Below are 57,442 nucleotides of genomic sequence, written 5' to 3' on the forward strand. Positions count from 1 at the left end.
TAGGTCGAGAACTTGTAACCGCGACGGTATTCGAACTTGTCCACGGCCTTCATCAGGCCGATGTTGCCTTCCTGGATCAGGTCCAGGAACTGCAGGCCGCGGTTGGTGTACTTCTTGGCGATGGAGATCACCAGACGCAGGTTGGCCTCGACCATTTCCTTCTTGGCCTTGCGCGCCTTGGCTTCGCCATAAGCCATCGCACGGCTGATTTCCTTGATCTCGCCCAGGGTCAGGTAGTTGGCCTTTTCCATCTCGATCGAGCCCTGCTGCTCGGAGATGATCTGGTCCTTGACGTCGCGCAGCGCCGACGACCACTTCTGCTTGCGCTTGAGTGCGTCTTCCACCCATTCCAGGTTGGTCTGGTTGCCTTCCCAGGAGCGGATGAAGTCCTTGCGCGGCATGCGTGCCACGGTGGTGGCCAGGTGCAGCACCTTGCGCTCGTGATCCTTGATGCCATTGACCACACCACGCAGCTGGGTGACCAGCGCGTCGGTCAGCGGCAGCGGCAGCTTGAGCGTGGTGAAGATGGCGGCCATGTCTTCGCGGGCCTTGACCACCAGCTTGTGCTCGGCGCCGTTCTTGGCATAGGCCTTCTTGAACTTGGCGTATTCGTTGGCCAGGTTCTCCATGCGCGTGGCCACTTCCACCGGATCCGGACCGGTCGGGCCGGCCTCTTCTTCGGCGGCCTCGTCATCGCCGTCTTCGTCGTCGTCTTCGTCGACCGCTTCATCGTCGGACACGGCGACCGGGCCGGCCGCGGCGAGCGCAGCAGCGGCTGCATCGGCTTCTTCGATCAGGTCGTTGAAGCCAACCACGATCTCGGCCAGACGCTTCTTGCCTTCCTTGTGCGCTTCGTAATCGGCCAGCAGCATTTCGGTCGACAGCGGGAACACGCCCAATGCGGCCTGGACCTGGCTGAGGCCTTCCTCGATGCGCTTGGCGATGGCGATTTCGCCTTCGCGGGTCAGCAGCTCGACCGTGCCCATCTCGCGCATGTACATGCGCACCGGGTCGGTGGTGCGGCCACCTTCGGTGTCCAGCGCGGTCAGCGCGGCGGCAGCTTCTTCGGCGGCGGTGTCGTCAACCTCGCGGTTGCCGGTGTTGCCATCGTTGAGCAACAGGGTTTCGGCATCGGGTGCAACTTCATGGACATCGATGCCCATGCCGTTGATCATGCTGATGATGTCTTCGATCTGCTCCGGGTCGACGAGGTCGTCGGGCAGATGGTCATTGACTTCGGCGTAGGTCAGATAGCCCTGTTCCAGGCCCTTGCTGATCAGTAGCTTGATGTCGGATTGCTGGGCAGGACGTTCGTTGGCCATGAGTGCTCGCGCCACCGGCTTTGAGATTGGAAAGAGAACCTAGCATTATACCAGCGTGAAGCCCGGTCTGCCGGATTCAAGACGGGACCGCTGGTGGACGTGGTGTATCTAGGGTCTGAGAAGGAAGGTCACCGGGCCATCGTTGACCAGGTCGACAACCATATGGGCACCGAAACGCCCGGTTTCCACCCCACCGCGATGTTTTTCGCGGCAGATCGCCACCAATCGATTGAACGCCGGTTCAGCCTCCAGTGGCGGCGCGGCGGTGCTGAAGCCTGGGCGGTTGCCGGAACTGGTGTCCGCAGCCAGGGTGAACTGGCTGACCAGCAGCAGGCCGCCGCCGGTATCGGTGAGTGAGCGGTTCATCTTGCCGGCGTCGTCGCCGAACACCCGGTAGCTCAGCAGCCGCTCGGCCAGGCGCCGGATCTGCGCGTCGCTGTCGCCGGGCTCCACGCCGATCAGCGCCAGCAGCCCGGGGCCGATCTGCCCGACGATCTGGTCATCGACCGTGACGGCGGCGCGGGTGACGCGCTGGATCAGTGCAAGCATGGGCATTCTCGGGCGGCAAACTGTGCCGCGCAGCATGCCCAGCGCTGCCGGCACTGTCACGCGCGGGCCTTCGTGGTCTGCGCTGTTTAGAATTGCGCCGATGACACCTGATGTTCGCGCTCGCCTGTTGTATGCCACCGCCGCCACCGTGGGCCGCTTACCGTGGCCGTTGCTCAAGCGCGTGGCCGACACGCTGGCCTGGAGCTGGCGCAAGCTCAATGCACGCGAATCACGCGTGGCGCGCCGCAATCTGGAACTGGCGTATCCGGAACTGAGCGCCGAGCAGCGCGCGCGCTTGCATGCGCAGATCCTGCAATCGACCGCGCGGCAGACGCTGGAAGTGCTGCGCACCTGGACCCGCCCGCCGGCGGAGAACCTGGCGCGCCTGCAGCGCAACGGCCAGGAACTCTACGACGCCGCGCTGGCCTCCGGGCGCGGGGTCATCGTGGCGGCGCCGCATTTCGGCAACTGGGAACTGCTCAACCAGTGGCTGTCCGAACGCGGGCCAATCGCGATTGTCTACCGGCCGCCGGAGTCCGAGGCGGTGGATGGCTTCCTGCAGTTGGCACGTGGCGGCGACAACGTGCGCCAGGTGCGCGCCGAAGGCCCGGCGGTGCGGCAGTTGTTCAAGGTGCTCAAGGACGGCGGCGCGGTCGGCATCCTGCCCGACCAGCAACCGAAGATGGGCGATGGCGTGTTCGCGCCGTTCTTCGGCATTCCGGCCTTGACCATGACCTTGGTCAACCGGCTGGCCGAGCGGACCGGGGCGATCGTGTTGTACGGCTGGTGCGAGCGTGCCGGCGACGATCTGCAGTTCGCGCTGCATGTGCAACCGGCCGACCCGGCAGTGGCCGATGCGGACCCGGTGCGTGCGGCCAGCGCGCTCAACGCCGGCATCGAACAGATCGCCCGGCGCGACCCGGCGCAATATCAGTGGACCTACAAGCGCTACACCTTGCGTCCGCCGGGCAGCGGCGAGGCCAACCCGTATGCGACCGAGCGGCATCCGCACTAGCGACCGAGCTCAGTCGTCGTGCGGATCGGCAGGTGTGTCCAGGATGCGTTGGTAGAACGCCAGGTCCAGCCAGCGCCCGAACTTGAAACCGGCTTCGCGCACGGTGCCGGCGTGGGTGAAACCGAACTGTTCGTGCAACGCGATGCTGGCCTGGTTGCTGGCATCGATGCCGCCCACCAGCACGTGCACGCCGCGCACTTGCGCCGCTGCGATCAGGGCCTGCAGCAGCAGACGTCCCAGGCCCTTGCCGCGATGGTCGCGATGCACGTAGATCGAATGCTCGACGCTGTACTTGAAGGCGGGCCAGGCGCGAAAGGTGCCGTAGCTGGCAAAGCCCATCAGGGTGCCGTCGTCGTGCTCCACGCCGATCACCGGAAAGCCGCCCGCCTGCTTGGTGGCGAACCAGCCGACCATGCTCTCCGGTGGCCGGGGACGGTAGTCGTACAGCGCAGTGGAATTGGCGATGGCTTCGTTGAAGATGTCCAGGATGGCGCTGGCGTGGCGCGCGTGGCTGCAATCGACAATGTGCATGAGGCCCGACGAACATGGAGGTGGCCCGATTAGAAAGCATTGCCGCACCCTGAACAACGCGGGCCGCAGGGCAACCAAGCGGCGCAGGCCCGCCCACTCAATCGGCAGCGGCTGGATGCAGCGTTCTACCCGGTTGTGGCGACTGCCTGTTGCCAGGCGCGCGACAATGGGCAGATGCGATCAGGCAGTGACCGCGGCGGCGTCCGCCTTGAAGCGGCCGTGGCAATCCCCATTTGGAGTCGTGCATGAGCAGCCCCCTCCCCTCCCCCAGCGCACAGGCCTTCGGCGATCCGGCGGCCATTCGCTGTGAGCGCGCCGCCTCCGAACTGCGCGCCGGGCGCCCGGTCCTGCTGACGGCGGCGGATGGGCAGGCGCGTGCGGTGCTGGCGCTGGATAGCAGCACGGCGCAGTCGTATGCGGCTTTCGCCCGCGCCGCGCGGGGCCGCCACTATCTCTTCGTGACGCCCACCCGCGCTCAGGTGCTGGGGCTGAGTGCGCCGCAGGGCGCGCGCGTGGGCTTGCTCGATCACAGCTACGACCAGCTCGCCGCGCTGGCCTACCTGCGCGACACCCCGGTGCCCGCGCAGTGGACGGCCGGCGATGCGCTGGATGCCGGCGGCGTGGAGATCGCGCGGCTTGGCCTGCTGCTGCCGGCGCTGCTGGCGGTGGAGCTGCGCGATGTGCACGACCATGCCGCGTTCGCCGGCTGCCAGTCGCTGGCGCTGGACGATCTGAGCCGCGGCTGTGCCACCTCCTCGGCTGCCGGCTACGAGTTGGTGACCCGCACTCCGGTGCCGCTGCGCGGCCTGGGCATGAGCGAGTTCGTGGTGTTTCGCGGCGGAGTGGCGCAACGTGATCAGGTGGCGATCGTGGTCGGCCAGCCTGACCTGGGCACTGCCGTGCCCGTGCGCGTGCATTCGTCGTGCCTCACCGGCGACCTGTTCGGCTCGCTCAAATGCGATTGCGGCGACCAGCTGCGGCACGGCCTGGCCAAGCTGAAGGACCTCGGTGGCGGCGTACTGCTGTATCTGGACCAGGAAGGTCGCGGCACCGGCATCGCCGCCAAGATGCGCGCCTACGGCTATCAGCATGCAGGCCTGGACACCATCGATGCCGACGCGCAATTGGGCTTTGGTCCGGACGAGCGCCGCTATGGCAGTGCGGTGGCGATGCTGCGCGGGCTGGGCATCAGCCGGATCCGGCTGCTGACCAATAACCCGGCCAAGGCCGAGCGCCTGCGCGCGGCCGGCATCGTGGTCGAAGACCGCATCGCGATCACCGGCGACATCACCGCCGAAAACGAGCAGTACCTGCGCACCAAGGCCGCACGCGCCGGCCACGCGCTGGATGTGGATGCGTTGATCCTGGCCGCGCAATAACGCGCCCGGCGCCGGGTGCGCCTGCACTGGGCAGCCGGCTATGCTTGCGCACCGCTTCTGCAGGCCAGCCACGTGCACGACGCTCCACCGCCGCACCCCGACGTCATGGTCCAGCCCGCTCCGGCACAAACCCCAGCCGTGACGCACAGCCAGTGGCAGTCGCTGCCGCGGCGCGGTGCGTATGTGGCGGCGATCAATGGCGCACTCGGCGGCGGATGTGCGGGCCTGATCGCAGCCGGCGTCACGATTGTCTGGCTGCACGCCTGGCGTTACTGGCCGATGGCGCTGGGCGTGACCGCGGTCATCGCTCTGCTCGGCGCCTGGCTGGCGGTCAAACGGCATCGGCTGACACATTGGAAACTCGATCAGCACGGCCTGGCGCTACAGCGCGGCCATCTATGGCAAAGCGATACGCGCGTTCCGATTTCGCGCGTGCAGCATGTGGACCTGCGCCGCGGGCCGATCGAACGCGCGACCGGCCTGACCACGTTGGTGGTGCACACCGCCGGCAGCCGGCTCAACGCGGTGGCGTTGTCGGGGCTGGATCAACACGACGCCGAGCGCCTGCGCGACCGCCTGGCCCGGCAGCTCGATCACGACGACGACGCGCTATGAGTGCCGTTGCACATCCCGGCAACGACGAGCAGCGCCTGCATCCGTTGTCGTGGGTGTTCGTGTTGCTGCAGCAGATCCGTCAGTTCCTGATTCCGCTGGCTGCACTGATCCTGTTCGGCAGCCGCGACGGCAATCGCGATGTTGCCGACCAGATCGCCACCGGGGTGGTGATTGCGGTGCTGGTGGCGATCTCGGTGCTGCGCTACTTCACCTACCGCTACCGGATCGGCAGCGATAGCGTAGCCATTCGCAGTGGCCTGCTGGAACGCAGCCGGCGCGATATTCCGTTTGCGCGCATCCATAACGTGGTGGTGCATCAATCGCTGCTGCACCGTCTGGCCGGCGTGGCCGAGGTGCGGCTGGAATCGGCCGGGGGGCACAAGCCGGAAGCGGAAATGCGCGTGCTGCGGCTGGATCAGGCGCTTGCGCTGGAAGATCTGATACGGCGCCGTGCAACCGAGGCAGGCGTGCCGGCGCCGCAAATCGAGGAAGACAGCGGCAGCCTGCTGCGCCTGCCGATGGCCGAGGTCATCCGGCTGGGCCTGATCTCCAATCGCGGCATGGTGGTGGTGGCGGCCGGCTTTGGCGTGATCTACCAGATGATTCCGCGCCGCACGGTGTCCAACTTCGTCGAGCATAACGGCGAGCTGGCCTATCGCTACGTCAGCCAGATCCATCCCGGCGTTGCGGTCACGGCAACGCTGGCGATCCTCGCCACGCTCGCCCTGTTGCTGGCGATGCGCGCGCTGTCGGTCGCCCTGGCGGTGACCCAGTACCACGGCTTCCATCTGAGCGAATCCGAGCGCCGCCTCACCGTGGAGCGCGGGCTGCTGACGCGGATCCGCAGCAGCGTGGCGTTGCGGCGGATCCAGTCGTGGACGTTGTACGAGGGCCTGCTGCATCGCCTGTTCGGCCGTCGCCAGTTGCGGGTGGACACCGCAGTGGCCGGCACTGGCGACACCCACGGCAGCGCGTTGAAGGAACTCGCGCCCATTGCCGACCCGCAACAGTGCGACGCCTTGCTGCAACGCCTGCTGCCTGGTATCGCCTGGCCGCCGACGCAATGGCAGACAATCGCCACGCATTGCTGGTGGCGATTGAGTCTGCCCGCCGCGCTGATGCTGCTGCCGCTGACGGCGGGCCTGGCGTGGCAGCTCGGCAGCCAGGCCTTGTGGTTGCTGGTGTGGCTGCCGTGGAGCGCGTTCAAGGCGCAGCGCCAGGTGCAGCGCATGGCCTATGCGGTGGATGCGCGTTACGTTGCGGTGCGCGGCGGCTGGTGGAAGCGCTGGTGGCGGCTGGCCGAGCTGGACAAGCTGCAGGCGCTGCAACTGCAGCGCTCGCCGCTGGATCGCCTATCCGGCACCGCCACGCTATGGCTGGATACAGCCGGCGCCAGTGCCACCGGCCCGGCATTGCGGCTGCGCTTTGTGCCGCTTGCCCAGGCGCAGGCGCTGCAGGCGCAACTCGGTGCCGCGCTGGCACGGCGCAAGCTGCGCTGGTGATCAGCGTTAGCGCTCAGTAGTTGCACTGATCAACATCCGCGATCAGCCTTGGTGCTGCTCGTCAGTCGCAATCCGGGTCAGTGATCTGATCAATGACAAGGACGTAAGTTCGGCAAAACGTCGCCGATCATCACCACCCGCTCGTTGCCGCTGATCGCGCTCAGCGCTGCGCCGGCCCCCAGTAGCCCAACTCGCGACGGATCTGCAACCCGCGCCACACTGCACCCAGCGGTTTGCGACGCAGCCCGCCGAGCTTGCCGGCAATGAAGTCTTCAGTGGCGGCAATCACCCGCTCGGAAGAATGCCCGTCGCGATACGGGTGAATCGCATCGGCATAACTGGCAAGCGCGCTACGCAAAGCCGCATCCGGCGCCAGCGCGCGCGCCAGCTGCTGCGGCAAGTGCTCTGCCTGCCGGAAGTCGAGCATGTGCGGCTGCGGCACACGGTTGCGAAAGGTCACCACCGGTTTGTGCTGCACCACGAACTCGGACACGATCGACGAGGTATCGGAAACCAGCACATCGGCCGCACGTTGCGCGGCCATGACCTCTTCGGGTTCGATGAAGCGTGCGTTGGCGCCTGCCAGTGCGCGATAGCGATCGAACAATTCCTGCGCGCACTTCGGGTGCAAGGTCAGCAACCAGTAATGCGCGCCGCGCGCGATGTCGGCGGCGATCTCGTCGTAGAGTGCGGGCGCCGCGCTCAGGCGCTCGGTAAAGGTGGAACCGAACAGGATCACCGGGCGGCCGGCGGCCGGTGCACGCAAGGCCGCGCTGCGGCCGCCATCGTCGCGAAAGACCGGGTCGAGCTTGGGCCAGCCGGTTTCCACCACGGCAAAATGGCCCTCGCGCTGCGCCAGCGCGCGGAACGGCGCGGTGGTGGCGGGGCCTTGCGTGCAGTACAGATCGAACAGGCCACGCACCCGGAAATGGCCGCGGTTGTCCTCGCGCTTTTGCACATTGAAACCGTGAAACAGCTGCACTTTCGCGCCCGACACAAACGGCGGCACCCAGTTGGCGGCACTGAATACCGCACGCGGGCGCAGCGCCAGCGCCTCGCGCAGGCCAACCTCGCGCACGCCCGGCAGCGCCAGCCCGCGCGCGCCACCTTCGAACCAGGCCGACACCGCATGCCCGCAGCCCTGTAACGCCTGCGCCAATGGCGCCAGAATAGGCAACGCGTAACGCTCCGTTGCGAACAGCAGGTAATCGGCCATCACATGTCCTCTTCGACCGCACCCGACGAACGGCCGCGCATCAGCGCCTGCATTATCGCGTTCAACGAGGCCGATCGCCTACGCGACTGTCTGGCCTCGCTGGCGTTCTGCGACGAGATCGTGGTGGTGGACTCCGGCTCCACCGATGCCACCACCGCCATCGCCAGCGCACACGGCGCACGCGTGCTGCAACGCACCTTCGATGGCTACCGCAGCCAGAAGGCATTCTGCGTTGCGCAGGCGAGCCACGACTGGGTGTTGTGCCTGGACGCCGACGAACGCGTCAGCGATGCCCTGCGCGCGGCGATCATCGCTGCGCGCGACGCCGGTTTCGCCACGGCGGCCGGCTACCGCTTCGCACGCCTGTCCGACTACTTCGGTCGCTTCCTGCGCCACGGCAATGCGTATCCGGACCGGGTGCTGCGCTTGTTCGATCGCCGTCGCGGCGGCTGGCGCGGCAAGCGCGAGATCCACGAGGCGGCCAGCGTGGATGGCCCCGTGGAGACCTTGGCGGGCGATCTGATCCATTACCCGTACCGCTCGCTGATGCAGCAGCTGGCCAAGACCCAGCGCTACGCGCAGATGATGGCCGAGCACGAACATGCACGCGGCAAACGCGCCACCTGGAGCAAGCTGGTGCTGGCGCCGGCCTGGCGCTTCTGGCGCGGCTACCTGTTGCGCGGCGGCTTTCGCGATGGCTGGCATGGGCTGATCTACGCCTATGTGCGCGCCAACTACGTCCGCCAGAAGACCATCATGTTGTGGCTGCTGCAAAACAATCAGCCGGTGCAGGACCCGCCACGGGCGCCGGATCGGCGCAGCGAATAAGAACCGGTAAAAACTCCGAGCTGCAGCCACGCTGCTGCGAACGCGCCAACGGTGCGTGGAAGTCGGTCTGTGAAAGCCAACGCATGCCGACTCCGGCAACGACCGCCCCCCTTCTGTTTGTGCACGGGCGTGTGCCCAGGCACCGAAAGCGCGCTGCCGGGGCATGCGCCACATGCAGCCGGTGGATCATCCGCCGCTATCGAGCGCGTGCCACGTCCGACTGCACCTGTTGCGCCTGCCGCGCCGACAGACCCACCAGCACGCCGACCATGGCCGTGTAGAAGCTCGCCGCCACCTGGTGCGCGAACATCGATTGGGTCAGGCCGCACAAGGCATAACTGATCACGAGCATCACCCCGGCCGCCGCCGGGCCGCGGAACTGCTGCTGCCCGCTGCGCCGATGCAGTCGCACGAACATCCACAGCGGCACGCCGTAGACGGCAAGCAGCAGCAACAGCCCGGGCACGCCCTGGGTGGCACTCCATTCGGCCAGATCGTTGTGCGCATGCCCCAACTGGCAACGGAACAACGACGGGTCGGCGGCACAGGCCGGCAGGTCGTGCATCGCATCGTCGAAACGCCCAACGCCCACACCGGTCAGCGGATGCGCCGTCACCGTGTCCCAAGCCACATGCAGGCGTTCGATACGGGCACCGGCCGACGAATCGGTGTCGCCCACTTCGTAACGCTGCAGGTCGCGCTGCAATTCGCCCAGGCGCATCTGATCGGTCAGCGCCGGCACGCTGAGCGCGACGCCCACCGCCAGCACCGCGCCGCCGATGAAGGTCAGCAGGCGCACGCGCGTGCTGTGCCAGGGCGCACCCCAGATCAGCACGCCCAGCGTGGCCAGCATCGCCAGCCACACCCCGCGGCTGCCGCTGAGCACGATCACCACCACGGTGGCGACCCCAGCGCCCACCAGCCAGCGCACGCTGCCGAGCGGGCGGCAGAACACTGCCACCACCAGCAACATCAGCACGATGTCGGCAAACACAATGGCGTTGGTAAAGCCTTCGGCGCGGTCGGCACCGTTCATCACCTGCAGCAGCGCGATCAGCATGGCCGCAAACACGCCGACCAAGGCACCGCGCCACAACCACAGCTGGCGCGGCTGCAACGCATAGGCCCACAGCGCCGCCCAAGGCAGCACCAGGAAGCGCGAGCGATTGCCCACATCGCGCAGCCCGTGCTCGAACAACGCGATCGACAGCAGCGACATCGCAATCACCGCCACCGTCAGCCAGCCCACCACGCGCAACGACCACTCGCGCGCGGCAATGGCCTCGCGCAAGCTGCGCCAGCCCATCAACGAACCAAGCAGCAGGCACAGGCCGAACGGCAGCAACCCGCTCGGCATGCTCACCACCAGCGCAGTCAATGCGAACGCGCCCAGCTCGGCAATGCGCACGCCTGCCCGCGAGGTGGTCGGGGCAGAGGGCGACAGTGACGCGGGTTGGGGACGCAAGGAATTCATCTACAAATCGGTGGGAAAAGGGAGGCAACGCAGTGCGCGGGCTTCGGCAGCGCCGGCCAAGCTAACGATGCGACGCATGAATCCCTGCTAGACAGCGACCGGCCGCTGCATTGACGCCGTGCCAATGGCACCTGGCACGCGTGTGTGCCGGTGGAGTCGGCCGGCTCATTCGGTATCCAGGTTGCCCTGCTCCTTTGCTTCCACCGCACGCTCGCTGGAGCTGGCCACGCAGGGGCCACGCACGGCATCGGCCGGCACCAACCACCAGCGCCGGCGATTGGCCACGCCCACCAACTGGCTGCGGCTGCGATCCACGCAGGCCAGCAATGCGGTCTCCTGTGCCATCAGCCAGCGCTGGCCGGGTTGCTCTGCCTGCCAGGCCACGCCGCGCTGCAATTGGGCTTCCCATGGCACCTTGAAGCCGAAGGTCTGCGCAGGCCGGTCGGCCATCAGCAGGTTCTGCTCCTTCCACGCCACCAGCCCGAGTTGCGCATCCGGGCCGATGCGGCGCCCGGCCTCGCGCATCACCGCACCGGCCGAACTGGAATCGTTGAAGATCGGGTAACACACCAGCCCGAACGCCACCCACCACGCGCCAAGCAGCGAAACCACCGCGAACGCGGAGCGGCGCACGCGCATCAGCAGCAGGCTGGCGATGCCCCAGCTACCCACCGCCAGCAGCAGCCAGCCCAGCGGGTCGGTGGCTTCGCTGCCGACCCCGCGGCTGTCCATGATCTTCTGCTCGAAGCCCGGGTGGCCGATCAGCATCGCCACGCCGCCCGCGCTGAACGCCACTGCCAACAGCAGCCCGAACCCGAACAGCAGCCGCTGCACGCCAGCCCGGCGCAGCAGGCCCGGCACCAGCGGCGCCAGCGCCAGGCAGAACATCGGCAGCGCCGGCAGGATGTACACATCGCGCTTGCCGCTGGGAATGGTGAAGAACACCAGCACCAGCAGCCACCAGGCCAGCAGCAGCAGATAGCGCGGATCGCGTCGCTTCAGCCGGCGCCGCCACGCCGGAATCGCCCACGGCAGCAGCAGGATGGTCGGCAGCCACATCGTGGCCATGCTTTGCAGGTGGTACCAGACCGGCTGCGCATGATCCCAGGAGTTGGCGTAGCGCTTGGCGGTCTGGCGCAGCAGGATGTCGTTGAGATACACGCGGTACTCGGGCTGGCCGGCGGTCAGCGCGGTCACCATCATCGGCACGAACCACAGCGCGATCGCCCCGAAGAAGAACAGCGGCCCCAGCCAGAAGCGCCGGTCGCGCACGTGCACGCGCACGCCCGGCCAGCCACGCGCCGCTGCAATCCCGGCCGGGATCAGCAGCAGCAGCGCGATGATGCCAACGCCCTTGGTGATCACGCCCAACCCGGCGGCGAACCAGCCCAGCGTCCACCAGCGCCAGGCCGGACCCATCAGCAGATGCCGCAACAAGCCGTAATTGGCCAGGGTGATCCAGAACACCACCAGCGGGTCGATCTGCGCCTTCTTGGCCTGAAAGGTGAAGTGCAGCGTAAACAGCAGCATCCAGGCCGCATACACGCCCACGCGCCGGGTCCACAGCCGCCGGCCCAGATCGTAGACGCAGGCCAATGTGCCCAACGCGGCCAGCAACGACGGCAGCAGGAACGCCACCCGCCAATTGCCCAGCAGCGTGTAGAACAGCGCCTGCAGCCACATCAGCATCGGTGGCTTGTCCGAATACAGCTCGTTGCCGCGATGCGGGAACAACCAGTCGCCGCTCAACACCATCTGCTTGGCCACCAGCGCAAAGCGCGGCTCGTCCGCCGGCCACGGGTCACGCAAACCCAGGCCGGCTCCAATCACCAGCACGGCGGTCATGGCCAGCAACCAGACATCGGTGGAAGCGCGATTCTTGAACATGTCGGGCGGCAGTCGGACGCAGAGGGTGGAGCGCTGGACTTCGCGCGATCAGGAGGCTTTTAGCAAAAGCGCGTAGAAAAATCCGTCGCAGTGCGTCTCGCCTGGAAACCGCTGACGTCCGGCGCCGGCGGCATGCCCGAACTGCGCACCCAAGGGCTGCGCCTGTGCATCGGGAGTGCGCTGCAGGAATGCCTCGACCTGCGCCTGGTTCTCGCGCGCCAACAGCGAGCAGGTGGTGTACAGCAATTGTCCGCCCGGGCGCAGCGTGCGCCAGGTCGCATCCAGTAGCCGCGCCTGCAGCGCGCACAGCGCATCGATATCGTCGGCGCGCCGGTGCAGCAGCACATCCGGTTGACGACGCACCACGCCGGTGGCCGAACATGGCGCGTCCAGCAGCACCGCATCGAACGGCCGGCCGTCCCACCACGCGTCCGGATCGGCGGCGTCGGCCGCCTGCAATGCAACCTGCGCATCGGGGACTGTGCGCTGCAAGGTCTGCTGCACGCGCTCCAGGCGGCGCGCATCCACATCCAGCGCAGTGAGCTGCAAGCCGGGGTGGCGCTCCAGCAGATGCGCCGCCTTGCCGCCCGGCGCCGCGCAGGCATCGAGCACGCGTGCCGACGGCGCCAGGGTCAACGCATCGGCCACCTGCTGGGCAGAGCCGTCCTGCACCGAAACATCGCCTTCGGCAAAGCCCGGCAACTGGCTCACCGGCACGGCGTTGTGCAGGCGCACCGCATCCGGCAGTACCGCGTCGGTGTGCGCCACGATATCCAGTTCGGCCAGTCGCGCGACATACCTCGCAGGGTCGGTGCGCGAACGCTGCACGCGCAGCCACATCGGCGCCATCTGCGCACTGGCGGTAAAAATGGCTTCGGCACGATCGCCCCAGTCCGCGCGCAGCTGCTTGCGCAGCCACGACGGCCAACCGGCATCGTCGGCCACCGCCGGAAATCCTTCGCGCTGGGCGCGCCGCAAGATCGCGTTGACCATGCCGGCCTGACGGGGCCGGCCCAATGCGCGGCACGCATCCACCGTGGCCGATAACGCGGCGTGCGCGGGCAGCTGCAGCACGTCGAGTTGGGCGAAACCGACCATCAGCAGCGCCTTGAGTTCGGCATCGCGGGGCGGCAACGCACGTTCCAGCCATTGCCGCAACGCGATGTCATAGGCCGGGCGCCGGCGAATGACCGCAAAGCAGATCGCCTCCACCAGCGCACGATCGCGCGGATCGCCGATGCCGGGCAAGGTGGCGGCAAGTTCGGCCTTCAACGACCGGCCCTGATCGAACACCGCCGTCAGCACGCGTGCGGCGGCCAGGCGCGAGGCAACGCCGGCGGTTGCGGTATCGGCCGACATCAGCGCAGCGCCGGCAGGTCGCGTCGCGCGTTGAGGTAATCGGCGGCGGTGATCGCCTTGCCGCCCTCGCGCTGGAGCACGCGCACCCGCAGCGCACCCTCACCGCAGGCGATATCGATGCCCTGCTTGCTGGCCGCCAGCAGGGTGCCCGGGGGGTGTTGATGGGCCAGTTCAAGCGCCACCGCGCCATGCAGGCGCACGCGCTCGCCCGCCAGGATCGCCTCGGCCACCGGCCACGGGTTGAACGCCCGCACGCGCCGCGCCAGTTCCTGCGCCGGCTGCGCCCAATCCAGCCGCGCCTGCGCCTTGTCCAGCTTGTGCGCATAGGTCACCCCGTCGTCCGGCTGTGGTTGCGCCACCGGACGGATGCCGGCGCGCAACAGGCCCAGACCATCGGACAGCACTTGCGCGCCCAGCGCAGCCAGCCGGTCGTGCAGCTGCCCACCGGTTTCCTGCTCGCCAATTTCGATGCGCTGCGACAGCAGCACCGGGCCGGTGTCCAACCCGGCTTCCATCTGCATCAGGCACACCCCGGTCTCGGTGTCGCCGGCCTCGATCGCACGCTGGATCGGCGCGGCGCCACGCCAGCGCGGCAGCAACGAGGCATGCACATTCCAGCAGCCGTGCGTCGGCGCGGCCAGCACTGCCTTTGGCAGGATCAACCCGTAAGCCACCACCACCATCAGGTCCGCATCCAGCTTGCGCAACGTCGCCAATGCTTCGGGCGAACGCAGCGTCTGCGGCTGGAACACCGGAATGCCGCGCGCGATCGCCTCCAGCTTGACCGGCGAGGGCGTCAACCCGCGGCCACGCCCGGCGGGGCGATCCGGCTGCGTGTACACCGCCACCACCTCATGCCGCTGCGCGGCGGCACGTAGCGACGGAACGGCAAAATCCGGCGTACCGGCGAAGATGATTCTCATAAGGCTGGGAGTCGGGATTCGGGAGTAGGGATTCGCAACGGCAGGTGTGCTGGCCGGGGCGCGAATGGCGTGGAGCTGAGAGGTAGGAGCAGATTTGTGGGGATTTGGAAACCTGGCGCCAGAACCGGCGTTGCCCGTCACCATCGAGCGCGAGGCGGGAATCGCAGCCGGCAATTCGATGCCTGCTACGGCAGTGCCTTATCCAATCCCGAATCCCGATCTTTGAGACCATCCGTCTACAGACGGGCCGGTATCGCGATGCGCGGGCAAAGCCCACGAGCCAGATCGCAGCAGACTTCGCATTCGAGGATTCGACACCAGCAGATTCAAAACACTGCAAAAACCCGCTTTTGCCAATCCAGAATCCGCAATTCCCAATCCCGGCCCTCAAGCCACATGCTTGCGCTGTTTGGCCAGCTTCTTGCGCACCATTTCGCGCTTGAGCGGCGAGAGATAATCCACGAACAGCTTGCCGTCCAGGTGGTCCATCTCGTGCTGGATGCACACGGCCAGCAGCCCGTCGGCCTGCAGTTCCTGCGCCTGGCCCTGGCGGTCGAGATAACGCACGGTAATCGCGTCGGCGCGGCTGACATCGGCATAGATGCCGGGCACCGACAGGCAGCCTTCCTGATACAGCTGCTCGCCCTGTTTGCTCACGATCTCGGGGTTGACGAACACCTGCGGCAGGTTTTTCTCGTCGCTGATGTCGATCACCATGAATCGCTTGTGCACGTCCACCTGACTGGCGGCCAGGCCAATGCCGGGCGCCTCGTACATGGTCTGGAACATGTCGTCCAGCAGCGTCTGGAACGCCTGGCTGGTGACCTCGGCAGCATCGACCGGCACCGCCTTGGTGCGCAGCCGCGGGTCGGGAAACTCAAGAATTGGGAGCAAAGCCATGGGGTTACCCGTCTGGAAACACCGGCGCGGCGCCGGCAAGACGCTGTCATTCTAGCGCAATGCTTGCGTGACGCCCCGGTTTCTAGACTATAGTGCGCAGACCTGTTGGGGAATCAGGCAAGAAGGCACCTATGTTGAACCGACTTCGTACGGTCGTCGCTGCGGCGATGCTGACCGTCGCGACCTACGCTGCCGCGCAAGCGGTGGGCGAGCATCCAGACACCTATGTGGTCCGCAAGGGCGATACCTTGTGGGACATCGCTGGGCGTTTCCTGCAAAAACCATGGCTGTGGCCGGAAATCTGGCAAGCCAATCCGCAGATTCAGAATCCGCACCTGATCTATCCGGGTGACGTGATCAGCCTGGCCTATCTGGACCGGGTCGGCAAAGGCACGATCCAGCCCGGCCCGCGCCAGGAAGCGCCGATCAACGCCATTCCGCTGGCCGACGTCGAGCCGTTCCTGAAGAACCTGCGCGTGGTCGACGACTTCGACCAGTTGCCGTATGTGGTGGGTCTGGAAGGCGGTCGCACGCGTGCCACCACCGGCCAGGTCGCCTACGTGGTCGGCCTGGAAAACGCGCAGCCGGGCCAGCGCTTCGCGGTGGTTCGCCCGACCGTGAAGTTCAGCCTGCCCAAGCACAACGAAGATCTGGACATGGCCGGCAACATCACCGCCGGCTCGGGCAACATCTGGAAGAACTTCATCGCGCCGAGCACGCGCCGCGAGTTCCTCGGCTACGAGATGGCGCAGGTCAATGTCGGCACCATCACCCGCAGCGCGGCAGGCGGCAACTCCAAGGCGGCGACCCTGCTGTTGCAGGACAGCGGCCGCGAAGTGCGCGCCGGCGATCGCATCGTTGCGGTCGAAGCGCAGCCGTACGATCTGCAGTTCATCCCGCATCCGCCGTCGGAACAGGCGCTGCAGACCGAACTGCGCGTGCTGGCCATCTCCGATGCCTTCACCGTCGGCGGCACGCGCGATGTGATCGCCATCTCCGGCGGCGCCCGCGAAGGCATCAACAACGGCACGGTGTTCTCGATCTGGCGCAAGGGCCGCACGGTCAGCGACCGCGTCAAGCACTCGCGCTTCTCGCGGACCGACGACGATTTCAGCGGCCCGTCCGGCTCCACCGTCGGCCTGCCCGACGAGTACGCCTCGCATGCGATGGTGTTCCGCACCTTCGACAAGGTCAGCTATGCGCTGGTGATGGAAAGCGTCAAGCCGACCGGCCTGGGCTATTTCGTCAAGCATCCTGACGCGCAATAAGCGAAAGATCCGATGCACCAACGCGACGGCGCCCGAGGGCGCCGTCGTCGTTTGCGGCCTAGCCTGGGTGTATGGCCCAAACCGCTCCCGACCTGCGCGCACTGCTCATCCTGCTGCTGGCAGGCGGCCGCAGCCCGCCGCGCCGAAAATTGCTGACCTCGTACGGGTCAGCGTCCGAAATGCTGGCAGCCGGGCCTGGGGCGTGGCGCGCCGCTGGTTGCGATGAGGTGCAGGCTGCGCTGCTGCAGGGCCCCGATCCACAGGCGCTGGAGGCCGGGCTGCGCTGGTGCGAACAGCCCGGCCACCACCTGATCGGCTGGTGCGATCCGGATTACCCGGCCCTGTTGCGGCATATCGCCAATCCGCCGATGGCCTTGTTCGTGGACGGCGACCCCAATGTCCTCTGGCACCCGGGCGTGGCGGTGGTCGGCAGCCGCTCGGCCACTGCCGGCGGCCGCGACCATACCCGCGCATTCGCCTCCAGCCTGGCCTGCGCCGGGCTGAGCATCGTCAGCGGCATGGCCGCCGGCGTGGATGCGATCGCACACGAGGCCGCATTGGCCCAGCACGACGGCATCACCGTGGCGGTGGTCGGCACAGGTGTCGATGTCGCCTATCCCGAGCGGCACCAAGGCTTGCGCGATCGCATCGCCGAACGCGGCGCGGTGGTCAGCGAATATCTGCCTGGCACTGCTCCGGTCGCGGCGCACTTTCCGGCCCGCAACCGGATCATTGCCGGGCTGGCACTGGGGACGCTGGTGGTCGAAGCGGCGATGCGTTCGGGCGCACTGATTACCGCCCGGCTGGCGGCCGAAGCAGGGCGCGAGGTGTTCGCCCTCCCCGGCTCGCTGCACAATCCGCTCGCGCGCGGCTGCCATCACCTGATCCGGCAGGGCGCCACGCTGGCGCAGGAGCCTGCACAGGTCATCGAAGGACTGGGCCAGCTGTCTGGCGAATTGGCCAGCGCCTTGCGCGAGCGCCTGGCCGCCCCCACTGAATTGCCCAGCAAGGCAACCACCAGTGCTGGCGCCGGTCCCGCCCGCTCCGATCCCGACTACCAGCGCTTGTGGCAAGCGCTGGGCCACGACCCAACCCCTATGGATTCATTGGTGCAGCGCACCGGATTGACGGCCGCCGCGCTGTCCTCCATGCTGCTCATCATGGAACTGGAGGGAGACGTGGTCACCGAGCACGGTCGCTATACCCGCAATCCTTAGTTTCTTCACCTCCACAGCGTCGCGCGACGCAGGCCGAGGGCAATGAAAGAGAGCATTCTCGATGTACTGCTGTACCTGTTTGAACATTACTTCAGCGAAGACGCGGACCTGGTCCGTGACCGTGACTCGCTTCAAAATGGCCTGATCCAGGCCGGTTTCAGTCCCGCAGAAATCAGCAAGGCCTTCGATTGGCTGGACGCGCTTTCCGAGCAGCGGCCCAGCGTCGCGCGGCCGCATGTCGATGGACCGGTGCGTATCTATCACGGGCCGGAGCTGGACAAGCTCGATGTCGACTGCCGCGGGTTTCTGCTGTTCCTCGAGCAACACCGCATTCTCGACGCCGACCAGCGCGAGTTGGTGCTGGACCGCGCCATGGCGCTGGATCAGGACGAACTGGATCTGGACGACCTCAAGTGGGTGGTGCTGATGGTGTTGTTCAACCAGCCCGGGGCGGAAGCGGCCTACGCCTGGATGGAAACCCAGATGTTCCTGGACGAGCCTGAACCCGTACACTGAGCGTTGAAGCCGCCACGGATGTGCGTGCAGGGGAACGGGGATGCGCAGTTGGTATTACGCCGATGGCCACCGCCATCGGCATGGTCCGGTGGCCGACGACGTCTTGCTGGGCCTGTATCGCGATCGCGTGATCGCCCTGGATACGCTGGTCTGGCGCGAAGGCCTGGACAACTGGTTGCCGCTGTCAGCGTGCGCCGACACCCTGGGCCCGCCAGTCTCCACGGATGTGCGTGCGGGCGCGGTTCCGCCGCCGTTGCCGCCTGCCGCGGCGCACATTCCGCCTGCCCAGTCGTCTGTCGCGCCACCAGTGCAGCCACGTCGCAATGGCCCCGGCTGGCCGCTGGTTGCAGTGCTGGGTGCGCTGGCCGGTGTTTTCGTGATGGTGGGCGTCATCGGCATCCTCGCTGCGATCGCGTTCCCGGCCTACAACGATTACCTGAGCCGCGCCAAGGTCGCCGAGGCGGTCGGCGAACTGGCCGCATTGAAGCCGCAGATCACCGGATTCCTGGCCAGTGAGGGCCGCTGCCCGGTCAATGACGACGCGGGGTTCAAGCCACCCGAGCAGTACGCGAGCGAGCGGCTGAGCAGCGTGCGCATCGGCCGTTTCGAGGGCAGCGAATGCGGCATCGAAGCCGTGCTCCATGCGCCCAAGTCGGCCAGAATCGACGGCAAGGCCGTGTGGCTGGAGCTGGATGCGGATGCCGGCAGCTGGCACTGCAGTTCCGAAATCGACGACACCCAACTTCCACCGGATTGCCGCGGCTGACTGCCTGCTGCATGCCGATCGCTACACGTTAAGGGGACAACATGACGCAGTGGTACTACGCCGACGCACAGCGGCAGCGCCAGGGGCCGGTGGACACGGACACGCTTCGCGCGCGCCTGTCGCAGGGCATCATCGACCGTTCCAGCCTGGTCTGGCGCGAAGGTCTGGCGCAGTGGGTGGCACTGCACGAGATCGAGGGCGAGCTGGGCTTGGACAGCGCGGCGGCGGCCGCGGCCCCGGAAGCCGGCGGGCAGATGCCGGCGGATGCGGCAAGCCATGCACCATTGTCGGCTGCGCACCCGGGCCACGACGCGCCGGCGACAGGTTCGCCTACCGCGACCCTGCCGATCGATGACCACGCCAGGGGGACATCGCACTGGCAACCGGCAGCTGCCGATGGCGGCATTGCCGGTGCGGGTGCGGATGCAGGCACCAGCGCCAGCGATGCCGGCGCGGCTGCCGGTGCCGATCACCGCCCGGCAATCGCCTCATTACACCGGCCACACGATCAATCCCCTTCATCAGACACCTCGGCATGGTCCAACACGCCGCTGGCGTCAGATCCAAGCCCGACCACGCCCTCGGGCACCACGTCGCCACCGGGTTACACCGCGGCAGCGGCGACCACGCCACTTCCAGGGGCCTGGGATGCCCCGGCCCTCGCCGCGCCCGCCGCAGACACGGCGCTGCAGGATGCGCCAGTGGTCTACGCCGGGCTCTGGCGGCGCGTGGCCGCCAGCATTCTCGATAGCCTGATCACCACCTTTGCGGTGTACCTGATCGTGATTCCGCTGGTGTTCGTGGTGGCGCTGGTCACCACGCGCGGCGATTCGGGTTCGGCGCTGGACGACGGCAGTGCGCTCGGCATCGCCATCGTGGTGATGTCCTACGGCATCGGCCTGGCCATCCCGACGCTGTATTTCGCCTGGATGCAGTCCAGCCGGCATCAGGCCAGCCTGGGCAAGCTCGCCTGCGGCATCAAGCTGGTGCGCGCCGACAGCAACGGCGGGCGGGTCGGATTCTGGCGCAATGTGCTGCGCTATCTGGCCTACATGCTGATCAGCGTGCTCACCCTGGGCATCGGCGTGATCGTGGCGGCCTTCATGGCCGGCATGACCGCGCGCAAGCAGGCTCCGCACGACAAGGTCTGCGACACCCTGGTGGTGGACCGTTGGGCATTCACTGAGCATCCGGAGCGCCAATCCAGGGGTCTGGATACCGTGTCCATCGTGGTTCTGGCCATTTACGCGGTGATCCTGGTGCTCTCGGTGGTGGCCGTCGCCTTCATGCTGGCGGCGATCGGAATGAGCCAGCGCTAGCAATTCGCGGCGCCGGCCGCTTGACACGGCGGCGTCCGCCGTGATCTTTCTAATAAGAGAACTGAACGCCCGGGAGTCCTTCCCGGGCGTTAACGCGTGGGAAACGGTCGATCTGCTTCCCTCGACCGGCCAATTAGGCCACGCTACCCGCCCCCCGGGCTCCGCCCCAAGAAGTTGCCACCATGCCCAAGCACCTGCTCATCGTCGAATCGCCCGCCAAGGCCAAGACGATCAATAAATACCTCGGCAAGGACTTCACCGTCCTGGCCTCGTATGGGCACGTGCGCGACCTGGTCCCCAAGGAAGGCGCGGTTGATCCGGACAACGGCTTTGCGATGCGTTACGACCTGATCGAGAAGAACGAGAAGCACGTCGAAGCCATTGCGCGTGCCGCCAAGAGTGCCGACGACATCTTTCTGGCGACCGACCCGGACCGCGAGGGCGAGGCGATCAGCTGGCACATCGCCGAGATCCTGAAAGAGCGCGGCCTGCTCAAGGACAAGCCGATGCAGCGGGTGGTGTTCACCGAGATCACCCCGCGCGCGATCAAGGAGGCGATGGCAAAGCCACGCATGATCGCCGGCGACCTGGTGGATGCGCAGCAGGCGCGCCGCGCGCTCGATTACCTGGTCGGCTTCAACCTCTCGCCGGTGCTGTGGCGCAAGGTGCAGCGCGGACTGTCCGCTGGCCGCGTGCAATCGCCGGCGCTGCGCATGATCGTCGAGCGCGAAGAAGAGATCGAAGCCTTTATCCCGCGCGAATACTGGTCCATCGACGCGCACTGTCGGCATCCCTCGCAGGCGTTCAATGCGCGGCTGATCAAGCTGGACGGGCAGAAGTTCGAGCAGTTCACCGTGACCGACGGCGACACCGCCGAGGCGGCGCGCCTGCGCATCCAGCAGGCCGCGCAAGGCGTGCTGCATGTCACCGACGTGGCCAGCAAGGAGCGTAAGCGCCGCCCCGCCCCGCCGTTCACCACCTCCACGCTGCAGCAGGAAGCCTCGCGCAAGCTCGGCTTCACCACCCGCAAGACCATGCAGGTGGCGCAGAAGTTGTACGAAGGCGTGGCACTCGGCGACGAAGGCTCGGTCGGTCTGATCAGCTACATGCGTACCGACTCGGTGAACCTGTCGCAGGACGCGCTGGCGGAAATCCGCGATGTGATCGCGCGCGATTTCGGCACCGCTTCGCTGCCCGACCAGCCCAACGCCTACACCACCAAGTCCAAGAACGCGCAGGAAGCCCACGAAGCGGTGCGCCCGACCTCCGCGCTGCGCACGCCTGCGCAAGTGGCGCGCTTCCTGTCCGAGGACGAGCGCCGCCTGTACGAGCTGATCTGGCGCCGCGCAGTGGCCTGCCAGATGATTCCGGCCACGCTCAATACGGTCAGCGTGGACCTGTCGGCCGGCAGCGAGCACGTGTTCCGCGCCAGCGGCACCACCGTGGTGGTCCCGGGCTTTCTGGCCGTGTACGAAGAAGGCAAGGACACCAAGAGCAGCGAGGACGAAGATGAGGGCCGCAAGCTGCCGCTGATGAAGGCCGGCGACAACGTCCCGCTGGACCGCATCGTCACCGATCAGCACTTCACCCAGCCGCCGCCGCGCTTCACCGAAGCGGCGCTGGTCAAGGCGCTGGAGGAATACGGCATCGGCCGTCCCTCCACCTATGCCTCGATCATCCAGACCCTGCAGTTCCGCAAATACGTCGAGATGGAAGGCCGCAGCTTCCGCCCCACCGACGTCGGCCGGGCGGTGTCCAAGTTCCTGTCCGGGCATTTCACCCGCTACGTCGATTACGACTTCACCGCCAATCTGGAAGACGATCTGGATGCGGTGTCGCGCGGCGAAGCCGAGTGGATCCCGTTGATGGAGAAGTTCTGGGGCCCGTTCAAGGAATTGGTCGAAGATAAGAAAGACTCGCTGGACAAGACCGATGCCGGCAGCGTGCGCGTGCTCGGCACCGACCCGAAAAGCGGCAAGGAAGTCAGCGCGCGCATCGGCCGCTTCGGCCCGATGGTGCAGATCGGCACGGTTGAAGACGAGGACAAGCCCACCTTCGCGTCGCTGCGTCCTGGCCAGAGCATCTATTCGATCTCGCTGGAAGACGCGCTGGAACTGTTCAAGATGCCGCGCCTGCTCGGCCAGGACCAGGACCAGGACGTCAGCGTGGGCATCGGCCGTTTCGGCCCGTTCGCGCGCCGCGGCAGCACCTATGCCTCGCTGAAGAAGGAAGACGACCCCTACACCATCGACCTGGCGCGCGCGGTCTTCCTGATCGAAGAGAAGGAAGAGATCGCACGCAACCGGGTGATCAAGGAATTCGACGGCAGCGACATCCAGGTACTCAACGGACGCTTCGGCCCGTACATCAGCGACGGCAAGCTCAATGGCAAGATCCCCAAGGATCGTGAGCCGGCGTCGTTGACGTTCGAAGAAGTGCAGCAGCTGCTGGCCGACACCGGCAAGCCCGTGCGCAAGGGCTTTGGCGCCAAGAAGGCCACCCTGAAGAAGAATACGGTCAAGGATTCGGCGCCGAAGAAGCCTGCCGTCAAGAAGACCGCGACCAAGACCGCGGCCAGCAAGACCGCTGTCAAGAAGGCGCCGGCCAAGAAGACCGCTGCCAAAACGGCCGCCAAGCGCGTGGTCAAGAAAACCGTGAGCAAGGCCGCAGGCTGAGAGGCGCAGCATGACCGACACACTCGACCTGGATCGCGCCGTCGCCACACTGACGCAGGGCGGCGTGATCGCCTACCCGACCGAAGCGGTGTGGGGACTGGGATGCGACCCGCGCCAGGAGGCGGCCGTACTGCGGCTGCTGGAGATCAAGCGGCGCCCGGTGGAGAAAGGCGTGATCGTGGTGGCGTCGAGTGTGGACCTGCTGCGCGACTGGGTCGACATCGACGCACTGGAGCCGGCACGCCGGCAGGACGTGCTGGCCAGCTGGCCCGGCCCGCACACCTGGATCCTGCCGGTCACCGCTCGGGCGCCGCGATGGGTCACCGGCGAGCATGATGGGCTGGCGGTACGCATCAGCGCGCATCCCGTGGTGGCAGCGCTGTGCGCGGCCTGGGGGGCGCCGCTGGTGTCGACCAGCGCCAACCTGGCCGGCGAGCCGCCGGCGCGCAGCCGTGCCGCCCTGGATCCGGCATTGCTGGCGACAATCGACGGCGTGGTGGATGGCGAGACCGGCGCCCTGGCGCAGCCGACCCAGATCCGCGACGCACGCAGCGGGCAGATCCTGCGCGACTGAGTGCGGCCGAGAAACGGCCGCGCAGCCATGAGGCGCGCGCGGCGGGTCCATTGGTCGTCTATCCCCACGCCGAATGTTCCGGGCCGTCGCCCTTGGCGGCCCTACCTGGCCACTGCCTGGCATTCCGGAAGCAGGCCGCAGCCATCCGGCGCGTTGTCGCCTCGCCCCTGCACAGCGTTCGTTCAGCCGCACCCCCTTTGCGGCGGCCGCACAGACGCGCACACTGCAGCCATGCGTACCGTCCTGACTCTTCTGCTGCTCGCCGCGGCGCTGCCGGCGTCGGCCGCCACCACCGCGAGCAAACCCGACCCGAATGTGCGGGTCTATCGCTGCGTGAGCAGCACCGGCACTGTCGCCCTGCAGGATGCACCCTGCAGCAGCGGTCGCCAGCAGGTGCTGGATCTGCAACGGCCGCAAGACCCGCCGCCGCGTCCAGCGCGCGTGGAGCCGCCGGCACCGGTCGCCGCAGCGCCCACGCATGAGGTCCGCATCGTTACCGTGCAACCGCCACAGCCGATGTACGAGTGCACCACCGAAGACGGCAACCGCTACACAAGCGACAGCCCGGAAGGCAATCCGCGCTGGGTGCCGACCTGGGGGCCCGCCTATGTGGGCAACACCATTGCTCCCCCGGTCCGCGGCGGTGGCGGCATCCAGCGTCCACCGATCTCGGTGAGCCCGCGTCCGGCGATCTCGGTGCAGGGCGGCTCCGGACGAGGAAGCGTCCGCGGCAGCGCAAGCTTCGGCGTAGATAGCTACCAAGGCGGCTATCAGGGCGGTTACAACGGCGGCGGATACGGCGGCACGGTCATCGTGCCGTACGGCAACGTGCAGATCCGCGACGAATGCCACGCCCTGCCCGCACAGGAAGTCTGCGCGCGGCTGGCCGACCGCCGTTGGGAGCTGATCCGCCGCTACAACAGCGCGCTGCAGAGCGAGCGCGAGGATCTCAGCCGCGAACAGCGCGGCATCGAGGCACGCCAGCAACGCGACTGCGGCGGCGCATGAGGCGCTGGCCGTTATTGGGCGCAATGACGCTCAGCATGATGGCGCTCGGTTCGCTGGCCGGCGCGCAGGAAGTGGCCATCTATCGCTGTACCGATCCGACTGGCGCACTGACGGTGCAGAACATGCCGTGCCCGAAGGGCATGCAACAACAGAAGAAGCTGATGACCGCACCGGCGGCGGTGCCATTCGCGCCCGGCGGCGCTACCAACCCAGCGCCCGCACCTGCGATGCCAGCGGCGCAACCACGGGCTGCTGCGCAGGCGGCTGCATCGGCACCCGCTGCACCGGCCACGCCCGCCGCACTGCCAGCACCGACGGTTACCTCGACATCGACCCTTCCACCGCCGCCGCTGTTCGAGTGCACCGCACACGACAACGGACGTTACTTTACCGAAGACCGCGAACCGGCCACGCGCTGCCTGCCGATGCAGACCACCAATCTGGCCGGCGGCCCGGCCACCGGGGGCGGCAGCGCCTGCGAGGTGGTCACCGACCGCTGCGCGCCGGTGCCGGACCAGAGCCTGTGCGAGGCCTGGCGCAAACGCGCCGAGCAGGCCGAATCCACCTGGCGCTTCTCCGATGAAGCGCAGTCGGCCGAACGCAAACAACGCTATGAGCAGATGCGCCGGGTTCTCGACGAGAGCCGTTGCGCCAATCCGGCCGCCACGCCCTGAGCACGCCTGTCGCGCGATGAGCCAACGGGTCTGGACGGTTGGCGGGCAATCGCCATTTGGCTGAAAGACGACGCGCAGCATGGGCGGGTGCATGAACATGGTGCATGAACATGCCGGCTCTGCGTCCATGCGCATCCACTCGGAACCAGGCGGTATGTGTCGCCTGCGCTAGAACCCGTAGCGCAAGAAGCCGCCGTCCACCGCGATGCATTCGCCGGTGATGTAACTGGCAGCCGGCAGACACAAAAAACCCACCGCCGCGGCAACTTCTTCCGGTTCGCCAATGCGACGCATCGGCGTGCGTTCGATGACCTGTTCGTAGTAGTCCGGATCCGACAACGGACCGGAGGTGCGGCGGGTGCGGATGTACCACGGCGCCACCGCGTTGACGCGGATGCCGTCTTCGGCCCACTCCACCGCCAGGTTGCGCGTCATTTGCTGCAACGCCGCCTTGGTCATGCCGTACGGCGCGCCGCTGCGCACATGGGTGATGCCCGAGACGCTGCCGACGTTGACGATGGCCGAGGCTGCGTGTTGCGCCAACAACGGGTGCGCATAACGCGACAGTTCGAATGCGGAAAACACGTTGGTTTCGAAGATGCCGCGCCACTCGTCTTCGGTGTAATCGATCGCGGCGCGGGTCACGTTGCCGCCGGCGTTGTTGATCAGCAGATGCAGGCCGTCGGCGTGGTCTTCCACCCAATCCAGGATCGCGCGGCGCTCTTCATCGTCGGAGACATCGGCGGCCAGCCCGTGCAGTTCGCGCTCGGGAAACTCGTCGGCAAGCTCATCGCGCGCCTGCGCCAGGGCATCGGCATCGCGCGCCACCATCAGCAGGTCGGCACCGAAGCCGAGCAGCTCGCGCGCGATGGCAAGACCAATCCCGGCACTGGCGCCGGTGATGAGGGCGGTCTGTCCATCCAGCCGCCAACGGTGCGTTGTCACGTGGTAATCCTCTTCAAAGCGCAGGAAACGGCCGCTGCAACGCAGTTGACGCGCATGCGTGGCCCGGGCGTTAGAGCGTGTTGTGCACGTTGAGATGAGATGCGTTGGCCGCCAGCGGTGCGGAGCGGGTGCTGCGCGGCGCCGGCTTGGCTGGCGCCAAGGCAAGCCGCGCGGCGCCTGCTCCATGCCGCTGGCGGCCAACCCGCCGGGAAGCGTCCTGTGGCGCACCGATACCGCTTTGCGCGCCTTGTCGCGACGCGCCAGGACGCTTCGCACTCACCTCAACGTACATAACACGCTCTAGGATAACGCCACCCCAAGCGAGGTCACGACGATGAAGATGCATTGGATGCTTGCGGTTGGTCTGGCGTTGTCGCTGGGCGCCTGTCAGCGGCCGCAGCCCGCGCCCACCGATCAGAAGCCCGATCCGCAAGCCACCGCCTTGCGCGGCCACATCCAGCAACCGTTGAACAAGGCGCACGCGGTGCAGGCCGCAACCGACCAGGCGGCCGACGATCAGCGCAAGGCGATCGATGCCGCCACGCAGTAGCAAAACCTCGGCAACCGGTGAACTGGCGCCCTGAAGCGCCTGCAGTTGGTGCCAATCAGCGCACGGATGTGCCAATAGCCACCGGTGAACGCCTGCCAAGGCTGTAACTGCACTCAGCACGACATGCGCGATGCGAGTGGCTGATGGTTGCGCGCTCGACGATTGCTGCGTGGGTCTTGCCGTCTGCTTCGTTCGTTCGGCCGTTCAAACCACCGCATCATCCGCGCGCGCACAACAACGCCGGCACATGGCCGGCGTTGTCGATGCATCAAGTGCGCACTGAGCGCAACGCGTCAGAACCCGCAGAAGCAGTAGGCCAGCGACTTGACCGGCGTGCCGCCTGCCTTGCTGTCGTGCACGGCGCTTTCGACAAAGCGCAGCTGCGTATCCACTTCCGGCAACGAGCGGGCCAGCAGCGCGCGCGCCATGCCCGAGTCGCCCAGCATCCAGGCGCCCATGCGGCTGCCGGCAAACCCGCTCATGAACTGCGAGAACGGCGTGGCCGGCTTTTCCACATAGCGCACGCGGAACTTGCCGCGGCTCAGCTTGGCGCGGTCGGCCGCATCGGCCACCGCTTCGGACATGCCGCCGAACGCGTCCACCAATCCACGCTCCTTGGCCTGCGCGCCGCTCCACACACGGCCACGCGCCACCTTGTCGATCGCCTCCACCGACTGGTGACGCGCCTGCGCCACCTTGCCGGTGAAGTCTGCGTAGCCCTTGTTGATCACTGCCTGGATGACCTGGCCGGCAGCCGGATCCAGCGGACGGGTGATGTCGAACGCACCGGCGAACCGCGTGGTGGCCACGCCGTCGGTGTGCACGCCGATCTTGTCCAGCGCGCGGGTCAGGTTCGGCACCATGCCGAAGATGCCGATGGAGCCGCTGATGGTCGACGGGTCGGCGTAGATGCGATCGGCATTCATGCTGATCCAGTAACCGCCGGACGCGGCCAGATCGCCCATCGACACCACCACCGGCTTGCCGGCCTGCTTGAGCGCAACCACTTCGCGGCGGATCTGCTCGGAGGCGAAGACTTCGCCACCGGGCGAATCCACGCGCAGCACCACCGCCTTCACTTCCTCGTCATCGCGCGCCTGGCGCAGCAGCGCCGCCGTGGACTCGCCACCGATGCGTCCGGCCGGCTGTTCGCCACCGCTGATCTCGCCCGCCGCCACCACCACCGCCACCTGCGGGCGACTGTCCATCGGCGAACGCTGCGCCTGCAGCTGGCTCAGATAATCGTTGAACCCGATATTGCGGAAACCGCTGTCGGCATCGCTGTCGGCCACACCGCGCTTGACCAGCAGCGCATCGACTTCTTCGCGCGTCTTGAGCCCGTCCACCAGCTTCTGTTGCAGCGCGAACTTGGCGAGGTCGCCACCGGCGGCGGCCACGCCTTCGGGCAGCGTGTCGATGCCGGCAGCCAGCTGCGCCGGGCTCAGCTTGCGCGCGGTGCCCACGTCGGCCAGATAGCGCTGCCACACATCGTTCATCCAGAACAAATCCGCTTCCTTGGCATCGGCCGAGGCCGCGTCCAGGATGTACGGCTCGGCTGCAGACTTGTACTCGCCGACGCGGAACAGATGCACGTCCACGCCGAGCTTGTCCTGCAGGCCTTCGCGGAAGTACTGGCGATAGCGGCCAAGGCCTTCCAGCAACACGCTGCCCATCGGGTCCAGATACACCTCGTTGGCCTGTGCGGCGAGCAGGTACTGGCCCTGGCTCATGCTCTCGCTGAAGGCCACGATCTGCTTGCCGGAGGCGCGCAACTTCTGCAATGCGACGGCCACTTCGCGTTGGGAAGCAAATCCGGACGGTTGCAGCTTGTCCAGGTTCAACAGCACGCGCTCGATCTTGCGGTCCTTGCCCGCCGCCTCGATCACGCGCACCAGGTCGCGCAGTTGCACTTCTTCGGCGCTCTTGTCGCCGACCGCCTTGGCCAGCGACCGGCTGACCGGGTCGGCACTGAATTGTTCGACCAGCGTGCCTTCCGGGTTGATCACCAGGGTGGTGCGCTCGGCCAGCGGCTTGGTGCCATCGCCACGCGCCAGCGCCACCACGAACACCAGCAGCAGCAGGAACAGGAAACCGAAGAACACCAGGTTGAAAATCAGGCGCCGGGTGAAATTCATCACATCCCACAGGCCGACGAAGAAGCTGGCGATGGGATTGCGACGCACGGGGTGGTTCATGGAAAGCTCCGTCGAAAGACGCTGCATACAGATCGATGGTGCCCAGCATACCGGCTGCGCAGCGCGCGCGGCATGCGCTGGAAGTCAGGGTGTCACGGTGGCGGTCAGCCGCCGGCTGGTCTGGCGGAAGCGCAGCCCCATCAGGATCGAGGCCACCGTCAGGCCCAGGATCAGGCCCACCCACATGCCCTTCGGTCCCCAGCCCAGCCCCAGGCCGAGCCCGGCGCCGATCGGCATGCCCACGCCCCAGTACGAAAACATCGCCAGGAACATCGGCACGCGGGTGTCCTTGAGCCCGCGCAGCGCGCCGGCCGACAGCACCTGGATGCCGTCGGGAAACTGGAACGTGGCGGCAAACAGCAGCAACACCGACGCCAGCGCGGCCACGGCCACGTCGTCGGTATAGACGCCGACGATGGCATCGTGGCCCAGCAACAGTGCGCTGGCCGACAGCGCTTGGGTGCCCAGCACGATCGCATAGCCGGCCCAGGCCGCGCGCCGCATCGCCAGCGGGTCGCCGCGGCCCACTGCGTGGCCCACGCGCACGGTGGTGGCCTCGGCCACGCCCATCGGGATCATGAAACACAACTGCGCGACGTTGATCGCGATCTGGTGCGCGGCCGCTTCGGTGGAGCCCAGCCGGCCGATCAACAACGCAGTGACGATGAACAACCCGCCTTCCATCAACACGGTGATGCCGATCGGCAAGCCGGTGCGTAGCAACTCGCCGATGGCGCGCCAGCGCGGTCCTTCCAGGTGGGCGAACAAGTGCAGATGCGCAAACCGCCGTGCGCGCCACAGATACAGCGCAAACACGCTCGCCTGCACCCACATGGTGATGGCCGAGGCGATGCCCAGCCCTTCGGCACCGTGCTCGGCGAAGCCGAACTTGCCATAGGTCAGCGCATAGCCCACCGGTGCCAGCACCAGCAGGCCGCCAAAACCCAGCAGCATGGTCGGCAGCGTCCAGTGCATGCCCTCGCTGAGATAGCGCATGCAGAAGTAGAAGGTCAGCGCCGGCACGCCCCAGCGCACCGCGTGCAGGAACGCGGTCGCGCCGGGCACGATGTCCGCTGCAATCCCGAAGGTGGGCAGCAACGGCGGCACCACGCTCAGGAACACGAACATCAGCGCACTCAGCCCCAGCGACAGCCACAGCGCCTGCCGGAACAGCGGCCCGATCTCGCGCTCGCGGCCGGCGCCAAGCAATTGCGAGACCGAGGCAGTCAACGAGATCAAGGTGCCGATCGGCACCAGCATCGGCAGCCACAGCAGCGAGGTGCCGATGGTGACTGCAGCCAGCGTGGCGGTGCCGTGGTGGCCGGCGATGACGTTGTCGACAAAACCGATCAGGCCGGTGGAAACGTGGCCGAGCACCAGCGGCAACGCAAGCAGGCCGGTGGTGCGCACTTCCGAGGCGAAGCCTGGCGTCGCGGACGGGGGTGCAGAAGAAACAGACATGACAACCGATCGCTGCGCGGACTACGGCCGTGCCGGGAGGCGCTGGCACCGGGTCGCGCGGGCCGGCTATCTTACGCCTACTTTCCGACTGCGGCCTTGCCGCGCAGCTGGGTAGAGCCCGCTGCGCGACTGCGCGCGCGGGCAAAACGCGAAGGCTGCTGCAACCGGGCCGGCGCGGGAGACCGTTGTACGCGTGCGCCAACGCCGTTCTTTCGGGATCAGGTCGACGGCAACGCGCCTTCCCCGACTCGCCAACCGGACCTGGCTCATGTCACTGCATTCGACCGCGCACCCTCCCACAGCCTGCGAAAATTGTGCCACTGCCTTGCAGGGGGCGTACTGCCACGCCTGCGGGCAAAGCGCGCACAACCCGGTGCGCAGCGTCGCCCATGCGGTGGAAGAAGTGTTCGAGTCGTTCTGGCATCTGGATGGGCGTATTTTCCGCACCCTGCGCGACCTGCTGGTGCCCGGACGCGTGGCCCAACGCTTCCTGGGCGGCCAACGCGTGCGGTACGTGGCGCCGATGCGGCTGTTCCTGGTACTGAGCCTGTTGACGTTCTTCATCGCGCGCATCGCCGTGCATGCGTCCGCCGCAGACAGCGATATCGCCGCCGCGCCCGGCACCAGCCAGACCACGGTTCCCAAGGATTTCGCACAGGCACGCACGCCGGCGCAGGTGGAAGCGGTACACAGGCAGTTGGTCGACGCGCTGACGCAGACGCGCGCGGCCGTGCCGAGCGGCATCGCACGCGAGCGCGTGGACGCCGGCATCGCGCGTGCCAATGCGCAAGCGCAACGTCGTCTGACGCAGCTGCAGGCCGACGCGCGTCCGACCAGCGCCGTGCCCACCGCAGAGGCAGACAGCGATAGCACGTTCTTTTCGGTCATGGGCAAGCCGTGGGACCCGGTGAGCAACCCACTGCACTATGCGGCACTACCGCAGTTCGCCAACCGCTGGATCAATACCCAACTTCGCCATATCCGCGACAACCTGCCGCGACTGCGCAGCGACCCGCAACTGCTCTACAACGCATTCTTCGCAGCGGTGCCGTCTGCATTGCTGGTGCTGGTGCCGCTGTTTGCACTGCTGTTGCGGGTGTTCTACGTGCGCAGCGGGCAGGTGTATCTGGAGCATCTGGTGGTGGCACTGTATAGCCACGCCTTCCTGTGCCTGAACCTGCTCACGCAACTGCTGTTGTCGCTGCTCAGCGATGCGCTGGCGCACGTCGCCAGCCCGATCACCTGGAGTATCGGAGTCGCGCAGTTCGGGCTGACGCTCTGGATGCCGGTGTATCTGCTGTGGATGCAGCGGCGTGTGTACGCGCAGTCCTGGCTGGTCACCGTGCTCAAGTACATCGGTCTGAGCGGGGTGTATCTGGTGTTGGTGACGGTGGCCGCTGCGCTGTTGATGGTGGCCAGTCTGGCGCGTCTTTGACGCGCTGACTGCGCAGACGGTTGCGCTCAGACAGCCGCATTGCAGCGCGACGCAGCGATGCCGGGCCTGGGTGCGGCGCGTCTGAAGCGGCGCTATGGGGCAGGCACCGCTAGAACGGATATGACCGGCGCAACACTGAAAGGCATTGCGCGCGCCGACGGCACGCGAGCGATCAACGCGCCAGTTGGCGCTTCAACCAGATGCTGCGCGTGGCCGGCGCTTCGGCCAGGAAGGCCTCGCGCAGGCTGTCGCGCTCCTGGGGCGGGGTGCGCTGTGCCAGCACCGCCAGTTGCTCCAGCTGGCCGGCGTCCAGGCTGCGCAGCGCGGCCAGCATGGCCTCGCGCTGGGCGGGCTGCACGTAGCCGATCAACGGCTGCAACTGGGCATAGAACGCCCCCACCTGCGAGCCCAGGCGCCAGCCGTCGCGATGCAGGCGATCCATCGCGCCGAACTGGGTGCGCAGCGCGCGTTGCTGATCCTCCGGCAAGGCCTGCAGCCGCTCGCGTGCCTGGCGCAACACCACGCGGTCTGTGGCCGTCAGCCCCTTCCAGGCGGCATAGCGGGCACGCAGCTCGGCTTGCTGCGCAGGCGTCATCGCTGCCCAGCGTGCGCGTTGCTGCGCGGCGCTCGGCGATGTACTCGGCACTGCGGCAGCGGAAGTGGACGCGGCCGGCGCAGCGGCCGATTCTTCCAGCGGCGTCGGCAAGCGCTGCGCGCCGGCGACGCCGGCAAACGCGCAGAGCAGCAGGCCGCACCAGTCAGTTGGTTTCATCATCGACCGTCTCCAAAGCGGCGGAAGGTTGCTCGGCTGCGGTGGCATGCGCACCGGATTCATCAACCGGCACCGGGTGGCCGGCGGCATACCAGGCATAGAAGTCCGCAGCGCGGGCCAGCTCCAGATCCGGGTCGGCCAGCATCGCCTGGTCGCGCGGATCCAGGCCCGGCGTGGCCACGGCATCCGGCAGGTCGGCCGCCGGGAGTTCCTCCACCAGTACCGGCGCCGCGTCGGTCACGTGCAGCACGCCGGCAGGCGCCTGGGAGACAGGCTCGGGAGGAAGCGCGGGCCGGCGGTGGGCCCACCACCAGCCCAACACCGCCAGCAGCAGTGCCACCGCCAGCACGCCCAGCGCCATGCCGGCGTGGCGGCGCTCCAGCTGCGGCCACCGCCATTGCCGTCGGGCCCGGGCAGCGGCAGGACGGCGCGGCGCCGGTGCCGGCTCGGACGGCGCGGCAGCGAGCGGCATTCCGGCCAGGGCCGAATCGCGGAGCTGGCTCAGCCGGGTCAACTGGGCCGGGCTCAGGTCGCGCAGTTCCACTTGCGCCGCTTCTGCCAGGGCCCGCCAGGCCTGGGCATCCGGATTGCCGGCGGCATCGCGCGGGCAGGCACGCGCCAGCGACTGCCGGTAGTCCGCCGCTTCGACGCCTTGCACCTCGCTGGCCACGCCTTCTTCCAGCCCGGCCACGATCCGCAGCAGCAGCGCCAGGCGGTCGGCAGTCTGCATCCGGCCCAAGACAGTGAATGGGGGCAGCCACGTGCCCGGCATCGGCTCGCGCCGCAGCGGGGGCGCGGTGGCCAGCAGGCTCCAGAAGCGCATCGGCCAGCCTGCCATCGGCCGACCTGCCGCCTGGCTGCTGAAGGCGCGCAAGGCCGCTGCGAGGGCGCGCTCGGCGGCGGCCACGTCGCCGCATTGCAATTGTGCGAGCACCAGACCCCGGCGTTCGACACCGCGCAAGAAGGCAGATAGCGCGGCAGGGGTCACGGGGGCGTCGGGGACTACGGTCATGAGAACTCCAGCATCGGCCGGCATGATACCGACGCGATTGGCCCCCGCCGACGGCTTGACAGATCGGCCCGGCCCCGCTCCGCCTTCACACCGGCCGTGCCTGCCGCCGCGGCGGGTTGTGCACAGCGGCAGACATACCGATACGCAAGCGTCTGTCAACTGTTGTTTTTTCTTTGTTGCATTCGTGTTTCACGCCTAAGTGATTGAAATTTATTGACTTATGCATGTTGGCTAAAAAATGTCCAAGAGGTTGCAGAGGCTAGTGAATCCATCGTCACAGCGTGGAGCACGACACTAATTCACAGGTTTATCCACAGCCAGTGTGGATAAACCCGTTTCCTTAACCCTCACATAGGTTTACGTCGTATTTATCACTTCCGTCACAGAACCGCGGCCGCTGGCTCGGGTTGGATTCGGGCCGATTTGGGGGCGGCCGCCGGCCTCTGGACAGGGTCGGTAGACTGGTCGGATGACTTCGACCGTCGCCACCCTGCGCGTCGCCTTGCCGGTGCCGCTGCCCCAATTGTTCGACTATCTGCCTCCGACCGATGCGCCGTTGACGGACCCGGCGCGGGTCGGCTGCCGGGTGCGGGTGCCGTTCGGGCCGCGCGAGTTGGTCGGGGTGGTGGTGGAGATCGGGCAACTGCCCGCGGCCGACGGCTTGCGCCCGGCACTGGCGTGGTGCGACCAGGCCCCGCTGCTGGTGGATGAACTGGCCCGCTCGCTGCACTGGCTGGCCCGCTACACCCACGCTCCGCTCGGCGAGGCCCAGACCAGCGCCCTGCCCGGCCCGCTGCGCCGCGGCGAACCGCTGGCCGACACCCACGCCTGGGCCTGGCAGCTGACCGAAGCCGGCCACAGCGGTGCCGCCAGCCTGCGCGCGGGCAGCCGTCCCGCCCTGTTGGCGACCCTGCTGCTCACCGGCGCAGTGGGCGAAGAGCAACTGGATCCACTACTGCCGCAGTGGCGGCAGGCAGCGCGCAGCCTGGCCAAACGCCACTACGCCGAGCGCGTGGCGGTGCCGGCCGACAGCATCCCGCCCCGTCCCGGCAGCGGCCCGCCGCTCAACGACGAACAGCAGGCCGCCGCCACCGCGATCCGCGCGCACAGTGGCTTTGCCACCTACCTGCTCGACGGCGTCACCGGCAGCGGCAAGACCGAGGTCTACCTGCAGGCCATCGCCGACTGCCTGGCCGCCGGCAAGCAGGCGTTGGTACTGGTACCGGAGATCGGCCTGACCCCGCAGACCCTGGGCCGCTTCCGTACCCGCCTGGGCGTGCCGGTGCACGCACTGCACTCGGGTCTGTCCGACGGCGAACGCGCGCGGGTATGGGCGGCGGCCTGGCGTGGCGAGGCAAAGCTGATCGTCGGCACCCGCTCGGCGGTGTTCACCCCGCTGCCCAACGCCGGGCTGATCGTGATCGACGAAGAACACGACGGCAGCTACAAGCAGCAGGACGGCATCCGCTATCACGCGCGCGATTTCGCCTTGGTACGCGGCAAGGCGCTGGATGTGCCGGTGATACTGGGCAGTGCAACGCCATCGCTGGAAAGCCTGCACAACGCCTATTCCGGCCGCTACCAGCATCTGCGCCTGTCGCGGCGCGCCGGCGAAGCGCGCCCGCCGCGCGTACGCGTGCTCGACGTGCGCAAGCGCCCGCTCAAGGACGGCCTGTCGCCCGAGGTGCTGGCCGGTATCGGCGCCACCCTGGCGCGCGGCGAACAGGTCCTGGTGTTCAAGAACCGCCGCGGCTATGCACCGGTGCTGCTGTGCCACGACTGCGGCTGGACCGCGGCCTGCCAGCGCTGCAGCACGCCGCTGCACCAGACCCCGATGACCGTGCATGCCGGCGGCCGCCGTCTTCAGTGCCACCATTGCGGCGCGCGCCAACCTGCACCGCTGGCCTGCCCGGCCTGCGCCAGCCTGGCGCTGCAGCCGCAGGGCATCGGCACCGAGCGACTGGAAGAACGCCTGACCGAGGCGTTTCCGGACGTCCCGGTGGTGCGCATCGACCGCAGCACCACCCAGCGTCGCGACGCACTGGAGACCCAGCTGGCGCGCCTGGGCAGCGAGGCCGGCATCCTGGTGGGCACGCAGATCCTGGCCAAGGGCCACGACCTGCCACGGCTGACTATGGTGGTGGTGGTCGGCATCGACGAAGGCCTGTTCTCGGCCGACTTCCGCGCCGCCGAAAAACTGGCCCAGCAGTTGATCCAGGTAGCCGGACGCGCCGGGCGTGCCGACCGGCCGGGCGAAGTCTGGTTGCAGACCCATCACCCCGAACACCCGTTGCTGCAGACCCTGGTCAATGGCGGCTACCACGCCTTCGCCGACGCCGAACTGCAGCAGCGCGAAGCGGCCGGATTCCCTCCCTTCGCGCACCTGGCCTTGTTCCGTGCCGAAGCCAAGGATGTGGCCGCAGCCAATCAATTCCTGCTGGCGGTGCGCGGTTTGACCAGCGCCGACCCCGGCACGCAATCGCCGGCGTTTGCCGCGGTGGAATGCTACGGCCCGATGCCGGCACCGATGCCGCGCCGCGCCGGTTTCCAGCGCACGCAGTTGCTGTTGTCGGCGCAACAACGCGCGGCATTGCATCGCCTGCTCGACACCCAACTGCCGGCCATCTATGCGCTACCGCAAGCCCGCCGTGTACGCTGGTCGCTGGATGTGGACCCGATCGACTTGTATTAGCGCACGGCGTCTCGACCATGGAGCAGAAGCCAGACCCACGTCTTGCGCGCTGTGCCCAGGTCATTGAGCGCACGTGGCGTGATCCTTGGTAGCAGCGCACACGGGCGCGATGTGGCATGACGGGAATGCCCTCGCGCCCGGGTGCGCTCCTACGACACTGCAGGCTACCTGCCTGCGTGATGTACAAGGCCCACTTGCTTGCAGCACGTGCCGGGTCGGCAGCTCAGGCGGTGCCTGTCATGAATCGCATTGACTCAGCGTCGGCGCGACACTCAGGTCAGCGCGGTCATTACCGCGCGCCGGTATGCCGGCCGCGCACGCAGGCGCGCATACCACGCCTGCAGATGCGGCAATTCCGGTCGCTCGATCGGCATTTCGAACCACGCGTAGATGAAGCTGCCCAGCGGAATATCGCCCATCGCGAACTGCTCGCCGGACAGGTACGGCTGTTGCGCCAATGCCGCATCGGCACGTGCGAGCAACTCGCCCGAGTGGGTCAACGCCGCAGCGATGCGTGCGTGATCGCGCTCGGCCTCAGGCGTGCGCAAAACGCCCCAGAACAGGTCGCGAAACACTCCAGCGAAAGTGGAAGTGGTCCAATCCATCCAGCGATCGCCCAGCGCGCGCTCGGCCGGCGCATGCGGATACAACGCCGGCGCATATTGCGCGGCCAGATAGCGCACGATCGCGTTGGATTCCCACAGCACCAGCGCGCCATCCTGCAGTGTCGGCACCAGCCCGTTCGGGTTCAGCGCGCGATATTCCGGCGTGGTGTTGCCCCCGAACGCGCCGCCCACTTCGATCGAGGCGTAGGCCACGCCGGCTTCTTCGGCGCACCACAGCACCTTGCGTACATTGCTGGAATTGCGACGCCCCCACAGCGTGATCGTCGGCGGTGTGTGGTCGCTGGCTGCATGCGTCATCGTCATTTCCCCGGAGCAGGTTTGGCGGGCGCGCGCGCCGCGCGCTTGTTGGCCGGTGACGGCGCCGCTGCGGCAGGCACTGCGGCAGGCACTGCGGTTTTCGCGCCGCTGCCGCCACCCTTGGGCGCGTCGCGCACCCACAACGCCTGTTCGTCCTGCCTGATCTCGAACAAGCCGATCGCGCGTACCAGATCGCTGAGTTTGCGATAGCCATAGTTGCGTGGATCGAACGAGGCCTGGTTGGCCACCTGCTTGCCGACCGCACTCAGCAGCGCCCAACCATCGTCTTCGCAGGCGCTGACGATCGCATTGCGTAGCATTTGGACCAGACGCGTATCGCTGCGTAATGCGGTGGCGTCCTTGCGACCGGCAGCCGTTTCGCTGGCCGCTGCAGCCTGTTGCCCGAGCGCCTCGACATAGGTGAACTTGGAGCACGCATTGACGAATGGCGCCGGTGTCTTCTTCTCGCCGAAGCCGTAGACCTTCATGCCGTCGGTCAGCAGCCGCATCACCAGCGGCGTGAAATCGGCATCGCTGGAGACGATCGCAAATCCATCCAGATTGCGCGCGTACAACAGGTCCATCGCATCGATCACCATCGCCATGTCCGAGGCGTTCTTGCCGGAACTGTAGGCAAATTGCTGGATCGGCCGGATCGCGTAGTCGTGCAATGCCGCCTCCCAACCTTTCAAGTGCGGGCTCTTCCAGTTGCCGTAGGCGCGGCGCACGTTGGCCACGCCGTAGCGCGCCACTTCGGCCAGCACCACATCGATCTTTCCGGCCGGCGCATTGTCCGCATCGATCAGCAGCGCGATGCGTTTGTCAGGGTTGTCGATCATGCTCATTGCTCCAGGGAGTTCGCAGATTCGGTCTTGAAGTCGGTGTCGGTGTCGGTGTCCATCTCACTCTCCTCCACGTCGGTCTCGGCCGGCAATGTGTACTCGGTACCATCGCGCAGCGTGAGCACGCCCGTACTCAGGATCTCGCGTTCGGCACCGTCGCTGACCCAGGTGGCATGCACGCGCCCGGTGCCGCGATCGCCTTGCACATCGAACACGAACTCGTCGCTCCCCGGTGCCAGACTGGTGCGATACAGATCCACCCGCATGTCGCGGATCTGCCCGATATGTTCCTGCACCACGGCATCGGCCTGTAGCGCACTGCGCGCCTGATCGGCAAACAACGACCAACCGGTCGACATCAGCCAGATGAGCGCGCCAAACACCAGCATCGCCATCAGCACCACGCACGTCGCCACGCCAATCAGCCCGATCGCCACACTACTGAGCGACTTTGGGGCGACAGCTGCCGGCGACGGTGCAGCAGGTTGCACAGACGACAACGGCGGCAACGGCGGCGGGAGCGAGGACATGGGCTGGCCGGAAGCGGGAGATGCGACATGATGCCGCAGGCGGGCCGCGCTCACGCGGCATGTTCATTGCCGATGCGGCATCCTGATGGGCCCGCGTCGCACTCCATCGGACCTCACGATGACCTCTCCCCCCTCCCAAGCTCCGCTGCATCTGGTTGTGGTCGGCGGCGGATTCGCCGGCTTATGGGCGACCCGCGCGCTCGACGACCCCGGCATCCGCATCACCCTGGTCGACCGCCAGAACCACCACCTGTTCCAGCCGCTGCTGTACCAGGTGGCCACCGCCGGTTTGTCGGCACCGGACATCGCCGCGCCGCTCCGGCACATCCTGCGCGAGCAACGCAATGTCGAAGTACTGCTCGGCGATGTCACCGATATCGCACCAGACCGCCGCGAGGTGGTGTTGGCCGATGGCAGCACGCTCGGCTACGACATGCTGCTGCTGGCCACCGGCGCCACCCATGCCTATTTCGGTAACGACCAATGGGCCGAACACGCCCCCGGCCTGAAAACGCTGTACGACGCGCTGGTGCTGCGGCGCAAGCTGCTGCTGGCCTTCGAACGCGCAGAAGCCGAATCCGACCCCGCCGCACGCGCCGCCTGGCTGAGCTTTGCCGTGGTCGGCGGCGGGCCCACCGGCGTCGAACTGGCCGGCACCCTGGCCGAAATCGCCCGCCACACGCTCAAGAACGAGTTCCGCCACATCGACCCGCGGCAGGCGCGCGTGCGCCTGGTCGAAGCCGGTCCGCGCGTGCTGCCCTCGTTTCCGGAAGATCTCACTGCCAAGGCGCGCAAGCAGCTGGAACGTCTGGGCGTGGAGGTGCACACCGGAACTCCGGTCACGCAGATCGATGCCTTGGGCTACCAGCTCGGCGACACCTTCGTGCCGGCACGCACCGTGGTGTGGGCCGCCGGCGTGGCCGCCTCGCCGCTGGCGCGTACGCTGGGCGTGCCGCTGGATCGCGCCGGCCGCGTGCTGGTCGAGGCCGACCTCAGCGTACCGGGCCACCCGGACATCTTCGTCGGCGGCGATCTGGCCTCGGTGCAGCAGGACGGCCGCCCGGTGCCGGGCGTGGCGCCGGCCGCCAAGCAGATGGGCAAGCACATCGCCAAGGCGATCCGGGCGCGGCAGCGCGGCCAGACCGCACCGGCGTTTCGCTACCAGGACTACGGCAACCTGGCCACGATCGGCCGCATGGCCGCCATCGTGCATGTGGGCAAGCTCAAGTTGTCCGGCATCGTCGCCTGGTGGTTCTGGCTGGCTGCGCACGTGTACTTTCTAATCGGCTTCCGCAACCGGTTCGTGGTGCTGGTGAACTGGGCGATGGCGTACTGGAGCTACCAGCGCGCCGCACGCATCATCTTCGGCGGCGCCGCCGACGACCCGCCGCCCAGCAGCAAGGACGGGTGATAGCGGCCCAGGCCGTGCGATGCTGTGCGGCCTGATTCGACGACCCGATCGTGGCAACTGTCCTGTTCCTGCTGGATCTGCTCGGCACCTTCGTGTTCGCCCTGAGCGGAGCGACCTTGGCGGTGCGCAACCGCCTGGACCTGTTCGGCGTGCTGGTGCTCTCCTGCGCGGCAGCGGTGTCCGGCGGCATCGTGCGCGATGTGCTGATCGGCGCCACCCCGCCGGCCGCGCTGGTGCAGCCGCAGTATCTGCTGGTGGCCTGCCTGGCCGGCGTGGCCGGGTTCTATTGGCATGCAGCGGTGGAGCGGCTGCGCAACCCGGTGCAACTCTTCGATGCGGCCGGATTGGCGCTGTTTGCGGTCTACGGCACCAGCAAGGCGCTGGACTATCACCTCAGCCCACTCAGCGCGACGCTGCTGGGCATGCTCAGCGGCATCGGCGGAGGCATCGCGCGCGATCTGCTGGTGGCACGCACGCCGGTGGTGTTGCAGGCCGAACTGTATGCGGTCGCCGCGCTCGCCGGTGGCGGGCTGGTCGCGATCGGGCACGTCCTGGATGTGCCGCAGGCCTGGTCGTTGGCGACCGGCGCCGGCGTGTGTTTCGGCCTGCGCTTCATGGCCATCCGCTACGGCTGGCATCTGCCGGTGGCGCGCCCGCCGGAGTAGCAATCGCGTAACACCACATATGCAAACGGCCCGGAAAACCGGGCCGTCTGTACAACCACTCGCGCAAGACCGACAGGGTCAGGCGACGAACAGCGCCTTCATCTTCTTCAGCGCATTGGCTTCGATCTGGCGGATACGCTCGGCCGAGACGCCGTATTCGTCTGCCAGTTCCTGCAGCGTCACCTTGGAATCGGAATCCAGCCAACGGCGCTTGACGATGTCGCGCGAGCGCGCGTCCAGTCCAGCCATGCCTTCGCGCAGCAGCTGCAGCTGGTTGTCTTCGCTGTCGTGACGCTCGTACGCCTGCGACGGGTCTTCTTCATTGGCGACCAGATAGCTCACCGGCGACGGCGGGCCGTGATCGTCGTCTTCGTCCGACGACGCGTCGAAACCGATATCGCGACCGGACAGCCGCGACTCCATCTCCATCACTTCACGCTCGGAGACGTTCAGGTCCTTGGCAACCGCAGTCACTTCCGACGCATTGAGCCAGCCCAGACGGGTCTTGGACTTGCGCAGGTTGAAGAACAGCTTGCGCTGCGCCTTGGTGGTGGCGACCTTGACGATGCGCCAGTTCTTCAGGATGAACTCGTGCATCTCGGCACGGATCCAGTGCACCGCGAAGCTGACCAGGCGCACGCCCATGTCCGGGTCGAAGCGCTTGACCGCCTTCATCAGTCCGATATTGCCTTCCTGGATCAGGTCGCCCAGCGGCAGGCCGTAGCCGTTGTAGCCGCGAGCCACGTGCACCACGAAGCGCAGGTGGGAATGGACCAGTTCGCGCGCGGCGTCCAGGTCCAGCTCGTCGCGGAAGCGACGGGCCAGATCCTGCTCCTCATCGACCGACAGCACCGGGATCTGGTGCACGGCACCGATGTAGGCGTCCAGCGAACCGAGCGCACTGGGAATCGGGAGATTGTTTGCCACAAGGGCAGTCGAGGTAGTCTGGTTCATAGGCACCATCTTAGCAGTCGAACTATTGGACTGCCGGGTACAGAAAGAGTTCCCAGCATTCCATTTATAGAACGTTCGGGTCTTTGGCATCACCGGTGTTCTACAGCCCGGCGCCCCAAATTCGAGGCTTACGGTATCACCAAGCCCCTGTGCAAACCGTGACAAATTGGTTGCGCACCAGGATGCCGCCAGCGTCGTTCAGGCGCCGGTGGAGGTGGTGTCCAGTGCGCTGCGCGGTGGCAGCGACCAGTCGATCGGGCTCAGACCACGCCGCCGCAAATGGTCGTTGGTCTTGGAAAAATGCCGGCAGCCCAGGAAGCCGCGGTGCGCCGACAGCGGCGAAGGATGCGGCGCCTTCAAGACCCGATGGCGTGCCTGGTCGATGACCTTGCCCTTGGACTGCGCATAGCTGCCCCACAGCAGAAACACCAGCCCTTCGCGCTCGCGATTGAGGGTGTCCACCACATGATCGGTGAAGCCTTCCCAGCCCTTGTTCTGGTGGGCGCCGGCGCGCCCCTGCTCCACCGTCAGCACGGCATTGAGCAGCAGCACGCCCTGGCGCGCCCAGGGCATCAGGTAGCCGTGATCCGGCCGCGCGATCCCCAGGTCGTCCTGGATCTCCTTGTAGATGTTGAGCAGCGACGGCGGCACCGGCACGCCGGGCAATACCGAGAAGCACAGCCCATGCGCCTGACCTTCGCCGTGATACGGGTCCTGGCCCAGGATCACCACCTTGACCTGTTCGAACGGGGTGGCGTCGAAGGCGGCGAAGATCTGCGGGCCGGGCGGAAACACCCGTGCTCCGGCCGCCTTGCGCTGGCGCAGGAATGCCGACAGCTCCTGCATCTGCGGGCGCAGCAGCCAGTCGCCCACTCTTGCCTTCCACGACGGTTCCAGCTGGATGCGTCCCTCCCCTTCAGTCATAGCGTGACAGCCTGATCCTCCAGGCGTGCCAGGCGCAGCTGGAACAACACCTTGGTCACCAGCAGGCGCTCTTCGATCGGTTTCTGCACCAGATCGTTGGCACCGGCCCGCAGCAAGTCGGATTGATTGCGCGGGTTGGTGTCGCCGGTCATCACCAGCACCGGCAGGCGGCGCTTGCCGTAGGCGAAATCGATGCGGATACGCTCGACCACGTCGCGGCCGTTGAGCTCGCCTTTCAGGGTCACGTCGGTGAGCACCACGTCGATGCGGCGTTCGGTGCGGCCCAGCGATTCGGCGGTGAGCAGCGCAAAGGCATCTTCGGCGGTGAGCACGTGCACCACTTTCAGGCTCTGGCGTTCGAGCATGCGCTTGGTCGCCTCGGCCACCACGCGGCTGTCTTCGATGTAGAGCACGGTCGCCCCCACCACCGGCTCGGGCTGCACGTAGCCGCGGATGAAGGTCGCCAGGGCTTCATGGCCCAGCGCCTTGTCGAAATAATCGGTGACGTACTCGGTGAATCGGCGCTCCACCAGATGCTGCTGCGCATCGCCGGAGACCACGATTACCGGTACATAGGCCTGCCCGGCGGTTTCGCGCACGCTGCGCGCCAGGGTCAGGCCGTCGCCGTCGGGCAGCGACAGCGAGGTGGTGACCAGATCCACGGCGCCGGCTTCCAGCGCCTGCCGCGCTTCGGCAATGTTGGAACAGCCGATCACCTGCACATTGGGCAGGTCGCGCTTGAGCACGTCGGCAATCAGCTTGCGCACCAACTTGGAACCATCGACCACCATCACGCGCGGTGCGTCGCTGATCAGGTGTTTGAGATCTGGTGGATGCATGGCAGGCCTCAGGTCTCGGTAGGACGGGTCTGGCGAAGGAAATGGCCGGTCACCAGCCAGGCACCCAACCAACCCAGGACTAAGGTGCCGACCAGCACCATCGCAGAATGCAACAGATCCAGCCCGTGCAGGGTAAAAGAACTGCCGTAACTGTCGGCCAATGTCGCCAACGGCGCACGCAATGCCAGGCCCGAGGCGGCGATCAGAGCGAGCGCGACAGCGCCGGCGCCGAGTCCGTACCACGCGCCCAGATACAAAAACGGGCGGCGGATGAAGCCATCGCTGGCGCCGAGCAACTGCAGCACGCCGATTTCTTCGCGCCGCGACTGAATGTCCAGCCGCACGGTGTTGCCGACCACCAGCACCGCACCGATCCCGAGCAGGGCAGACAACACCTGGACCAGGCGCTCGCCGAAGTGCAACCAGCCATCCAGGCGCTTGCGCCACAGCGCATCGTGCTGCACCTGATCGGTCTGCGGCAGCGCCTGCAGCGCATTGGCCAGCTGCGCGTCGTCGGTCGCATCGGCGGGAGTGACGATCAGCAAGGTGGGCAGCGGGTTGTCGCCCAGCGCATCGGCCGCTTCATCGAGCTTGGCGCTCTCGCGCAGCGCGGCCAAGCCCTGCTCCGGCGTGCGCAGCGTGACCTTGGCGACATCCGGGCGTGCACGCAGCTCGCCGGCCAGCGCCTGCGCCGCCTCGGCAGCCACGTCGACCTTCAGAAACAGATTGATCTCGCGCGACTGCTGCACGCTGCCGGCCAGCAGCTTGACGTTATCCAGCGCGATCGACAGCCCCAGCGGCAGGGCCAGGGCCAGGGCCATCACCACGATGGTCAGCAACGTGGCCCACGGCTTGCGCATCGCACGGCCCAGGCTGAAGGCAATGCTGTGCAGATGGTGGTCGATCCAGACGCCGAGCCGCGACGGCGCGACGGTTTCGGTATTGGCGGGCTTGCTCATTCGGCCAGGTCCTGCGGCGAGATGTCGTCGACCAGGCGGCCGTGATCCAGGATCAGCACGCGCTTGCGCATCTGCTTGAGCAGCGCCAGGTCGTGGCTGACCACCAGCACGCTGGTGCCACGGGCCGGAAGTTCGGCGAATAACTGCATGATTTCCGCGGCCAGTGCCGGGTCGAGATTGCCGGTGGGCTCATCGGCCACCAGCAGCCGCGGCTCGCCGACGATGGCGCGCGCGATGCCCACGCGTTGCTGCTCGCCGGCAGACAATTGCGACGGCAGGGCTTTCTCGCGATGGGCCAGACCGATGCGCTCCAATGCCGAGCGCACGCGCTTGCCGATCTCGGCACGCCGGGTGCCGCGCAAGATCAGCGGCAGGGCCACGTTCTCGGCGATGCTGCGGTCGTTGAGCAGACGGTGGTCCTGATAGACCGCACCCACCTGGCGCCGATGCAGCGGAATCTGCCGGCCACGTACCTTGAGCAGGTTACGTTCGCCCAGCAGTACCGCGCCCTGACTCGGGCGTTCGCTGAGGTGGATCAATTTGAGCAAGGTACTTTTGCCGGCGCCGGAGTGGCCGGTCACGAACAGCATCTCGCCATCGGCCACTTCGAAGCTGACATCGGTCAGCGCCTGGTGGCCACCGGCGTAGTGCTTGCTGACGTTGTCGAAACGCAGAACGGTCATTCAGCGATTATGCCGGAGCGTCAGTGCTTGCGTCGCATCGCCGATGCGCGGCGATGCGATCAGTGCCGCAAACGGTCAGTTGCCTGAGACCAGCGAACGCAGTCGGCGGCCGATCCGGCTGAGCAGCGAGGGGCTGCCCGACGGCTTGGCGGCGGCACGCACCGGCTTGGCAACCACCTGGGTGGGCTTGCGCGGTGCGGCAGGTGCGGGAACCGGCGTGGATGCCACTGCCGGCTCGGCACCCTCGACCGGACGACCGTTACGACGACGCCGACGCTTGCGTGGCGCGCGCTCGGCATCGGCCACGCCCGCGGAAGGTGCCTGTCCCGCCGCTGCGGCAACGACCGGATGTTCGGTCGACGCCGCAGTTGCAGGCGCCTGGCCTTCCACCCGTGGCTTGCGACGCGGACGCGGCTTGCCATCGGCACCGGCGCCTTCGCGGCGACCACCGCCACTGCCGCTGCGCGACCCGCCCGAGCCACTGCGCCCGCCACCGCGACGCTGTTCTTCGGCGGCGCGCTGCTCGCGCGCTTCGCGGAAGATCGTGCCCACGCTGTCGCCAGCGTCGTCGTCGGCCTCTTCGCCTTCCACCGGCACGCGTGGCGCACGCGGCAGCGGCGTCAGCAGTTCGGACGTCACCGGCTCGACCGGGATCTTCTGCTCGATATAGGCCTCGATGTCCGGCAGGCTCATCGCATAGCGTTCGCAGGCGAAGCTGATCGCATCGCCTTCCTCGCCCAGGCGTGCGGTGCGGCCGATGCGATGGACGTAGTCTTCGGCGTCGAACGGCAGGTCGTAGTTGTAGACGTACTTGACGCCATCGATATGCAGACCGCGCGCAGCCACGTCGGTGGCGACCAGGATTTCGAGCTGGCCTTTCTGGAAGCGGTTGAGCAGCGACTCGCGCTTCTTCTGCGGCACATCGCCCGACAGCACGCCGACCCGGTAGCCGTGCCGCTCCAGGGTGCGCGCCACGCGCTCCACGAACGCCTTGGTATTGACGAACACCATGGTGCGCGCGCCTTCGCTGCGCGACAGCAAGCCCAACAGCAGCGTCTGCTTCTCTTCGTCGGAGGGGAAATAGATGCGCTGGCGCACCCGCGCAGCGGTGATGCTTTCGGTTTCGACGACCAGCTTTTCCGGCTCGTTCATGTGCTCGTAGGCCAGCTCCAGCACGCGGTGGCTGAGCGTGGCCGAGAACAACAACGTCTGCCGGGTGCCGCGCTCGGGCATGCGCCGCAGCAGGAAGCGGATGTCCTTGATGAAGCCCAGGTCGAACATGCGGTCGGCCTCGTCCAGCACGCAGATCTCGCAGGCGTGCAGCGAGACTACCTTGTGCTGCTTGACGTAGTCGATCAGGCGGCCCGGGGTGGCGATGATCACGTCCACGCCCTGCTGCAACAGTTCGCGCTGTTTGTCGTAATCCACCCCGCCATAGACCAGCGCAAAGCGCAGGCCAAGGTCGGCGCCGAACTTCACTGCGTCCTTGTGGATCTGGATCGCCAGCTCGCGGGTCGGCGCCAGGATCAGCGCGCGCGGGTCTTCCGGCTTGCGGTCGGCCAGGGCCGGGCGGATCAGCAGCCGATTCATCACCGCGACCAGGAACGCCAAGGTCTTGCCGGTACCGGTCTGGGCCTGGCCGGCGACATCGCCGCCCGGCAGCGCGACCGGCAAGGTCAGCGCCTGGATCGGGGTACAGCGGGTAAACCCGGCGCTCTCCAGCCCGGCGATCAAGGCCGGATGCAGATCGAACGAGGAAAAGGTCACATCGGTCAGCGGTTTGTCGCTCATTATTCCGTCTTCGTGAGGCGCCCTGGGCAGCCCGGGCGCGGCTTGCATCGATGCCGACAGCGTCGCAAACTGCGGCTGTTGTGGCGGACAGCGCGGCTTCAGGACTGGCACTTGATTCAGTCGCGCAATGCCCCAGTTTAGCGCAATGTAGCGGCCTGCCCGTTCGGGTGGGCCGTTTTGGTTTCCAGGAGACCCAAGGTGAGCGATAAGGTTCAACATGTCGGCGATGCCGACTTCGACACAGCTGTACTGCAATCGGGCGAACCGGTTCTGGTGGATTTCTGGGCCGAGTGGTGCGGCCCGTGCAAGATGATCGCCCCGGTGCTGGACGATCTGGCCGACACCTATCAGGGCCGCCTCAAGGTCGCCAAGGTGAATGTGGACCAGAACCGTGCGCTGGCCATCAAGTACCACGTGCGCTCGATCCCGATGCTGTTGCTGTTCAAGGACGGGCAGGTGCAGGCGACCCAGATCGGTGCCGTCGGCAAGGGCCAGCTGACCCAGATGATCGACAAGACCCTGGGTGGCGCGGCCGCCTGAGCAAGCGGGCGTCCAGCAATGGGCGCCCGATGATGCGCCGGCAGTTAAATCATGCCCGGGAAGACGCTTGCGCGGTCACGCGCGGCGGTGATAGTGTCAGTTGGTCCGGCACACGTTCGTGCGCCGCCGCACCCCTCTAGAAGCTCTTCTAGACTCCCATCTACCACCAGTTCGCCCCCTAGTTGGGCGCTCGCACCTTAGCGAGGAATCACGCACTTGTCCGATCATCCTTCCTCCGATACCGGGAGCAGCGTCGACGCTCCCGTCGAGAAGCGCGTGCGCAAGCCGCGCGTGAGCAAGACCGCCGCCGCCACTGAAGAGGCTGGCGCACAGCAGCCCAACCTGCCCTTGCCCACCAGTCCCGCACCCGAAGCACCCCGTGCCCCGCAGGCACCGTCGCGCGCTGCCGATCCGGCACCGGCGCAGACGTCCAGCGATGGCGCACACGCCGGTCAGGCGCCCAGCGCCAGCCACGGCGGCGACACCCACGGCGAGCCCCGCGAGGTTGGCCAGTCGCAGCAGCAGCGCTTCAACCAGGCGCAGCAACAGCAGAACCAGAATCAAGGCCAGAACCAGGGCCAAGGTCAGCAGCAGGGCCAGAACCAGAACCAGAACGCCGGCCAGAATCAGCAAGGCCAGGGCGGTCAGAGTCAGGGACAAAACCAGCAAGGCCAGAACCAGCAGGGCAACCGCCGTGACCGGTTCCGCAACCGCCGCGACCGCGGCCCGCGCGACCGCTTCGGCAACGACGGCGGCATGCCCTCGTCCGACGGCAGCAACGAGCCGTTCATCGCGCGTCCGCATCCGGCCGTGCCGGAAGGTTTTCCGGTGTATTCGCTGAGCGACCTCAAGCGGATGCCGGCGCAGAAGCTGCTGGACATCGCCGACCAGCTCAACATCCAGGAAGGCGTGGCGCGTGCGCGCAAGCAGGACGTGATCTTCGCCCTGCTCAAGGTGCTGACCCGTCACGGTGAAGGCGTTGCCGCCGACGGCGTGCTGGAAATCCTGCCCGACGGCTTCGGTTTCCTGCGTGCGGCAGAAGCCAGCTACCTGGCCGGCCCGGACGATACCTATATCTCGCCCAGCCAGATCCGTCGCTTCAACCTGCGCACCGGCGACCACCTGTCCGGCCGCATCCGCTTCCCCAAGGACGGCGAACGCTATTTCGCGCTGTCGATCGTCGACACCATCAACGGCGAGCCGCTGGAAGCGAGCAAGAACAAGGTCCTGTTCGAGAACCTGACCCCGCTGTTCCCGCGCCGCCGCTTCCGTCTGGAGCGTGGCGATGGCTCCACCGAGGACATCACCGGCCGCATCCTGGATCTGATGGCACCGCAGGGCAAGGGTCAGCGTGCGCTGATCGTCTCCCCGCCCAAGGCCGGTAAGACGATGATGATGCAGCAGGTGGCCACGGCCATCACCACCAATCATCCCGAAGTGCACATGATCGTGCTGCTCATCGACGAGCGTCCGGAAGAAGTGACCGAAATGCAGCGCACCGTGCGCGGCGAAGTCATCTCCTCCACGTTCGACGAGCCGGCTGCGCGTCACGTGCAGGTCGCCGAGATGGTGATCGAGCGGGCCAAGCGCCTGGTCGAGCACAAGAAGGACGTGGTGATCCTGCTGGACTCCATCACCCGCCTGGCGCGCGCTTACAACAACGTGGTGCCCAGCTCCGGCAAGGTGCTCACCGGTGGTGTGGACGCCAACGCCCTGCACCGCCCGAAGCGTTTCTTCGGTGCGGCGCGTAACGTGGAAGAAGGCGGCTCGCTGACCATCATCGCCACGGCGCTGGTGGAAACCGGCAGCAAGATGGACGAGGTGATCTACGAAGAGTTCAAGGGCACCGGCAACAGCGAAGTGCACCTGAACCGTCGCATCACCGAAAAGCGTGTGTACCCGGCAATCGACATCAACCGCTCGGGCACGCGCCGCGAAGATCTATTGATCGAGCCGGAACTGCTGCAGAAGATCTGGATCCTGCGCAAGCTGCTGCACCCGATGGACGAAATCGCGGCAATGGAATTCCTGTTGGACAAGATGAAGACCACCAAGTCCAACGACGAGTTCTTCAGTTCGATGAAGCGCTGAGTCCAGTCGGTTCATCGAGACGAAAAAGCCCCGCATTGCGGGGCTTTTTTGTGCGAGGCGGCCGTTGCGCAGGCTTTAGCCTTCTCTGTCAGCTCTGTGAGCCGCGCTCAACTTCCTTGCAGCGGCGTGACCAGGCGAACACCTTCCCCGCGTGCGGAGAACAACCCGCTGGCAGGCAGGGCATCCGGGCTGTCGCTCGATGTCGCTGCGCCGCGCTGTTCATCCCATGGGGCGGCCTGACGGGGGCCAGGCAGATACGAACGCCATTTCTGGACCTGTTGTGCGGCGATCAGATCGCGTGGCGACGTTCCGATGTCGAAGCTGACCGGAACACGCATGACCCAGTACGGCGCCTTGACGTCCGGACCCTCTGTCGGCGGCAGAAACGTCCATGCACGCGCCTTCGTCGAGGCCGCATCGGCAAACGCCTGGCGCAACCGTGCACGTTTGGATTCCGGCACGAGGGATGTCAGGTTGACTTGCTCTGCGATCAGATCCTGGACCTTGCCGTCGCGCCCGATCTTGAGCATCAGATAGACCACGCCGGTGGCACCGGCCCGAAACGCCGCTTCGGGGTAGCGCGGCGGCCGCATGTCGTTGGTGCGCACACTCGTCGCGTCCTGCGCCTGGCCGCCAAAATGCGCACTACGGATCGACACCAGATAATTTTCCCCTTCCCCCTGTTTGGCGACCAGCAGCAGGCTCATCGGCAACTGCGCGGGCAAGGCGCTTCCGTTGTCGCGCACAGGGTCGAAGCGCCACGATGCGACCGAACGCTTGATCCGCTCGCGCACTGCCGGCGGCAAGCTCGCTTCGTCGGCAAGTTTCACTGCCGTGACGGTACCGTCCGGGGTCAGGGTCAACTCGCCTGCCACATTCATGCTGGCCTCAATTTGCATGTGCGCCTGTTCTGCGCCTGGACGTGCCTGCGTCGCTGCGATGCTGCTCAATGCCAACAAGATGCCAAGACTGAAACGCTGCTTCCATTGCATGACCGCACTCCCTGATGATGTAGCGTGCGTTGTACCAGTGTTGCCGCTGCCGGTAAATCACTAGAGCGTGTCATGCATGTTGAGAAGAGATGCGTTGGCCGCCCGCGGTGCGGAGCGGGTGCTGCGTAGCGCCGGCTTGGCTGGCGCCAAGGCAAGCTGCGCGGTGCGCGCTGCCGCTGACGACCAACCCTTCGGGAAGCGCCCGGTGGCGCGCCGATACCGCGTGGCGCGCCTTGTCTCGACGCGCCACGGGACGCTTCGCACTCATCTCAACGTACATCACACGCTCTAGGCCAGCCTGCGCGACTCCGCATAGGGCGGGGTGTCGGGATAATCGTCTTCGCGCAGCCGGCTCTGCAGGTCGCGCCACCAGCGTGGGTCGAACAGTTCCGGGTGCTGGTGCTTGACCGCTTCCAGTTGCGAGGCGGGCAGGCCCATGAACAAGGCGAAGCGCTCGGGAAAGACGTCGCGCGGGCCGACATGGAACCAGGGTTCTGCGGCCATCTGTTCTTCGTAAGTGGCGGGTACTGGCCAATCGCGGAAGTTGCATTCGGTGATCAGGCACAGCTCGTCGTAGTCGTAGAACACCGCGCGCTGATGGCGGGTAATGCCGAAATTCTTCAGCAACATGTCGCCGGGAAAGATGTTGTTGCGCGCCATGTCCTTGATGGCCTGGCCGTAGTCCAGCGCTGCGGCATGCGCGGCTTCGGGCAATTGTTCGCGCAGGTACAGATTCAACGGGCGCAACCGGCGCTGCACATAGCACAGTGCGATCAGGACATCGTCGCCGTCTTCGCTCAGGCTCATCGCGCAGCTGGTCTGCAGTTCCTGCAGCAACGCCGGTGAAAAGCGCGCCTTGGGGAAGCGCAGGAAGCGATACGGCTGCGCGTCGAGCAGGCGGCCGATGCGGTCGAGCTGGAAGACCAGTTCGTACTTGCCCTCTACCTGCGCGCGGCTCATGGTTTTGGGATACGCAAAGCGGTCGCGAATGAGTTTGAAGACCAGCGGATAACTGGGCAGCGTAAACACCACCATGACCATGCCGGGAGTGCCGTCGGCGTGCACCAGCTGTTCGGACGGATGCGCCTGAAAATGACTAAAAAACGTGCGGTAACGCTCGGTCTTGCCCTGTTTGGCGCGACCCAGCATCGTGTATAGCTCATCGACCGGCTTGTGGGTGAGCAGGCTGCGCAGGAACACCACCGCGTCGCCGACAGTGGACAGGTCGGCTTGAAAATAGCTACGCGAGTTACTGAACAATTGCGCGACATCGCTGCGCCGGGTCAACACCGCTTCGGCGCGCAGGCCTGCCTCGTCGTTGATCAGCGCGATCACGCACGGCGAAAAGCGATGTTCGCCGAACACGCGTCCGACCAGATACGCGCGCCGCTCGCGATAGAACACCGTCTCCAGTAATTCCACGCTGCGCACCGGATGCTCGCCCCAATGCGCAAGGTCGTCGAGCAGACGCACCGCGATGGCGGCCGCGCAGCGGGTGCGGTGCGTATACGGTACGGCGAACGCGTAGTCGCCGAGCACCCGCACCAGCATGTCGGTCAGGCGGCCGGGCGAGACCGCATAGGTGTGGCGCGCAACAGGCACGGTGATGGCGTCGGTCGGTTCGATATCCAGGGCGATGAATTCGATATCGGCATCGACGCCGTGGGTACCGAAGTAGCGCCGGGTCAGGGTGTTGTAGAACGTCTTGTACAACTCCTGGTCGATCAACCCGCTCAGCAAGGCGGCGTAATGATCGCGCGCACGCATCCACAGCGCGCGATCGTGCGCCTGGCCCAGCAGTACTGCACGCAGGCGCAACATGCATTCGGCGATGTATTGGTCGTACAGCGCGATGCGCGCTACCGCGTCTTCGCGCGCGCCGCTCCAGTCGCGTGCTTCGAACCGCTGTTTGGCGCGTGCGGTGATTTCGGAAAAGCGCGCGTGATAGTCCTCGAACGCTTCGTACACGGCCTGGGCGATCGCCAGCGCGCGGCGCTCGGATTGTGGTGGCAAGGGTGGATGGCTCATGGCGGCAGTGTCCCGGAGCGCTTGCGGCGCGCGGCAAGTGGTATGGCCGTCGCCTGTTGCGCATGCGCGGCGTGTTCGCGCGCCTGGCCCTGCAGCCAGGTGCGAAACGCGAGAAATCCGCCATGCGTGCTGGAACGTGGCGGATACACCAGGTAATGCGACCAACTGGTCTTGAGCCGTTGCGTGGACAACGCCACCAGCTGGCCGGACGCCAGCAACAGACGTGCGCGCGTCACGCGGCCCAGTGCGACGCCGACGCCATCCAGGGCGGCACGGTGGTGTGCCTCCGATTCGTCGAGTACGGCGACATAGCGTCGCGGCACATCGCCGCCGAACGCGGCAAACCAGCGCAACCAGGCGTCATCCGGGTCGCCCAGCAATGGCCACTGATGCAACGGTGGCGCCTCCACGCCGCCCATGCGGGCGATCAGGGCCGGGCTTGCCATCGGCACCAGCCATTCGTCGAACAAGGGCTCGGCGATGACGCCAGGCCATTGCCCGGCGCCGATGCGCATGGCGGCATCCACTTGCTGCTGGCGCTCGAAATCCACCAGCCGCTCGCTCGACAGCAGGTTGATTTCGATGGTGGGATGAATGGCCAGAAATTCGCCCAGGCGTGGCACCAGCCAGGCCGATGCCATCGACGGCGTGAGACTTAGGGTCAGGGTGTCTTCGCGACGCGCACCGAATGGCTCGAATGCCTCGGCGATGGCGTCCAGGTGCGGTGCGATGCGGTCGAGCAGTTGCTGGCCCTGCGGCGTGGCAGTGACGCCGCGCGCATGCCGTTGCAGCAGCGGATACCCGAGCCGTTGTTCAAGCACGCGCATCTGGTGACTAAGGGCGCTGACAGTCAGATGCATCGCGCCAGCAGCGCGCGACAGGTTGCCCAGGCGTACCGCGCTGACGAAGCCTTGCAATGCGTGAAGCGGCGGACGCGACATGGCCAACCCTTGAATGGATTTCAAGACTCACTTGTAAAAGTCTCGCTTTTACGTCCCCTAGCCTGCGCCTACCGTGGATTCCACTCAAGTGGAGGTGGGCCATGCGCATCTTTAGCGAACTGTTGTTTCAGCACGGCCACATTGCCAATGTGGCACTGGCCCAGCGCCTGGCGGAACCGGACACGGCAGTGGAGGCGATGCAAGGGCAGACCTCAATGGAATCGCCGGAATCTCCCGCGGAGCCACGGCAAGACGTTCAGACAATGACCGATCCGCCTTCGCAACGCCGGCGCGAGCGACGCATGGCGCGGCTCAGCCGACGCCTGCTGCGTGGCGTGACGGCATTGTCGCCGTTTCGCTGAAACGACAAGGCCCGCCTCTTGCGAGACGGGCCTTGAACACGCCATGCGGAGACCGCAGGCGGTGCGGCGACTCAGGCTTTCAGCGTGGCCAGGATGTCGTTGAAGGTCTTGCTCGGGCGCATCGCCTCGCTGACCTTGGCCAGGTCGGGATGGTAGTAACCGCCAATTTCCACCGGCCTGCCCTGCGCGCCGTTGAGTTCGCCCACGATGGTGGCTTCGTTCTCGGTCAGGGCCTTGGCCAGCGGCGCGAACTTGGCCTGCAATGCCGTGTCTTCGGTCTGCGCGGCCAGGGCCTGCGCCCAGTACATGGCCAGATAGAAGTGGCTGCCGCGGTTGTCGAGCTCGCCGACCTTGCGCGCGGGCGACTTGTTGTTGTCCAGGAACTGACCATTGGCGACATCCAGCGCCTTGGCCAGCACCGTGGCCGACGGATTGTCGTAACGGTTGCCCAGATGCTCGAGCGACGCGGCCAGGGCCAGGAATTCACCCAGCGAATCCCAGCGCAGGCAGTTCTCTTCGACAAACTGCTGCACATGCTTGGGCGCCGAACCACCGGCACCGGTTTCGAACAGGCCGCCACCGGCCATCAGCGGCACGATGGAGAGCATCTTGGCGCTGGTGCCCAGCTCCATGATCGGGAACAGGTCGGTGAGGTAGTCGCGCAGCACATTGCCGGTGACCGAGATGGTGTCCTGGCCCTTGCGGATGCGCTCCAGCGAGAACGTGGTCGCTTCCACCGGCGGCAGGATGCGGATATCCAGGCCGTTGGTGTCGTGATCCTTCAGATACTGCTCGACCTTGGCGATCACCTGCGCATCGTGTGCGCGCGCCTTGTCCAGCCAGAACACGGCCGGCGTCTCGCTCAGGCGGGCGCGCTCTACGGCCAGCTTCACCCAGTCCTGGATCGGCGCGTCCTTGACCTGGCACATGCGCCACAGATCGCCGGCTTCCACGGCGTGCTCGAACACCGTCTTGCCGTTGCCATCGGTGACCTTGACGGTGCCGGCAGCGGCCATCTGGAAGGTCTTGTCGTGCGAGCCGTATTCTTCGGCCTTCTGCGCCATCAGCCCCACATTGGGCACCGAACCCATCGTGGCCGGATCGAACGCACCATGCGCCTTGCAGTCGTCGATCACCGCCTGGTATACGCCGGCATAGCAGCGGTCCGGAATCACCGCCTTGGTGTCCTGCAACTTGCCTTGGGCATTCCACATCTGGCCGGAGTCGCGAATCATCGCCGGCATGGAAGCATCGACGATCACGTCGCTGGGCACATGCAGGTTGGTGATGCCCTTGTCCGAATTGACCATCGCCAGGCCCGGGCGCTGCGCGTATTCGGCCTGGATATCGGCCTTGATTTCGGTTTGCTTCGCTTCCGGCAGCGACGTGATACGTGCGTACAGATCGCCGATGCCGTTGTTGGGATCGAAGCCGACCGACTTGAGCGCATCGGCATGCTTGCTCAGCGTGTCCTTGTAGAACTCGCCGACCACCACGCCGAACAGCACCGGGTCGGAGACCTTCATCATGGTGGCTTTCAGATGCACCGAGAACAGCACGTCGCGGGCCTTGGCATCGGCAATCTGCGCGTCGATGAAGCTGGCCAGCGCACGCTTGCTCAATACGGCAGCGTCGACGATTTCGCCCGCCTTCACCGCCACCTTGTCTTTCAGCACGGTGCTGCTGCCATCGTTGCCCACGAACTCGATCTTCAGCGTGCCGGCGTCGGCCAGCGTGGTGGACTGTTCGCTACCGAAGAAATCGCCAGACTCCATGTGCGACACGTGCGACTTGGAATCGCGGCTCCACTTGCCCATGCGGTGCGGATGCTTGCGCGCGTAGTTTTTTACCGACAGCGGTGCACGACGATCGGAATTGCCCTCGCGCAGCACCGGATTCACCGCGCTGCCCTTGACCTTGTCGTAGCGCGCCTTGATGTCTTTTTCCGCGGCATCCTTGGGTTCATCCGGATACGCCGGCAATGCATAGCCCTGGCCCTGCAGTTCCTTGATCGCGGCCTTGAGCTGCGGCACCGAGGCGCTGATGTTGGGCAGCTTGATGATGTTGGCTTCCGGCGTGGTGGCCAGCTCACCCAGTTCGGCCAGGTCGTCGGCGATCTTCTGCGTGTCGCTCAAATGCTCGGGAAACAGCGCCAGAATGCGGCCGGCCAGCGAGATATCGCGCGTTTCGACCACGATGCCGGCGGTATCGGTGTAGGCATCGATGATCGGCAGCAGCGACTGCGTGGCCAGGTAGGGTGCTTCGTCGGTGAGCGTGTACAGGATCTTCGGTGTCTTCGACATGAGGTGCGATGGCTCTTGTGGTCGGGAGGAGCGCCGGCATTCACGGACGATGGCAGTGGTGCGCGCGACGGGGTCGTTGATGCACACCGGTTAACCAGCGCGTTGGATGCGGCGATGGATCAGCACGGCATTGTCGCGTCTGAGCCGCGCCCGGGTAAAGCGACCACAGGCGGATGCTTCGTCCCGTCACCAGGGCAATCGACATGGATGCAGCTGTAACAAATGCGATGCAAAAAAAAGGCGCGACGTCATCGGTCGCGCCCTGCTTGGGTGGCTTGGTGCCACGTCGAGCCACCCGTTGACTGAAGCAGTGGCGACGCGCGGCCAAGGCTGCACATCCCACTCCATCACCCATCCTTACTTGACGGTGATGGTCTGCGGATTACCTGCAGGCTTGCCGTCCACCATCACCTGCGCGGTGTAGGTGCCGGCCGGCCAGCCATCGGGCTTGCTGAAGCTCAGGTTGGTGGTTTCCGCACCGGTGGTATTCAACGTCGCATTCTGTTCGCCGGCCACCTGGCCATCCTGGTAGGTCAGCTTCGCCGACACGGCCACGTTGCTGGCGCTGCCGTCGGTCTTGACCGAGACGATGATGGTGTCCTTGCTGCCGACACTGGTGGCCGGCGTCACCGTCTTGTCCGCCGCGGCCTGGGTGCCGACCGCCACGCTGGACACCGTCACTGCGCTGCCCATCGCAGCACCGCCATCGGTGCTGGCCGCACCGGTGGCGCTACCCTGGGCAGCCTGATCGCTCCCCGGCGGGGTGGCAGCCGGGCCGGGCATCGCGTCGGTTGCGGCACCGGACGTGGGGTCCTTGGAAACGCTGTCGTCGTCGGCTTTCTTGCTGCAGCCGGACACTGCGAGAACGCCGGCCAGGGCAAGGGCGAAGCTGCTCGAAACAGAGGTGATACGCATAAATCGATTCTCCGGTAGCAGAACATCTGCAGTCGCAGTGCTCGAGTGGGTGTCTAGGTGTGTTGAATCGTGCCGCCGCCAGCGAGACTGGACGCCGACCTGCGATTACGACTTTGCAGGCAAGCGCAGTACCTGCCCGGGAAAGATCTTGTCCGGATCCTGCAGCGTTT

Annotated in this window: 51 protein-coding genes (2 of these 51 running past the window's edge); 22 read left to right on the forward strand and 29 right to left on the reverse strand. The window is 66.6% G+C overall.

What is annotated here, in order from left to right:
- Together rpoD and dtd are read right to left on the reverse strand one after the other, a co-directional pair.
- Positions 1-1,322: the 5' portion of an RNA polymerase sigma factor RpoD gene (gene rpoD / locus HLH45_RS01975; RefSeq protein ID WP_008572798.1), read on the reverse strand. It extends 556 nt beyond the left edge of the window; the window shows 1,322 of its 1,878 coding nt (coding positions 1-1,322); the start codon lies at positions 1,320-1,322; its stop codon lies off the left edge, out of view.
- Positions 1,323-1,430: 108 nt separating this feature from the next.
- Positions 1,431-1,871: a D-aminoacyl-tRNA deacylase gene (gene dtd / locus HLH45_RS01980; protein ID WP_008572800.1), complete on the reverse strand. Its 441-nt coding sequence runs from the start codon at positions 1,869-1,871 to the stop codon at positions 1,431-1,433.
- Here dtd and HLH45_RS01985 point away from each other — a divergent pair.
- Entirely contained in the window at positions 1,870-2,886 is a 1,017-nt protein-coding gene (locus tag HLH45_RS01985; protein WP_029820466.1) for a lauroyl acyltransferase, read from the forward strand. The genes dtd and HLH45_RS01985 overlap by 2 nt on opposite strands.
- A 9-nt stretch (positions 2,887-2,895) precedes the next feature.
- On the opposite strand, the gene HLH45_RS01990 is transcribed toward HLH45_RS01985, so the two are convergent.
- Positions 2,896-3,417: a GNAT family N-acetyltransferase gene (locus HLH45_RS01990; protein WP_008572803.1), complete on the reverse strand. Its 522-nt coding sequence runs from the start codon at positions 3,415-3,417 to the stop codon at positions 2,896-2,898.
- A gap of 245 nt (positions 3,418-3,662) precedes the next feature.
- Here HLH45_RS01990 and ribA point away from each other — a divergent pair, with 245 nt between their 5' ends.
- The 3 genes from ribA to HLH45_RS02005 all read left to right on the forward strand — a co-directional run bounded on the left by ribA (position 3,663) and on the right by HLH45_RS02005 (position 6,913).
- Positions 3,663-4,796, forward strand: coding sequence for a GTP cyclohydrolase II RibA (gene ribA / locus HLH45_RS01995; RefSeq protein ID WP_008572805.1), 1,134 nt, complete (start codon positions 3,663-3,665; stop codon positions 4,794-4,796).
- 138 nt (positions 4,797-4,934) lie between these two features.
- A complete protein-coding gene (locus tag HLH45_RS02000; protein WP_029820467.1) occupies positions 4,935-5,411 on the forward strand; it encodes a PH domain-containing protein in 477 nt (158 codons plus the stop codon).
- Positions 5,408-6,913, forward strand: a complete 1,506-nt coding sequence (locus tag HLH45_RS02005; protein ID WP_008572809.1) for a PH domain-containing protein — start codon at positions 5,408-5,410, stop codon at positions 6,911-6,913. The genes HLH45_RS02000 and HLH45_RS02005 overlap by 4 nt, the downstream gene beginning before the upstream one ends.
- A gap of 160 nt (positions 6,914-7,073) precedes the next feature.
- Here the strand turns inward: HLH45_RS02005 and HLH45_RS02010 are convergent, their stop codons facing one another.
- Positions 7,074-8,132, reverse strand: coding sequence for a CDP-glycerol glycerophosphotransferase family protein (locus HLH45_RS02010; protein WP_074053325.1), 1,059 nt, complete (start codon positions 8,130-8,132; stop codon positions 7,074-7,076).
- Between HLH45_RS02010 and HLH45_RS02015 the strand changes: the two genes are divergently transcribed.
- The gene (locus HLH45_RS02015; RefSeq protein ID WP_008572814.1) at positions 8,133-8,957 is read left to right on the forward strand and encodes a glycosyltransferase family 2 protein; all 825 of its coding nucleotides are present in this window, start codon (positions 8,133-8,135) and stop codon (positions 8,955-8,957) included.
- Between the two features lie 196 nt (positions 8,958-9,153).
- Here HLH45_RS02015 and HLH45_RS02020 read toward each other — a convergent pair whose 3' ends face one another.
- The 5 genes from HLH45_RS02020 to def all read right to left on the reverse strand — a co-directional run bounded on the left by HLH45_RS02020 (position 9,154) and on the right by def (position 15,500).
- Positions 9,154-10,431: an O-antigen ligase family protein gene (locus tag HLH45_RS02020; RefSeq protein WP_029820470.1), complete on the reverse strand. Its 1,278-nt coding sequence runs from the start codon at positions 10,429-10,431 to the stop codon at positions 9,154-9,156.
- A gap of 165 nt (positions 10,432-10,596) precedes the next feature.
- Entirely contained in the window at positions 10,597-12,318 is a 1,722-nt protein-coding gene (locus HLH45_RS02025) for an ArnT family glycosyltransferase (RefSeq protein WP_008572818.1), read from the reverse strand.
- Positions 12,319-12,366: 48 nt separating this feature from the next.
- Complete coding sequence (gene rsmB, locus HLH45_RS02030; protein ID WP_008572819.1) at positions 12,367-13,677, reverse strand: 16S rRNA (cytosine(967)-C(5))-methyltransferase RsmB; 1,311 nt, start codon at positions 13,675-13,677, stop codon at positions 12,367-12,369.
- Complete coding sequence (fmt, locus tag HLH45_RS02035) at positions 13,677-14,600, reverse strand: methionyl-tRNA formyltransferase (protein ID WP_008572821.1); 924 nt, start codon at positions 14,598-14,600, stop codon at positions 13,677-13,679. Before fmt ends, rsmB begins: the two co-directional genes overlap by 1 nt.
- Positions 14,601-14,987: 387 nt before the next feature.
- Positions 14,988-15,500: a peptide deformylase gene (gene def, locus HLH45_RS02040; RefSeq protein ID WP_008572823.1), complete on the reverse strand. Its 513-nt coding sequence runs from the start codon at positions 15,498-15,500 to the stop codon at positions 14,988-14,990.
- A gap of 131 nt (positions 15,501-15,631) precedes the next feature.
- Between def and HLH45_RS02045 the strand changes: the two genes are divergently transcribed.
- From HLH45_RS02045 to HLH45_RS02085, 9 genes are all read left to right on the forward strand, one after another.
- Complete coding sequence (locus HLH45_RS02045) at positions 15,632-16,768, forward strand: LysM peptidoglycan-binding domain-containing protein (protein ID WP_017157054.1); 1,137 nt, start codon at positions 15,632-15,634, stop codon at positions 16,766-16,768.
- A 71-nt stretch (positions 16,769-16,839) separates the two neighbouring features.
- The gene (gene dprA, locus HLH45_RS02050) at positions 16,840-17,985 is read left to right on the forward strand and encodes a DNA-processing protein DprA (protein WP_014091219.1); all 1,146 of its coding nucleotides are present in this window, start codon (positions 16,840-16,842) and stop codon (positions 17,983-17,985) included.
- A gap of 42 nt (positions 17,986-18,027) precedes the next feature.
- Positions 18,028-18,501 carry a DUF494 family protein gene (locus HLH45_RS02055; protein ID WP_003484452.1) on the forward strand — a complete coding sequence of 158 codons (474 nt, stop codon included), beginning with the start codon at positions 18,028-18,030 and terminating at the stop codon, positions 18,499-18,501.
- Between the two features lie 40 nt (positions 18,502-18,541).
- On the forward strand, positions 18,542-19,267 hold the full coding sequence (locus HLH45_RS02060; RefSeq protein WP_011348786.1) for a pilin: 726 nt from the start codon (positions 18,542-18,544) through the stop codon (positions 19,265-19,267).
- Positions 19,268-19,308: 41 nt separating this feature from the next.
- Positions 19,309-20,586 carry an RDD family protein gene (locus HLH45_RS02065; protein ID WP_008572031.1) on the forward strand — a complete coding sequence of 426 codons (1,278 nt, stop codon included), beginning with the start codon at positions 19,309-19,311 and terminating at the stop codon, positions 20,584-20,586.
- A gap of 182 nt (positions 20,587-20,768) precedes the next feature.
- Positions 20,769-23,261 (forward strand): DNA topoisomerase I, encoded by a 2,493-nt coding sequence (locus HLH45_RS02070; protein WP_011348788.1) that lies wholly within the window; start codon positions 20,769-20,771, stop codon positions 23,259-23,261.
- Between the two features lie 10 nt (positions 23,262-23,271).
- A complete protein-coding gene (locus tag HLH45_RS02075) occupies positions 23,272-23,835 on the forward strand; it encodes an L-threonylcarbamoyladenylate synthase type 1 TsaC (RefSeq protein ID WP_008572029.1) in 564 nt (187 codons plus the stop codon).
- A 231-nt stretch (positions 23,836-24,066) separates the two neighbouring features.
- Positions 24,067-24,843 carry a hypothetical protein gene (locus HLH45_RS02080; protein WP_008572028.1) on the forward strand — a complete coding sequence of 259 codons (777 nt, stop codon included), beginning with the start codon at positions 24,067-24,069 and terminating at the stop codon, positions 24,841-24,843.
- A 23-nt stretch (positions 24,844-24,866) separates the two neighbouring features.
- Entirely contained in the window at positions 24,867-25,517 is a 651-nt protein-coding gene (locus HLH45_RS02085) for a DUF4124 domain-containing protein (protein WP_171309830.1), read from the forward strand.
- Positions 25,518-25,685: 168 nt separating this feature from the next.
- On the opposite strand, the gene HLH45_RS02090 is transcribed toward HLH45_RS02085, so the two are convergent.
- Positions 25,686-26,462, reverse strand: coding sequence for an SDR family oxidoreductase (locus HLH45_RS02090; protein WP_005911403.1), 777 nt, complete (start codon positions 26,460-26,462; stop codon positions 25,686-25,688).
- A gap of 334 nt (positions 26,463-26,796) precedes the next feature.
- On the opposite strand from HLH45_RS02090, the gene HLH45_RS02095 reads away from it, so the two are divergent.
- Positions 26,797-27,012: a hypothetical protein gene (locus HLH45_RS02095; RefSeq protein WP_008572026.1), complete on the forward strand. Its 216-nt coding sequence runs from the start codon at positions 26,797-26,799 to the stop codon at positions 27,010-27,012.
- Between the two features lie 293 nt (positions 27,013-27,305).
- On the opposite strand, the gene sppA is transcribed toward HLH45_RS02095, so the two are convergent.
- Together sppA and HLH45_RS02105 are read right to left on the reverse strand one after the other, a co-directional pair.
- Entirely contained in the window at positions 27,306-29,207 is a 1,902-nt protein-coding gene (gene sppA, locus HLH45_RS02100; protein WP_014091225.1) for a signal peptide peptidase SppA, read from the reverse strand.
- A gap of 84 nt (positions 29,208-29,291) precedes the next feature.
- On the reverse strand, positions 29,292-30,668 hold the full coding sequence (locus tag HLH45_RS02105; protein WP_029820482.1) for an MATE family efflux transporter: 1,377 nt from the start codon (positions 30,666-30,668) through the stop codon (positions 29,292-29,294).
- A gap of 268 nt (positions 30,669-30,936) precedes the next feature.
- On the opposite strand from HLH45_RS02105, the gene HLH45_RS02110 reads away from it, so the two are divergent.
- Complete coding sequence (locus HLH45_RS02110) at positions 30,937-32,103, forward strand: DUF3667 domain-containing protein (RefSeq protein ID WP_216598747.1); 1,167 nt, start codon at positions 30,937-30,939, stop codon at positions 32,101-32,103.
- A gap of 172 nt (positions 32,104-32,275) precedes the next feature.
- Here HLH45_RS02110 and HLH45_RS02115 read toward each other — a convergent pair whose 3' ends face one another.
- A complete protein-coding gene (locus HLH45_RS02115; RefSeq protein ID WP_033478607.1) occupies positions 32,276-32,878 on the reverse strand; it encodes a DUF3106 domain-containing protein in 603 nt (200 codons plus the stop codon).
- Positions 32,862-33,887: a hypothetical protein gene (locus HLH45_RS02120; RefSeq protein ID WP_046932120.1), complete on the reverse strand. Its 1,026-nt coding sequence runs from the start codon at positions 33,885-33,887 to the stop codon at positions 32,862-32,864. Before HLH45_RS02120 ends, HLH45_RS02115 begins: the two co-directional genes overlap by 17 nt.
- A 469-nt stretch (positions 33,888-34,356) precedes the next feature.
- Between HLH45_RS02120 and HLH45_RS02125 the strand changes: the two genes are divergently transcribed.
- On the forward strand, positions 34,357-36,579 hold the full coding sequence (locus HLH45_RS02125) for a primosomal protein N' (protein WP_008577170.1): 2,223 nt from the start codon (positions 34,357-34,359) through the stop codon (positions 36,577-36,579).
- Between the two features lie 272 nt (positions 36,580-36,851).
- On the opposite strand, the gene HLH45_RS02130 is transcribed toward HLH45_RS02125, so the two are convergent.
- From HLH45_RS02130 to HLH45_RS02140, 3 genes are read right to left on the reverse strand one after another with little or no spacing between them, the layout of a single operon-like run.
- Positions 36,852-37,508 (reverse strand): glutathione S-transferase family protein, encoded by a 657-nt coding sequence (locus HLH45_RS02130; protein ID WP_008577169.1) that lies wholly within the window; start codon positions 37,506-37,508, stop codon positions 36,852-36,854.
- Positions 37,505-38,347, reverse strand: coding sequence for an NYN domain-containing protein (locus HLH45_RS02135; RefSeq protein WP_008577168.1), 843 nt, complete (start codon positions 38,345-38,347; stop codon positions 37,505-37,507). Before HLH45_RS02135 ends, HLH45_RS02130 begins: the two co-directional genes overlap by 4 nt.
- A complete protein-coding gene (locus tag HLH45_RS02140) occupies positions 38,344-38,874 on the reverse strand; it encodes a hypothetical protein (RefSeq protein ID WP_029820488.1) in 531 nt (176 codons plus the stop codon). Before HLH45_RS02140 ends, HLH45_RS02135 begins: the two co-directional genes overlap by 4 nt.
- 118 nt (positions 38,875-38,992) lie before the next feature.
- Between HLH45_RS02140 and HLH45_RS02145 the strand changes: the two genes are divergently transcribed.
- Both HLH45_RS02145 and HLH45_RS02150 read left to right on the forward strand, forming a co-directional pair.
- Positions 38,993-40,285 (forward strand): NAD(P)/FAD-dependent oxidoreductase, encoded by a 1,293-nt coding sequence (locus HLH45_RS02145; RefSeq protein WP_008577165.1) that lies wholly within the window; start codon positions 38,993-38,995, stop codon positions 40,283-40,285.
- A 50-nt stretch (positions 40,286-40,335) separates the two neighbouring features.
- Complete coding sequence (locus HLH45_RS02150) at positions 40,336-40,950, forward strand: trimeric intracellular cation channel family protein (protein ID WP_011348802.1); 615 nt, start codon at positions 40,336-40,338, stop codon at positions 40,948-40,950.
- Between the two features lie 78 nt (positions 40,951-41,028).
- Here the strand turns inward: HLH45_RS02150 and rpoH are convergent, their stop codons facing one another.
- The 6 genes from rpoH to rhlB all read right to left on the reverse strand — a co-directional run bounded on the left by rpoH (position 41,029) and on the right by rhlB (position 47,100).
- A complete protein-coding gene (rpoH, locus tag HLH45_RS02155) occupies positions 41,029-41,904 on the reverse strand; it encodes an RNA polymerase sigma factor RpoH (RefSeq protein ID WP_005911428.1) in 876 nt (291 codons plus the stop codon).
- Between the two features lie 198 nt (positions 41,905-42,102).
- Positions 42,103-42,828, reverse strand: coding sequence for a uracil-DNA glycosylase (ung, locus tag HLH45_RS02160; RefSeq protein WP_011348803.1), 726 nt, complete (start codon positions 42,826-42,828; stop codon positions 42,103-42,105).
- Positions 42,825-43,667, reverse strand: a complete 843-nt coding sequence (locus HLH45_RS02165; protein ID WP_003484494.1) for a response regulator — start codon at positions 43,665-43,667, stop codon at positions 42,825-42,827. Before HLH45_RS02165 ends, ung begins: the two co-directional genes overlap by 4 nt.
- Before the next feature lie 8 nt (positions 43,668-43,675).
- On the reverse strand, positions 43,676-44,626 hold the full coding sequence (gene ftsX, locus HLH45_RS02170; protein WP_008577360.1) for a permease-like cell division protein FtsX: 951 nt from the start codon (positions 44,624-44,626) through the stop codon (positions 43,676-43,678).
- Positions 44,623-45,309, reverse strand: coding sequence for a cell division ATP-binding protein FtsE (ftsE, locus tag HLH45_RS02175; RefSeq protein WP_003484499.1), 687 nt, complete (start codon positions 45,307-45,309; stop codon positions 44,623-44,625). The genes ftsX and ftsE overlap by 4 nt, the downstream gene beginning before the upstream one ends.
- A gap of 75 nt (positions 45,310-45,384) precedes the next feature.
- Positions 45,385-47,100 carry an ATP-dependent RNA helicase RhlB gene (gene rhlB, locus HLH45_RS02180; protein WP_008577362.1) on the reverse strand — a complete coding sequence of 572 codons (1,716 nt, stop codon included), beginning with the start codon at positions 47,098-47,100 and terminating at the stop codon, positions 45,385-45,387.
- 198 nt (positions 47,101-47,298) lie between these two features.
- Between rhlB and trxA the strand changes: the two genes are divergently transcribed.
- A complete protein-coding gene (gene trxA, locus HLH45_RS02185) occupies positions 47,299-47,640 on the forward strand; it encodes a thioredoxin TrxA (RefSeq protein WP_005923050.1) in 342 nt (113 codons plus the stop codon).
- 216 nt (positions 47,641-47,856) lie between these two features.
- Positions 47,857-49,731: a transcription termination factor Rho gene (gene rho, locus HLH45_RS02190; RefSeq protein WP_014091240.1), complete on the forward strand. Its 1,875-nt coding sequence runs from the start codon at positions 47,857-47,859 to the stop codon at positions 49,729-49,731.
- Between the two features lie 107 nt (positions 49,732-49,838).
- Here the strand turns inward: rho and HLH45_RS02195 are convergent, their stop codons facing one another.
- The 3 genes from HLH45_RS02195 to HLH45_RS02205 form a co-directional block, all read right to left on the reverse strand.
- Positions 49,839-50,723: a TonB C-terminal domain-containing protein gene (locus HLH45_RS02195; RefSeq protein WP_008577366.1), complete on the reverse strand. Its 885-nt coding sequence runs from the start codon at positions 50,721-50,723 to the stop codon at positions 49,839-49,841.
- A 288-nt stretch (positions 50,724-51,011) separates the two neighbouring features.
- Positions 51,012-52,751, reverse strand: coding sequence for a bifunctional isocitrate dehydrogenase kinase/phosphatase (aceK, locus tag HLH45_RS02200; protein ID WP_008577368.1), 1,740 nt, complete (start codon positions 52,749-52,751; stop codon positions 51,012-51,014).
- Positions 52,748-53,692, reverse strand: coding sequence for a LysR substrate-binding domain-containing protein (locus HLH45_RS02205; RefSeq protein ID WP_008577370.1), 945 nt, complete (start codon positions 53,690-53,692; stop codon positions 52,748-52,750). The genes aceK and HLH45_RS02205 overlap by 4 nt, the downstream gene beginning before the upstream one ends.
- A 101-nt stretch (positions 53,693-53,793) precedes the next feature.
- On the opposite strand from HLH45_RS02205, the gene HLH45_RS02210 reads away from it, so the two are divergent.
- A complete protein-coding gene (locus HLH45_RS02210; RefSeq protein ID WP_008577373.1) occupies positions 53,794-54,054 on the forward strand; it encodes a hypothetical protein in 261 nt (86 codons plus the stop codon).
- A 71-nt stretch (positions 54,055-54,125) separates the two neighbouring features.
- Here the strand turns inward: HLH45_RS02210 and HLH45_RS02215 are convergent, their stop codons facing one another.
- The 3 genes from HLH45_RS02215 to HLH45_RS02225 form a co-directional block, all read right to left on the reverse strand.
- A complete protein-coding gene (locus HLH45_RS02215; protein ID WP_008577375.1) occupies positions 54,126-56,357 on the reverse strand; it encodes an NADP-dependent isocitrate dehydrogenase in 2,232 nt (743 codons plus the stop codon).
- 357 nt (positions 56,358-56,714) lie between these two features.
- Positions 56,715-57,272: a RodZ family helix-turn-helix domain-containing protein gene (locus tag HLH45_RS02220; RefSeq protein ID WP_008577377.1), complete on the reverse strand. Its 558-nt coding sequence runs from the start codon at positions 57,270-57,272 to the stop codon at positions 56,715-56,717.
- Positions 57,273-57,377: 105 nt separating this feature from the next.
- Positions 57,378-57,442, reverse strand: partial view of a LysM peptidoglycan-binding domain-containing protein gene (locus HLH45_RS02225; protein ID WP_003484545.1) — the final stretch only. 229 nt of this gene lie beyond the right edge of the window; only the last 65 of its 294 coding nucleotides appear in the window; its start codon lies beyond the right edge, outside the window — the gene reads right to left on this strand; the stop codon is at positions 57,378-57,380.

Source organism: Xanthomonas euvesicatoria (assembly GCF_013112235.1).
Lineage (GTDB): Bacteria > Pseudomonadota > Gammaproteobacteria > Xanthomonadales > Xanthomonadaceae > Xanthomonas > Xanthomonas euvesicatoria.

Coding starts and splice junctions, on each gene's coding strand:
- HLH45_RS01985 (WP_029820466.1), top strand. CDS start 1,870: ATGGGCATTCTCGGGCGGCAAACTGTGCCGCGCAGCATGCCCAGCGCT.
- dtd (WP_008572800.1), bottom strand. CDS start 1,871: ATGCTTGCACTGATCCAGCGCGTCACCCGCGCCGCCGTCACGGTCGAT.
- HLH45_RS01990 (WP_008572803.1), bottom strand. CDS start 3,417: ATGCACATTGTCGATTGCAGCCACGCGCGCCACGCCAGCGCCATCCTG.
- ribA (WP_008572805.1), top strand. CDS start 3,663: ATGAGCAGCCCCCTCCCCTCCCCCAGCGCACAGGCCTTCGGCGATCCG.
- HLH45_RS02005 (WP_008572809.1), top strand. CDS start 5,408: ATGAGTGCCGTTGCACATCCCGGCAACGACGAGCAGCGCCTGCATCCG.
- HLH45_RS02015 (WP_008572814.1), top strand. CDS start 8,133: ATGTCCTCTTCGACCGCACCCGACGAACGGCCGCGCATCAGCGCCTGC.
- HLH45_RS02020 (WP_029820470.1), bottom strand. CDS start 10,431: ATGAATTCCTTGCGTCCCCAACCCGCGTCACTGTCGCCCTCTGCCCCG.
- HLH45_RS02025 (WP_008572818.1), bottom strand. CDS start 12,318: ATGTTCAAGAATCGCGCTTCCACCGATGTCTGGTTGCTGGCCATGACC.
- rsmB (WP_008572819.1), bottom strand. CDS start 13,677: ATGTCGGCCGATACCGCAACCGCCGGCGTTGCCTCGCGCCTGGCCGCC.
- fmt (WP_008572821.1), bottom strand. CDS start 14,600: ATGAGAATCATCTTCGCCGGTACGCCGGATTTTGCCGTTCCGTCGCTA.
- def (WP_008572823.1), bottom strand. CDS start 15,500: ATGGCTTTGCTCCCAATTCTTGAGTTTCCCGACCCGCGGCTGCGCACC.
- HLH45_RS02045 (WP_017157054.1), top strand. CDS start 15,632: ATGTTGAACCGACTTCGTACGGTCGTCGCTGCGGCGATGCTGACCGTC.
- dprA (WP_014091219.1), top strand. CDS start 16,840: ATGGCCCAAACCGCTCCCGACCTGCGCGCACTGCTCATCCTGCTGCTG.
- HLH45_RS02055 (WP_003484452.1), top strand. CDS start 18,028: ATGAAAGAGAGCATTCTCGATGTACTGCTGTACCTGTTTGAACATTAC.
- HLH45_RS02060 (WP_011348786.1), top strand. CDS start 18,542: ATGCGCAGTTGGTATTACGCCGATGGCCACCGCCATCGGCATGGTCCG.
- HLH45_RS02065 (WP_008572031.1), top strand. CDS start 19,309: ATGACGCAGTGGTACTACGCCGACGCACAGCGGCAGCGCCAGGGGCCG.
- HLH45_RS02070 (WP_011348788.1), top strand. CDS start 20,769: ATGCCCAAGCACCTGCTCATCGTCGAATCGCCCGCCAAGGCCAAGACG.
- HLH45_RS02075 (WP_008572029.1), top strand. CDS start 23,272: ATGACCGACACACTCGACCTGGATCGCGCCGTCGCCACACTGACGCAG.
- HLH45_RS02080 (WP_008572028.1), top strand. CDS start 24,067: ATGCGTACCGTCCTGACTCTTCTGCTGCTCGCCGCGGCGCTGCCGGCG.
- HLH45_RS02085 (WP_171309830.1), top strand. CDS start 24,867: ATGACGCTCAGCATGATGGCGCTCGGTTCGCTGGCCGGCGCGCAGGAA.
- HLH45_RS02095 (WP_008572026.1), top strand. CDS start 26,797: ATGAAGATGCATTGGATGCTTGCGGTTGGTCTGGCGTTGTCGCTGGGC.
- sppA (WP_014091225.1), bottom strand. CDS start 29,207: ATGAACCACCCCGTGCGTCGCAATCCCATCGCCAGCTTCTTCGTCGGC.
- HLH45_RS02105 (WP_029820482.1), bottom strand. CDS start 30,668: ATGTCTGTTTCTTCTGCACCCCCGTCCGCGACGCCAGGCTTCGCCTCG.
- HLH45_RS02110 (WP_216598747.1), top strand. CDS start 30,937: ATGTCACTGCATTCGACCGCGCACCCTCCCACAGCCTGCGAAAATTGT.
- HLH45_RS02115 (WP_033478607.1), bottom strand. CDS start 32,878: ATGATGAAACCAACTGACTGGTGCGGCCTGCTGCTCTGCGCGTTTGCC.
- HLH45_RS02120 (WP_046932120.1), bottom strand. CDS start 33,887: ATGACCGTAGTCCCCGACGCCCCCGTGACCCCTGCCGCGCTATCTGCC.
- HLH45_RS02125 (WP_008577170.1), top strand. CDS start 34,357: ATGACTTCGACCGTCGCCACCCTGCGCGTCGCCTTGCCGGTGCCGCTG.
- HLH45_RS02130 (WP_008577169.1), bottom strand. CDS start 37,508: ATGACGATGACGCATGCAGCCAGCGACCACACACCGCCGACGATCACG.
- HLH45_RS02135 (WP_008577168.1), bottom strand. CDS start 38,347: ATGAGCATGATCGACAACCCTGACAAACGCATCGCGCTGCTGATCGAT.
- HLH45_RS02140 (WP_029820488.1), bottom strand. CDS start 38,874: ATGTCCTCGCTCCCGCCGCCGTTGCCGCCGTTGTCGTCTGTGCAACCT.
- HLH45_RS02145 (WP_008577165.1), top strand. CDS start 38,993: ATGACCTCTCCCCCCTCCCAAGCTCCGCTGCATCTGGTTGTGGTCGGC.
- rpoH (WP_005911428.1), bottom strand. CDS start 41,904: ATGAACCAGACTACCTCGACTGCCCTTGTGGCAAACAATCTCCCGATT.
- ung (WP_011348803.1), bottom strand. CDS start 42,828: ATGACTGAAGGGGAGGGACGCATCCAGCTGGAACCGTCGTGGAAGGCA.
- HLH45_RS02165 (WP_003484494.1), bottom strand. CDS start 43,667: ATGCATCCACCAGATCTCAAACACCTGATCAGCGACGCACCGCGCGTG.
- ftsX (WP_008577360.1), bottom strand. CDS start 44,626: ATGAGCAAGCCCGCCAATACCGAAACCGTCGCGCCGTCGCGGCTCGGC.
- ftsE (WP_003484499.1), bottom strand. CDS start 45,309: ATGACCGTTCTGCGTTTCGACAACGTCAGCAAGCACTACGCCGGTGGC.
- rhlB (WP_008577362.1), bottom strand. CDS start 47,100: ATGAGCGACAAACCGCTGACCGATGTGACCTTTTCCTCGTTCGATCTG.
- HLH45_RS02195 (WP_008577366.1), bottom strand. CDS start 50,723: ATGCAATGGAAGCAGCGTTTCAGTCTTGGCATCTTGTTGGCATTGAGC.
- aceK (WP_008577368.1), bottom strand. CDS start 52,751: ATGAGCCATCCACCCTTGCCACCACAATCCGAGCGCCGCGCGCTGGCG.
- HLH45_RS02205 (WP_008577370.1), bottom strand. CDS start 53,692: ATGTCGCGTCCGCCGCTTCACGCATTGCAAGGCTTCGTCAGCGCGGTA.
- HLH45_RS02210 (WP_008577373.1), top strand. CDS start 53,794: ATGCGCATCTTTAGCGAACTGTTGTTTCAGCACGGCCACATTGCCAAT.
- HLH45_RS02215 (WP_008577375.1), bottom strand. CDS start 56,357: ATGTCGAAGACACCGAAGATCCTGTACACGCTCACCGACGAAGCACCC.
- HLH45_RS02220 (WP_008577377.1), bottom strand. CDS start 57,272: ATGCGTATCACCTCTGTTTCGAGCAGCTTCGCCCTTGCCCTGGCCGGC.